Genomic DNA, 45,389 nt, shown 5'->3' on the forward strand with positions numbered 1-45,389 from the left:
AATCATTATCAAATTGGTTCTGTTATTTAGGATATAGCAGTAATAATTATTTTTATTTTATTATAACGGTCGTTCTTATACCTATGATCGACTTTTGTTATAAGCCCTTCAGCTACCATTCAATATCATAAATGTAATGAAAAACTTAACCATTATCGGATTAACACCTTTTGAGAAGCCTGACGTAAATCTTATTCCTAAATTACACCAGGCGGGAGCATTTCCCATTCTAAGTTTAGGCGATGAGGTAACGACCGCTCAGAAAGCACTGAGCCAGCTTGATCAGATAGATGTACCTTCTTATGGTATATGCTATTCTCACAACAGATTCCCATCGCTTGAAATCCCGGAAAAAGTAAGTCTTGCTATCATTCCATTAAGCCTTTCAACAGATATTACACCGGATCTGCCTGTTATCTATCAGGTAAACAGTGTGGAGGAGGCCCGACAGGCAGAATATCTGGGAGCAAAGGGTATCATTATAAAAGGAAATGAGGCGGGTGGTCTGGTGGGCTACGAGTCAACATTTGTATTATTTCAGTGTATAATTAAAGAAATCAATACCATACCGGTATGGGTGCAGGGAGGAATAGGGATTCATACCGCCGCTGCTGTAAAAGCACTTGGGGCGGCAGGTGTTGTACTGGACAGCCAGCTAGCCCTGTTCCCGGAAAGTAACGTCCCTCAGGATATAAAAGAGATGTGCTCTAAATTAAACGGCACAGAAACAAAGATTATAGCAGAACACCGTGTGCTGCTGAGACCAAATTCTCCGGTACTGCCGGAAAATATTACTGCTGAAGATCTCAGGCAATATTTTACCGACCTTGATCCCGGCAAAAGTCTTATCCCTATGGGACAAGACATTTCGCTGGCAGTAGATTTATATGAAAATTTCAGGAATCTGAAAAAACTCGTTTTTGGATTCAGGGAAGCCATGTATGGACATCTGAAGCAGGCCAAGGCCCTCAAGGTTATTGACCGGGATACTATGCTGGCCAGAGAACTGGGATTGCGCTATCCAATTGCACAGGGGCCAATGACCCGGGTTAGCGATGTTCCTTCATTTGCCAATGCTGTTGCGCAGGAAGGTGCTTTACCTTTTGTTGCCCTGTCTTTACTGCGGGGTGATCAGGCAAAATCCCTGATAACGGAAACCAAAAAACTTGCCGACGGGAAAACGTGGGGAATAGGTATACTGGGTTTTGCTCCGCAGGAACTAAGAGAAGAACAGACTTCCTATATTCTGGAAACCCGGCCTCCTGTGGTTCTGATTGCAGGAGGAAGGCCGGCACAGGCTAAAATATTTGAAAAAGCAGGGATAACTACCTTCCTCCATGTTCCTTCTCCGGCATTGCTGGATATCTTTTTGAAAGAAGGAGCCAGGAATTTTATCTTTGAAGGCCGTGAATGTGGTGGCCATGTAGGACCGCTTTCAAGTATGGTACTGTGGGAGAAACAGGTAGAACGCCTTTTAAAAGAAGAGCATCCTGAAGCAATCAGTGTTTTTTTTGCGGGTGGAATCCACAATGCCCTCTCAGCGGCATTCGTTTCGGTCATGGCAGCTCCGTTGGCAGCCAGAGGTGTAAAGGTGGGAGTATTGATGGGAACGGCATATCTCTATACCCGGGAAGCGGTGCTTACCGGAGCCATCCAGGAAGAATTTCAAAGGCAGGCTATGCAGGCAAAAGATACGGTCTTGCTGGAAACAGCTCCAGGACACGAAACACGTTGCCTGAATACGGCATTTGCCAGATATTTTAATACGGAAAAAACGAAGCTCTTGGCAGCCGGCATGGATAAAAAACAGGTTTGGGAACAGCTTGAAAAGCTGAATGTAGGCCGTCTGCGTATTGCAGCTAAAGGTATAGACCGCCAGGGCGACAAACTGGTCAGCATTCCCAAAAATGAACAACTGGATTTAGGAATGTATATGATAGGTCAGGTGGCCACCATGCATGACGGTGTGACCTCCCTTGCAGCCCTTCATCAGGATGTAGGGGTGGATAATTATCAATATATTCGGCGGGCAGTATTGCCGGAAGAGCCATTATCTAAAGAAAAGCCGCTGGATGTGGCGATCATAGGCATGGAATGTATTTTTCCCGGAGCGAAAAATCTGGAAGAATACTGGCGTAATATCATTCTAGGAAAAGATAGTGTTACAGAAGTGCCTGATGAGCGATGGAATAAGGAGCTTTACTATCATCCGGATTCGGATGGGCCGGACGTCTCACATTCCAAATGGGGTGGCTTTATTCCGAAAATTGATTTTGATCCTCTTGCATTCGGGATACCGCCGCAATCCCTTGCCGCTATTGAGCCGACACAATTGTTGACCTTGCTGGTTGCCAAACGTGCAATGGAAGATGCCGGCTATGGTGAAAAACAGATTAACAGAGAAAATATTTCCGTCATCATCGGTGCTGAAGGAGGCAACGATCTTGCTAATAGCTATAGCTTCAGGGGATATTACAAGCAGGTTTTCGGTGAACTTCATGAAGAGGTGAAAGATGCCTTTCCACATACAACAGAAGATTCTTTTCCCGGCATTCTGGCCAATGTGATAGCAGGCCGGATCACTAACCGTCTTGATCTTGGAGGAAGAAACTTTACGGTAGATGCTGCCTGTGCTTCCTCTTTAGCGGCTATTGATCTGGCATGCCAGGAGCTGGTGTTGGGCAAATCAGATATGGTTCTTGCAGGAGGCGCTGATTTGCACAACGGGATCAATGATTACCTCATGTTTTCCAGCACCCATGCGCTTTCCAGAAAAGGTCGGTGTGCAACGTTCGACAGCGAAGCGGACGGCATAGCCCTTGGTGAAGGTATTGCTATCCTGGTACTGAAGCGATATGATGATGCCGTACGGGACGGAGACCGCATTTATTCAGTTATTAAAGGAGTAGGAGGTTCCAGTGACGGTAAGGCTCTGGGGCTTACAGCTCCAAGGGAAATAGGGCAGGTACGGGCATTAGACCGGGCCTATACACAGGTCGGCATCAGTCCGGCAGCTGTGGGACTGATTGAAGCTCATGGTACCGGGACCGTAGTAGGAGATAAAACAGAGCTCAGTGCCCTGACCAATCTATTCAGTCGTTCAGGTGCGTTGCCCGGCCAGACCCATTTAGGCTCGGTAAAAACACAGATCGGGCATACCAAGTGTGCTGCAGGATTGGCCGGACTTATCAAAGCTTCCCTGGCAGTATATCATGGAGTAAAGCCGCCGACCCTTCATCTTCAGCAGCCTAATGCTTACTATAATGCGCAGACCAGCCCTTTTGCATTCCATGCAGAAAGCGGATTATGGACGGATAAGAACCGTTATGCAGGTATCAGTGCTTTTGGATTTGGCGGGACCAATTTCCATACTGTTATTGCCAATCACCCTGAGCAGGAAGATTCTGCCGTGCTGCAGTCCTGGCCTTCAGAGCTGTTTGTATTCCGTGGAGATACCTATGAAGATGCCAAAAACCAGCTGAACCAGGTAAAATCCTTATTGGAGATTAATGATGGCATTTCCTTGAAAGATATTGCCTACAGCCTGGTTATTGGTTCAGAAAAGCCGATCCGGTTAAGCATTGTTGCGGACACGGCTGAGGATTTAATGATGAAGATCGAGCTGGTCTTGCTGGGGATTGAAACCAAAGATACTTTTACAGTCAATAAACGGGAAGGTAAAGTGGCCTTTTTGTTCCCGGGACAGGGAAGCCAGCGGATCAATATGGCCCGTGACCTTTTTGTGATCTTTCCTGCCATGCGTAAGCTTTTAGAAGCTTACCCCGAGCTTGAAAAAATAGTTTTCCCTTCGGCGGCTTTCGATGCCGATACCTTAAAAAGACAGAAAGAAGCCATTAAAGATACACGCCTGGCACAGCCCCTTCTGGGAATTGTTGATCTGGCCCTGGCTCAATTCCTCCGGTCGTTAGGCATTGTTCCGGACATGCTCGCCGGGCATAGTTACGGAGAGTTACCTGCTTTATGCTTTGCAGGAGTGTTTGAGGAAGAACGGCTGGTTGACCTGAGTATCAGGCGGGCTCATGCCATTCTCGATTCTGTGGAAGATGGAGATCCGGGTGCAATGCTGGCAGTAAGCATATCACCGGAACGTTTACAGCCTGTTCTGGCAAAAACAGAAGGCTGCTACCCTGTCAACTACAATGCCCCGTCCCAATGCGTGATTGCAGGAAGTACAACGGCTATTCATAAATTGACGGAAGTGCTAAAGCATGAAGGTATTTCAGCAAAAAAGCTGGAAGTTGCCTGTGCATTTCACAGTCCGGTAGTGGCGGGAGCCAAAAAAATATATGATGAGGTATTAAAAGATGTTCCCTTCCGGGAAATGCAGATTCCTGTCTGGTCAAATACCACTGCAACGATATACCCGGCAGAAACATCGGAAATAAAAGAAAGATTAACGGATCATCTGGTACAGCCCGTAAGGTTTGTGGAAGAGATCCGGGCGATGTATGCTGATGGGGCAAGAATATTTATTGAGGTAGGTCCGGGAAAAGTACTTACCGGGCTGACCAGATCTTGCTTGGATAAAGATCACGTGACACTATATGCGGAGGATAACAATCGCAATAAACTTACCCATCTGCTTTGTATGCTGGCACAATATTTAAGTACGGGCCGAAACTTTGATATAAATAAGCTTTTTGAAGGCCGGAACGCTAAATTTATCCAGATTGACCAGCCTGATGTTTATAAAAAAAGTCCTACCATCTGGCGTGTGAACGGGCAGGCTGCACATCCAAACACAGGAAAACTGCCCGCCAATGGGGCATTACCCATAATAACTCCTCTTCAAATGAACAACTTTACCAATCATCAAACACCTGGTGTTGAGAATCAGCCTGCTGCCGAACGTATGTTACAGGAATATTTGAACAGTATGAAGCTTATGATACAGGCACAACGGGATGTGATGCTCTCTTTCCTCGGACAGAGCCCTCAGGTAAGTCCATCTCCTGCTTATATTCCGGCAGCACCGGTCCCTGTATATGAGCCCGGAACAGCGACCCCTGTTTCTCAAAAGACTGATCAACTGGCAGCTATTCATACAAAACAGGCTCCCGCAAAAGATATCAAATCCTTGCTCCTGCAGATTGTCAGTGAAAAAACCGGGTATCCTCAGGAAATGTTAGGTATGGAAATGGATCTCGAGGCAGACCTCAGTATTGATTCTATCAAAAGAGTTGAAATTATAGGAACGCTCCGTAATGAGCTTGATATTCTCACGGGGTCCGCAAATGAAGATACAATTATGGAACAGCTGGCCGGAATCAAGACCCTGAACGGTCTCGTATCCTGGCTGACAGAATATACAGGAACGGCGGTTGCCGCCGAAAAAAACGGTAAGACGGAAGCTGCAGCCCCAAAACTACAGAACCAGCCTGTTTTCTCCCTTGAAGAACTTCAAAAGGAAATCCTGGATATTGTCAGTGAAAAAACCGGATATCCGAAAGAAATGCTGGGATTGGATCTCGACCTGGAAGCGGACCTGAGCATCGACTCTATTAAACGGATGGAAATTATCGGAGATCTTAAGGCCAGAATCGGATTTGGCAAGGACCTGGAACAGGCTGATGATCTTATGGAAAAACTGGCTGGCATTAAAACATTGAACGGATTGGCACGCTGGATCAGTGAAATAAATGAAATCAACAAGCCGGAACCGGTCCGGGCCATGCTGTCACGGCTCCGCTTTGATCTGACCCCAACTGATGTTTCTTTGATACAAAATACTGAAATATTGCATGGGAAACGTTTCGCAATTGCCCAGGATAAGAACAGCCAGACCCTGACGATCAAAAAGGAGCTTGAAAAATATGGCGCTATCGCGGAATTGGTTGATGCCGGGACGGATCTTACGGATTTTGACGGGCTCATTATGCTGGATATGTTTTCATCCTCCGTTACCCATAGCATCATTGATCATGTCGAGCTGATCCAAAAGCTGGATCTCGATAAAGCCCGGTGGGTTTATCTGATCTCAGACATTCCGGCCCATATCCAGGAGGTGACTGATACTCGTCTTTTACGTCACTATAAAGGCTATCCGGGCTTCTTCAAAAGTCTGGCCCGGGAATTTGAACAGATCAGCTGCAGGCTGATCAGTCTGGATACCCCTCAGGATATGGATCAGATTGCTGAAATCGCATTGAAAGAAATACTGGCTGCCGATAAGCCTGCCGAGGTCATCTATAAAGACCGGCAACGGCACAAGCTGAACATTATACCCTCACCATTGTCAACCAGTCTGGTAGAGGCCCATATCCAACTGGACGGGAAATCTGTCGTCCTGGTGCTGGGAGGTGGCCAGGGAATCACTTCTGAGCTTGTTAAGCATATGGCTCAAACCTACCCATGTACCTATATCCTGGTAGGCCGGTCGGCAGATCCAAGAGATGAAACATCTGATCTTGAGGAGTTTAAAGACATGAAGACCAAAGAAGAAATAAGAGATTACCTCATTAGAACTGCAAAATTCCCTTCTCCCGCACAGGTTGAAAAAGAGACGGTCCGGGTTTTCAAAAACAATCAGATCCTGAATACGATCCGTGATTTGGAACAACTGGGAAGTACAGTGGTTTACCAGTCGCTGGATCTTTGCGATGAGGATGGTCTCTCTGCATTGATCAACAATATTTATGAAGAATATGGCCGCCTGGATGGTGTCATTCATGGTGCAGGCCTTTTGGAAGACAAGCTGTTCAAACAGAAGACGAGCAGCTCTTTTGGGCGTGTCTTTGATACCAAAGTAAAACCTTTGCGTGTATTGGCGGAACAGCTGCGTACCGATTGTCAGTTTGTGGTTCTCTTTTCAAGCATCGCCTCGGTATACGGCAATAAAGGACAGACAGATTATGCTGCTGCGAACAGTGTGCTGGATGATTATGCCAAAGCCTTGAATAAAAGGTTAAAAGGAAAAGTAATTTCCATCAACTGGGGTCCTTGGAAGGGAGCAGGAATGGTTTCACCGACACTGGAAACGGAGTATGAGCGCCGGGGCATTTCTTTAATTCCGCTGGATCAGGGAAAAGAAATTTTTCTTAACGAAATAAAATACGGAACTGAAAGCCAGGTGTTGATCATGTCAGGAAACAATTGGTAACCTCTGTACAGATAGTAAAATATGAGAAAGACAGATGTTGCCGTAATCGGTTTATCCTGTGTTTTTCCCGGAGCACGGGATGCCGGGACTTTCTGGCAAAATATTGTTAATAAGGTTGATTCTACACAATCAGTTCCTGCTGACCGGATCGATCCGGTACACTTCAGCGGGAGTGAAGATGCTGTCGACCGTTTCTATTGCAAACGTGGCGGATTTATTCCTGATTATGAATTTGATCCCACGGTCTTCGGTATTTTACCATTGGCTGTAGAGGGTACAGAGCCGGATCATCTGCTGACCCTGGATCTTGTAAGAAAAGCGCTGGACGATGCCGGGATATTCCGGAAGCAGGTTTCTCTTGAGAAGACAGGAATCATTATAGGTAAAGGAAATTATACAGGGCCGGGGGCTACCCGTGCCATAGAGATCGTGCGTACCGGTGAGCAGATCGCTTCATTACTGCAGGAACTGTTACCTCAGGTATCTTCGGCAGAAATCGAAAAGGTAAAACGTGCTTTTCAGGAACACAAAGGGCGTTTTGCCGCCGATACGGCTATGGGATTGATTCCCAATCTTGTTGCCTCTTTAGTAGCCAACCGGTTCAATCTGGGAGGAGCTGCCTTTACTGTGGATGCAGCCTGTGCTAGTGCATTGTTAGCTGTAGATCATGCTGTACAGGAGCTTCACCGGGGACGCTGTGATATAATGATTGCAGGAGGTGTACATACCGGGCAAAATGCTGCTTTCTGGAGTATCTTTACACAGTTGGGAGCACTGTCGCGTCAACAGCAGATTAAGCCTTTCAGTATGGATGCCGACGGACTGCTGATCGGGGAAGGCTGTGGCTTTGTTGTTTTAAAGCGGTTGGAAGATGCGGTCCGGGATAAGGATAGGATCTATGCAGTGATCAAAGGCGTGGGGATAAGCAGCGATGGTAACGGTACCAGTGTCATGAGCCCATCTGTAAAAGGACAGCTGAAAGCTTTACAGCAAGCCTGGATGAATGCGGACCTCGATGAAAAACATATCGGTTACCTTGAGGCCCATGGTACGGGAACACCGCTTGGAGATAAAACAGAGCTTCAGACCTTAGCCCGCTTTTTTGGTAAAGAAGCAGCAGCTCCGCCAGCCGGTATCGGTTCTGTAAAATCTAATATAGGGCACGCTATGCCGGCAGCCGGTATAGCAGGTTTGATAAAAACCTGTCTGGCATTGCATCATGATATCTTGCCACCTACATTATATTGTGAAAATCCGGTTGCGGAAATGCAGCACACCAGATTTGCGCCTGTACAGGAGCCGAAAAGCTGGTCCGAAACCGGCCTGTCGAAAATAGCAGCCGTGAATGCCTTCGGATTCGGAGGTATCAATGCACATGTTGTCCTTGAAGGATATAATATGCCGAAGAAAGATCGCGTTCTGCTGCTGGCAAGAACTACACATGAAGAATTACTTTCCGCTTTGCGGAATAATGAACATGCGTTGGGAGAAGGAAATTACAGGATTGCCCTGTTCAACCCGACGCCCGAAAGAATAGAAAAAGCGATTAAGATTGTATCTAAAAATATTTCCTGGAGGAATAAACAGGATATCTGGTATACATCTTCTCCTTTACTGAAAGATGGCGGCAAAGTAGCCTTCGTATTTCCGGGCCTGGACGGCCTGGCAAAAGGTGAGGTAGACAGTGTGAGCCGGTACTTTGGATTGACGGAGCCAATAAAAACAGAAGGAGAAGGGCTGCTAACCGATGCATTGGGTACTTTTAACCGGTGCAGTATTTTGGACAATGCATTAAAAAAACTGGGAATAGTTCCGGATATGAACGCAGGGCACAGCCTTGGAGAATGGCTGGCAGGGTATTCCTCCGAATTGGCCGAAGCAAGCTCTGTAAAAGCGCTGATCGATGTGCTTCACCCCAGGACTTTTGAATTAAAGGATTCCAGATTCATAGCCGTGGGGGCCGGAATCGATGTGGTGAAACCTCTTATTGCCTCAATTCCGGATATATACCTTTCCAATGACAATTGTCCTAACCAGGTTATTCTTTGTGGTAGCAATGCTGCATTGGATAAATTGATCCCTCTATTGAAATCCAGACAATTATTCCACCAGATTTTACCATTCCAGTCGGGTTTCCATACACCTTTTGTGGCAGACAGGCTCGATATGATCTTACAAGGAATGGAGCAGATACAATTTCAGCAACCCAAAATCCCGCTGTGGTCCGCGACGATTCTTAATCCTTATCCGGACAGTCAGGAAGCGATCAGAAAGCTGAGTGCCGAGCACCTTGTCCAGCCGGTCCGCTTCCGGGAACTGACTGAAAAACTTTATGAAGAAGGGGCGAGATTCTTTATCCAGGTTGGTACCGGGGGATTGACAGGATTTATTGATGATACCCTGAAAGGAAAAACATTCAGCACCATAGCTTCCAGCATACCGACACGTTCTGCACTCGTTCAGTTGCAGCGTGTAGTAGCGGCATTATTTGTGGAAGGCAGGGAAGTGGCTCTTGACTTCCTGGATATACAGAGCGATTCTCCAAAAGCATCTGGTAAAGGTATCAGGCTGCAGTTAGGGTCACCCATAGTTCGCAATTTTCAGGAAGTTAAGGCTCTATCCCGGTCTTTTGAAGCGTCTAAGCATATGCCCGCAGCTGTAGCCGGATCCGGACATCCCCTTGTACAGGCGTTCCAGGAAAATATAGCCGATATGATCCGTATGCAGGAAGAAGTGCTTACCCTTTTTCAGCATCACCGGCAAAAAAACATAGCTCCGGATCCTGTAATTACTCAGATGCCGGTAAATATGAATTTCTCAAAATCACTGCAGGTCAGTCTAGCTACCCATCCATATCTTATTGACCACAGCCTTTTAAGACAGCCTCCGGGATGGCCTCATGTCGCCGACATGGAGCCCGTTATCCCTATGACCATGATCTTTGAATTGTTGGCGGAAGCCGCACAAGCGGAAAAACAAGGGAGGGTTGTGCATAAAATATTGAATGTGAACGTATTTCAATGGATGAACGTAGCAGAGCCTTTTGAAAAAAGAATAAAAGGAGAGTGGCGCTCCTCAGCCCATGCCTATCTGGATATTGAGAACTTCGCCAATGCTGAAGTAGTATTGGTTCCGGCTGTGGTTCCTGCTCCCGCCCCGGACGTGCAGATTGGTGACCTGTTACCGATCCGTTGTACTCCCGAAGAAATCTATGAAAAGCATATGTTTCACGGCACTGCTTACCGGGGTATTACAGAGATATCAGCAGTGGGCACTAAAGGAATTACTGGAAAAATCAAGGGAAACGGAGGTAAAGGTTCCCTTCTGGATAATGCAGGGCAATTATTCGGATTATGGCTACAGCTCACATTGACGAAAGACCGGATTGCATTCCCCGTGAAGATCAGGGAAATTGAATTTTTCGGTGATATGCATGATCAGGAAGGTCTTTTTGAATGTACCTGTATGCTTACGGACTTGAATGACGAATTTGCAATAGCAGACATTATATTGAAAAGAGCCGGTAAGGTATGGTGTATTATTACAGGCTGGCAAAACAGGCGGCTGGAAATCGACGAAGCCTTGTGGAATATTTCCATGTCGCCTCTGCATAACTACCTTTCAAAAGAAATAGCGCCTGAAGTGTTTTTCTTTCATCAGGCTTACTCCAGAGTTGTTTCCTGGGATTTTATATTGAAGCGTTATTTCAGCCAGACGGAAAAGCAATACCACCAGCAGTTGTTACCCAATAGGAAGAAAAGCTGGATGGTAGGCAGGGTGGCGGTGAAAGATGCTGTAAGGCATCTGCTCCGTCAAAAGAAAGATTATACCTGCTATCCCATTACGTTTGAAATACATTCTGATGAAGCCGGCAAACCTTATCTGACCGGCGGACCTACGGAACATATCCATATTTCATTGGCACATAAAGGGAAAGATGCCGTAGCTATAGCGCGGTATGGCCGTCCTGTGGGAATTGATATGGAAATTATCGAAGAACGCAGCTCCGGATTCTATCCATTGGTATTTACCGATGCAGAACTGGAATTGCTAAAAGGCAGGGATCAGGCCGAATGGACCACGCGTTTCTGGGTTGCCAAAGAAGCATACGGCAAGTTTCTCGGGACAGGGCTGAAGGGAAACCCGAAAGCATACGAAGTTGAACTGATCCGGGGTGACCATTTATGGATCAACCAGATTGAAATCAAAACCATAAAACATCAAAATTATATTATCGGATGGACACTGTAAACCCAACATTAAAAATGAATCATGAAGAACTGTTCACTCTTTTAAAAGGTTTTATTACTGAAGTGATAGGAGAAGAATTTGTAGAAGAAATGAATATCACTCCGGAAAGCTCTTTCACCAGAGACCTTGAAATGGACAGTATAGAAATTGTCTCCTTTTCTGAAAAGATCAAAGCCCATTTTGGTGATCAGATCGATTTTACCGGCTGGCTGTCTTCTATGGACCTGGACCAGCTGATCAATCTTGACCTCAGTATGATCATCAATTACATCTACGAATGCCAATAATCAGTATTGATAATAAGAAGGTTCATATTCAGGAGCTCAATAAAGGTGCTGAGCAAACCGTGGTGCTTATCCATGGAATGTTCAGCAACCTGTCCATTTACTATTTCAATATTGCCCCAATGCTGGCAAGGCGCTACCATGTCGTCATGTATGATCTGAAAAGCCATGGCATGAGTGAACGTATATTGAACGGGTATGATCTGGAAAGCATGTCCTCGGACCTGATCGGACTGATGGATTTTTTACAGCTTAAAAAGGTTCATCTTACCGGCTACAGTTTCGGAGGACTTATTGCCCTGAAAACAGCATTGAAACATCCGGACCGGGTGGATCAACTGATAATTATGGAAGCCCCTGATCCGAAGGACGACAAGACGCGGAACATTATTGATGAGTACAGCAGGGAGTTTCTTGAATATTACGTGGCTAATTTTACAGATACCACTAAGGTGAAAATGGGTAAACGGCAAATGGAAAAGAACCATCGCCTGTATGAGTTCTTATTCGGACAGACCAGCATCAAAACAGATATGGCCGGGGAAAGTGATTTTCTGAGTGAGGTCCGTGGGCTTGATATTCCAACATTGTTGTTGTATGGTTCCCGGTCCAACTGCCGGCCTACAGGAGAATGGCTGAATACTCAGATCGGCTCGTCCCGATTGGAGCTCATCCCCGGTGATCACAATATCCCTATACAGGAGCCCGGCCTGATAGGGGAAAGCATCGTTCATTTTTTATCCAAATCTTTAACACAGAATCATGGCTAAATTTGTATTTGTTGTTCCGCCACTGACAGGCCACGTTAACCCCACTTTAAGCATCGGCGCTGAGCTGTTGAACAGAGGGCATGAGGTAGCCTGGATCAGTCTTGATAAAAATTTAATATCCAAACTCCCTGATGGAGGAAAATTATTACTTATCCGATATGACCAGACCGACGGGGAAAAAAGAGAAAGCGAGCGCTATCTTGATATTATTTCAAAAAAAGTGGTATACGGTATTGATAGCATCAAGTTTCTTTACGAAGATGTGCTGATCCCTTTAAACAGGCATAGCTATAAAGGAATTGTCACATTACTGGAGACATACCAACCCGACCTGGTTATTGGAGATCATCAGCTGTTTGCCGTACCTGTTGCTGCAAAGAAGCTTGGCCTGCCATATTGCACGTCCGTTACCGCTCCGGCTGCCATTAAAATTATCAGTGAGCTGCCTAAGGTACACGAATGGGAAGTGAATCAGATCATGGCATTGCAGGAGGAATTGGGGGTGACCGAAAACCGTTCCCTGGCCTGTTCCGATTTGCTGACCCTTGTTTTGACTTCAAATTATTTTTTTGGTGAGATGGATTTACCTTCCAATTACCGGTTCACAGGCCCCGTTCTCACAGAACGCCGCATTCCAAATGAATTTGATTGGGATAAATTTAACGGGAGCAGCCGGAAAAAGATCCTTGTAAGCATAGGCACAACTTTCGATCATGATCATAAAAAAGCTTTTTTTGAAAAGGTGATCGAAGCATTTAAGGATGAAGACCTGACCGTGGTGGTGGTTTCAGATCCGTTGCTTTTTGACAGCTGGCCGGAACATTTTATGGTGTATCAGCAGGTTCCTCAACTGGAATTGTTACCACATCTGGATGGTGTGGTCTGTCATGGGGGCCATAATACGGTGTCTGAAGCGCTTTCACATGGCCTGCCTCTGGTAGTGATCCCTATTGCCTATGACCAGTCCCATGTTGCAGGGCGTGTTGTACGTACAGGAGCTGGTGAGCGGCTCAATTTCAACAGGTTTAAATCAAATCATTTAAAGGAGGCTGTGCAGCATATCCTGAACGATCCGGCTTATCGTGAAGCGGCCCGGGTTGTCCGTCAGTCTTTTATTGATGCCGGCGGTACCGCCACTGCAGCTGATTTGCTCGAACGGGCACTTATTCCGGGTTCAGATTCAGGGAAGCCTTCCAAATTTTTATTTGTTGTTCCTCCTTTTTTTGGGCATATCAGCCCTACTTTAAGTGTAGGGGCCAGCCTGATCGCCCGTGGCCATGAAGTCAGGTGGTTTGGAATTACACCCCTGGCAAATGAGCATATTCCGGAAGGGGGAATCTATATTTACCCTGAAGAAGATCTTATTCCGTTTCAGGATGAAATCAAACGTATTTTAAAGAGACAGGACGATGGACCTGCCTGTTCAGGCCCTGAAGTTATGAAACTGGCATTGGAGGAAACCTATGTCCCGTTTGCCAGGATGATGATGCCCGGATTACACCGTCTTCTCGGCCACTGGCAACCCGATGTTGTGATCAATGATTGCATTACCTTCGGAGGAGCACTATTTGCCCGCAAACATAATATTCCCTGTGTAACGACTACGCCTGTGCCTCCTGACGTGATGGGGGACACTGCGAAACATGCACCTAAAATATTTGAGTGGCAGCAAAAGCTGATCAAAGACCTTCAGGAAGAGGTCGGGATCCAGGATGAAGGTATTTTCATACATTCCCATGAGCTGAATTTGGTATTTACATCCCAGGCTTTTGCCGGTTTTGAAACGGTTCAGTCCCACATGAAGTTTGTAGGCCCTGTAAAGGGACGTCCTAACAATGCCCCTTTTGACTGGGACCGGCTGGCAGCAGCCACCACACCGAAAATCTTCGTTTCCCTGGGTACATTGCTGGTGGATATCCGCAAAGCTTTTTTTGGACGTCTTATTGAGGCTTTTGCCGGTCAGCCTGTAACCATTGTGGCAGCCACTCCGCCGGAAATATTCGAAGAATGGCCGTCTAATTTTATTGTGAGCAGCTTTGTACCGCAGGCTGCATTGATGCCGCATATGGATATGGTGATCTGCCATGGTGGCTTTAATACTGTGAACGATACTTTTATCAATGGATTACCAATGCTGATTACCCCTATTGCCTATGACCATTTTCATACCGCGAAATTAATTGAGCGGGCAGGCTGTGGGATCAGCATCCGGTACAAGCGACTGCGTGTTGAGTCACTCCGGGAAACCGTCTTTGAACTGCTTGAGAACCCTAAATACAGAGATGCAGCAAAAAAAGTCCGGGACACTTTTCTTGCAGCCGGAGGCAATGACCGGGCTGTAGGATTACTGGAAGATTTTGTAAAGCAGAAACAATCCATATTAGCTTCAGTATAGGCCTATGAAAAGAAAATTGTTGTTTGGCGAGCGTATGCTTTTGGGCGACGGGACAGAACCATTTAATGCCGTCATTCCGTTCAGGCTGAGAGGAACCTTTACAGAGGAAAATATTCAGGATGCCCTGAGGCGGCTTCAGAACAAGCATCCCTGGCTAAGGGCACTCATCAGCCGGGATGAAAAAAATGTACCCTGGTTTGAGGTCCCGGAAGTAGCACCGCCGATACCGGTAAGAATAGTGACCCGGCAAGGGGAGAACCATTGGCAGGATGAATCCAGAAAGGAATGGCATATGACATTTGACTGCAAAGAGCTGCCATTGATCAGATTTGTGTGGATTAAAGGAGATGAGGTGTCAGATATGCTTTTTGTTTTCCATCATTGTCTGTGTGATGGCGGATCAGGTATGGCTTTTTTATCTGAATTCTTAAAAGTTCTTGATAACCCCTCTGCCGATATTGGAATAGAAGAGCCTATTCTCGGCATTCAGGATGTTGTTCCATCGGCAATTCTGGCTAATCGAAAGCAACGTCTGAAAGCAAAGGTTATAGGCTGGCTGGCAACAATAGCCATTAAATATATTCCCGTTGGCAAAAAAAACGTTGAAAGGCAAAATGATTATCTCATCCACTGGAAACTGGATCAGGCAGCCAGCCAGGAAATAATTTCTTACTGCAGGTCAATGGAAGTTACTGTTAATACATTTTTAAGTGTTATTATGCTTCAGGCATTCAGAAAAGTAAGAGGAAAGGAAGCTTTCAATAAAATTTCCTGTCCGGTGGATATCAGGCGTTTTGCAACACAGATCAAAAATGACCATATCTTTGCTTTTGGATTGATGATTGTGGTTTCATCCAACGAAAAAGCGAGCTTCCAGGAAAATTTATGGTTGATGCAGGAGGATGTGGAGCGTAAAACCGCTAAGCTTAATCCTTATATCACCATGATGGTGATGGAATCTTCACATGCTGCTCTGAAGAATTTTACAAAGCTGCTGAAATACGGTAAATCCTCTAATGACTGCATGTTCTCCAATCTGGGCCGCATTCAGATACCCTATCAATATGGCGCGTTTACTCTGGAAACTGTTTTTAGCCCTTCCGTTATTGGTCCTTTAGGCAATACCACGACACTGGTTACTTCAACATTCAGGGGAGAAATGGATTTTTGCTTTGTAGGAAGCGAGGGATACTTACCTTATTCAGAAGCTCTGGGCATCCGTGATGAGATGATCCGGACCATTAAACAACAACTGGAATATTCAGCTGTATTATGATTAAGCGAAGATTGATGATGGTGGAAAGGATCATGTATGTAGATCCTGCAACACCCTTAAATTGTGTTTTTGCCGCAAAAGTGAACGGTGAGATTCCGGAAAAGAATTTTGAGATCGCTTTAGCGAAGATCCAACAAAAGCATCCTCTATTAAGAGTAACAATTGATAACAGTGGTAAATATCCTTTTTTTGTAGAGGAGCAGGAAATAGCGCCTATTCCCCTTCGTATTGTAGAACGGCAGAAGGATGAGGACTGGCTCCTGGAATCCGAACATGAATGGCAGCGCCTGTTTGAAGGAGAGAAGATGCCATTGGCCCAGCTGGTATGGATCAGGGGAAAGAATATTTCCGAAATTCTTTGGGTCATGCCCCATTGCATCTGTGACGGGACAACCTGCATAACCTTGATGCGGGAGCTTCTTTGCCTGTTGGATGATCCTTCCGTGGAGCTGCATCCTTATCAGACTTTCGGATCTGTCAGTGATTTTCTGTCCTCCGACTTCAATGCAGAAAAAAAAAGATTTAAGGCCAATCTTTACCTCCTGTTGGCAAAAGTCTTTTTTTACACCCGGCGGAAAAGCAAAAAAAGAAATCTGGGAAAAAGTTATGTCATCCACAGGAAGCTGGATATAGAAACTACCCTACAAATAGCGGAGAAATGTAAAATCTATGGTGTTTCTGTACATGCTATGCTTTGTGCTGCATTCATGCAGGCTTTCCGGGAGGTACAGGGGACCCGTGCCAGGAACAGGGTGATCAGTCCGGTAGATGTACGCCATTTTATTCCGGAGATCAGACAGGACCATTTATTTGCTTTTGCGCCGACTGTCGAGCTTTCATTGAAAAAAAGAAGGCAGAGCTTGCCGGATAATGCCAGGAAGATCAAAAAAGAACTTGCAGAGAAAATTGAAAAGATGAAGGTGAGAGAGCTTCTGTGGATAGGTGAGCATATGCATCCGGTGGTTGAACGTATGATTGAAATGCTAAAGTCGAGCAATGGTGGCCATGATGTTACGTTTTCCAATATGGGTAAAATCAATATTCCGGATAGCTATAAACATTTTGAAGTGGAAACTATTTATAGCCCTACGGTTGCATTCCCATGGCTGAACTCAAATACTCTGGTTACCACCACATACAAACAACAGATGGATTTTACACTGATGTCCAATGAGCATTTTCTTCCAAAAGAGGAAGCTGTGAAAATCAAAGATAAAGCTATAGCGCTATTGATCTCATCCTTATGAAATTTAAACAATCTAAAGAAATAAAGAAAACCACACTGAAACGCTTTTTAATGAAACGGATGGTCTGCTATATCCTTCCGAATGTATTTTTCAATTTTATTATTGCTTATGCAAGCTTTCAGGAGCTGGGATATACCCATTTCTTCGCAGGAACGCAAAATCTGGCCCGGCTTACGATACCAATGGCGATATTCCTTCCGGCTGTTCTTACAGCCGATATTATCAAAAGAGTAACCGTAGCCGCAGAACAGGGGGCCATTGAATTTGTGGTAGACGATCAGCTTAATGTCAAAAAACTGATGATCAGGTTAAGTGTCTTATATGGGGTTATTACCGGGCTATTGGTATTGTCCGCCCTGGTTTTTGCCCAGTTTAGCCTTTCAAAATATTATAAGCTGGATGCTATGGCTATGGCGGTTCTTGATGGGACCTTGGCGGGGGTGCTTTCGGTGGTTTTCGTGTATTTGCCGGTGAGGAGGTTGAAGCGGTATCTGTACAAATGTGAGATTTTTTGATTCAAACATGCATTAGGTTCGGGAAAATTATATTTAAAGGGAGCATCATGCATAATATAAGTTCGGCACACAGCTTTTAATCTTAGTCTGTTTTAAATTATTTTCCTAAAAACTATTATCTTAGTATCAATAAATGATTTCACAAAATGAAAAAAATAATATTTCTGATTTCGGCTGTTCTCCTGCTCAACTCTTGTGTGGTATCCACAGCGGCGAAAGCAGTAAAAGGAGCTGCTACATTGGGTTACAAGGCCGTAAAGGGAACGGTCAATGGGATAAGCTGGGCAGTGCGTAAGGCAGATGGAAAAATAGATGAAGACCGCCTGGACGGTACCTGGAAAGTAGTGGGAGTATACCGTGGATCTTTTGAAGACTTTTCAAAAGATGAGCATCCGGAAAGCTCATTTACCACGGAATGTACAGATAGCTTTGATCAGATCGTCTTTAATTCAAGAAAATCTAAATTCAAGCCGGTACATTGCAGTTCTGATCAGGAAGACTGGGTGAAATATTCCCTGGAATTCGGAAAAAATCCTTTAACGAAAGAAAAGGAAAATTATATAGAGTACAATTCCAATAATTACATTTCCGTGATCGATGTCAATAACAAAACCATGGTCCTGGAAGGGAACCTTATGCCTAAGCTAGCTTTTTCCGGTGGCAGGCTGTATCTTTTGCAGAAGGTGAAATAAAGATTAAAAGCTCTCAAAAGTGAGGGTGCTTTTTATTACAACAATAATTTGAAACGGTTTGTTTCGGACTCTCCTGGAAGTTGTATGCGTATGGCTGTTTAGAATGGAAATAACCTTTCATTCCGGCTATTATCTGTGATTTTAAGTTACATTGCTGTGGTATATAGGATATAGTGATCACCGGATGATCTGTATATTTTATTATCATGATATGAGCATAATGCTGCTGACCTGTTTTCATATTGATCTTTTCATTTCCTAAGATGAAGTGTTATTATTGTTGTTTGTCTTGGATAATATTAAAAAAGCTTAATTCTGAGATAAATTAGAATAATAATGTAAATAATTCATAATTTTAATAGGGTTTTTGTTCATATATCAATCAAACAAAAGATTATATGCTAATATATGGTGTAATAGGTAGTAAAGCATTGGTAGATGATATGACAAAGAATAAAGAAAATAATGAAATATATATACCTTTTAATATTATCTCTTCTTCTGGTTTCCTGTAATTCAAAATCCGGAGAAAAGCATGAAAATGATTTTGATTTACCTTTACTGAATAAAAGCGAAGCATTGCTGTATTCAGGAAAATATGAATCACTTGTGATGCTTAATTCCGAGTATTTTAAAAAGGCTAAGCAGCTTGATTATGAAGAAGGCCAGGCACTTTGCTATATAAACATTGCGAACGTTAATGTTACCGTAAGAAACTTTAAGAAATCGCTGACTTTTTTTGAAAAGGCCAGAAAGCTACTTGATCATTCTCCCAACAATATTCATAAGGCGATATATTATAATTCTTATGGGAAATTGTATTATATGCTTAAACTGTACGATAATGCATTAGAAAGCAATACCAAAGCTTTGAACTATCTGAAGCATTCCAGGAACTCTGAGCTTAAAGTAAATAATCTGGCGTTAGTATACAGCAACCGGGGAGATTATCTGTTTGAAAAAAAGCAAACCGATTCGGCTCTCATCTATTATCACAAAGCGAGTAGGATAAAAAAAACAGCAATTACAGAAGGGTTGATTGCAGAATACCATTTACAGGCGCACAGGCCGGATTCAGCAGCAATATACATTCAGCATACTGAGGATATTATAAATAAACAGCACATTAAAGATGTTAGAGTATTATATCTATATTACCTTAAAGGGATGTATTATAATGAGATCAATGAATATGACAAAGCAGATGCCGAACTTCAGAAAGCATTGAAATTAAATATAGAATATCAACAAACGTTCTCAGCCATTTTTCCATACATTTATTGGGGCCTTGTACAAATCTATAAGAAAAAAGGAGATACGGCCAATGAATATTTCTATTTAAAAAAGTATATTGAAGAGAAACAAAAAACAGATACGGCTTTATCTGATGCAGTAAATTTTGCTACAGAAAGCTTTATCTCAGATGCGAAAAAGGAAACTGATCGTCAAAGAAACAATATTTTGATTTTAGTGGTATTATCTGTAATTTGGGGATTGCTGGGAATTATGTATGCCTGGAGGATCATAAAATCATTGAGATTGAAAAGGAAACTCCTGAAGATGGAAGCAGAGGCATTGAAAAACCAGTTCCATGATAAAAAATTCGAAGAGGTTGTTAAGCTTGCCCGGAAAAATGATTCTACATTTCTGACAAGATTTAAGGAAGTGTATCCTGACTTTATTGATAAACTTCTGGAAATCAATCCGGATCTTGAAAATTCTGAGCTGGCTTTTTGTGCAATGTTGAAGCTTCATTTTTCTTCAAAAGATATTGCCAGTTATACATATGTACAGCATAAGTCTATTCAGCAGAAAAAATACAGAATCAGGAAAAAGCTTAACATACCGGGAAATACGGATATTTATAAATTTTTTGATGAATTATAGGTCAGACCTGAAAAATCTTTTTCCATCTTCTTACGGTATTTCGGCTGATTTTAAATTGTTTTGCCACTTGCTGATTATTATATCTGTGTTTTTTCTGATAATCTAAAATATGTAAGATGGTTTTTTTGTCATAGGACCGGTGTTTACGGTTATAGATGGTCGTTTGTTCATCATCGGATTCTCCGAAAATTTTTTTATTCAGTTCTATGATATCCAGCGTCGACAATGTTTTTTTATTAAGCAATACCTTACATTCTTCTTTTTTATGAGGAAATTTCGCATTGATGATATCTGTATAAATGCGAATATAATCAGGTCTTCCTTTTTCTGTTTCTTTATTCATGCTATAAGATTAAAGTTAGGTTGTTGTTTTAAGCCGGCATTATAACAGGCAATTACATTATCCTTGAGAGTTCCGTTTCGCAGCTATAATCTGAAGTGAATATGTTGGTAAGGAGTATATATTCCGTTGTTAAATTAAAAAATGCTGATTTAGTAATCTCGATTTTGATAATGATTTCCTGGTATTATTGCCAGGAAATCATTTAAATCATACGTGTTAAAATTTATGTTGATGTGTTTTGTACAAAGATGAAAATATTTACCTCTTATCCCTAATTATAGCATACTACACATATCCTTCGTTTTGTTTTTTTTCTGTTTAAGGGATTTATTTCAGATAGGTATGTGATCTAGATTTCAAGGTATTTTATTTTAATGTATAGTATATGTAGGGTGTTTTTATTTGCTATTATTCCTGATACGATGATATATTTGAAAAGTTTTTTTTTACATTAATTTAAAAAACACAATTGCATGAAAAAGTTTCAAGAGCTGCCTGATACAGGCAGTTCTTATTTTATCCGGAAATGAAGGAAGTAGGATTCAGTGTAAAAGAATTTTTAATACATAAAAAGCAATATAAAATATTATGGTTGATTTAAAGAATATTCACATCGGAAAATATATTAAAATCAAGTGGCAGGAAATGGATGTTACCATGGAGAGAACCTGTAATTTCTTTAAGCTTGACTCTGAAAACATAGAAAAGATGTTTCGCCAGAGCAGTTTGGATAGTGATATCCTTTTAAAGTGGAGCAAGCTGCTGGAATATGATTTTTTCAGACTCTATTCCCAGCATCTGATATTCTATTCTCCCCCTGCAGGAACAGACTATAATATGGTAAGCAAAAGAAAGCAGGAATCATTGCTTCCTGTCTTCAAGAAAAATCTTTACACCCGGGAGGTTATCGCTTTTATTATGGAACAGCTGAAAACCGGGAAAAAAACAAGACAGCAGGTTATCAATGAGTATAAAATTCCAAAAACAACTTTATATAAATGGATAAATAAATTTTCTGATCAGTAAATCATTATTCCTGTTATTGGGAATAATTGTCTGTAAAATCTTTCTACAATATATAAAAATTAATATATTTAATATATTTTAAATATTTGAAATTGTATACCGCTTAACCAAACGTAAAGGACTTTTAATACCACATAATGAATGTTGTGAATGCTTCTTTAAGTAAGTGCTTTTTAATATTTATCCTGTTACTTTTCAAAGGGGAGCTTATTTTCTGTCAGGAATTTAATCCTCAGTTCTTTGATGATACCCTGCTTAAGGAAAATGAATCTTTACGCCTTCTGGGAGAATATAAAAAATTAGTGCGTTTAAATCAGGAATATTTAAAAGAAGCAAGGAAAAACAGGTATACGGAAGGTGAGGTGCTGTGCTATATAAATTTGGCAAACATATGTGGTACGATTGGTGAATACGGGAAAGGGCTGGAATACCTCAAAAAATGTGAGTCCAAATTAAAAAGATCTGATAAGCCTTTATATGCAAGAGTTTATCAGGAGTACGGACAACTAAACAGTGTGCTGGGGCTTCACGCCAATGCCTTGTATTACAACTCAAAAGCCTTGTTTTATATAAGAGATGTGAATTTATCGGACAGAAAAAAATATTTCCTGGATAAAGTTTTTTCAAACCGGGCAGATTTCTTATATCAGGCAAACCGTCCGGATTCTTCCCTGATTTATTTTCACAAGGCATTACGAACCATTAATGATCCTGTTACCAAGGCTCTTATAGCCAAACATCACCTTTATTATACTTCGCATACCGATTCCACTTTTATCTACCTTCAGGAGGCCATGCTGCAGTTGCCGCCGGAAAATAGCGCCACGGTCAAAAATGCTCTTGTCAATTTGGTATATGGTGACTATTACTCTAAAAAAGGTGATTATGAAAAAGCCCTTGAACATTATAAAATAGCGGCAAAAGATTATATCAAGACGAAACGCGTATATAATGTCCCCGGAGTGTATCAATCTATTGCAGATACTTATAAAATATTGAATAACTCCGCAGAGCAGCAATTATATTTAAAAAAATTTGCGGAAGCCAGACAGAATCTGGATAATATCCAAAATGAAGCAATAAACAAGTCAATAGATAATCTGTTGTCTGAAAAAGAGGAATCTACAGAGAGATATCTCATCAATATCCTGATTTATGTGTTGTTTTTCTCACTGTTATTGCTGATTCTTGTCTATATTTTTTTCAAAAATTACAAGAGAACGAAAGCCAGGAATGAACAACTGGCTAAGGAACAAGAAGCTCTGAAAGATAAACTTAAAAATGATTCTTTTGAAGAGCTCATTAATCTCGTAAAAAATAATGATCCCGCTTTTTTAGAAAGATTCAGAGAAACATATCCGGGATTCGTAGAAAAATTACTTCAGATTAATCCTAAACTGTCATCTTCCGATCTGATTTTTTGTGCTATGCTCAGACTGAACTTTTCTTCAAAAGAGATTGCCAGCTATACTTCGGTCCAGCATAAATCTATTCAGCAGAAAAAATACAGGATAAGGAAAAAATTAGGTATCTCCGGCGGCCAGGATCTGTTTTTATTCTTTAAAAATTTAGACTGATATGTGCTGAAATACAAGTGTTTATGGATTTGAAGTAGCTATGTAGGATGTATTTATTTGCTGTTTTTCCCTTTATGATGATATATTTGTAAAGTTTTAAACATGTAATTCTCTACAGATAAAACAAAAAAACACAACACAAGCACAAATGCGGAAGAAACAAATGATTTCGAAAGCTGCCCGATAACCGGGCAGTTTTTTTCTTTTAGGCACTTTCGTCTGCACACTATAATATCAGTAAGATTTTCAATTTGAAGCCATCAGACCATGGCGATTCAGTCAAACCTGAAACCTATTAATCCTATTCGTTGCGAGCAAAAGGATGAAAACTGTAATACATCGTTATAAGGCATGCTTTTTCAAGACACTATAAGTGGGATTGTACAGGTTAATCATCCGATTTAAAAATTGCATCCTGTTATTTTTTTGATTTATAGTTATTTATTGTTACGAAGGGTTTGTGTAGGGTCTGTTTTTTGTGTTTATTTCTTTGATGATGATAAATTTGCCCAGGTTTTATTTGAAGGCCCCTGATTAAAAACCAAGACAAAATGTTTTCAGAAGCTGCTTGATTATATCAGGCAGTTTTTTTATGTAAAAATGATCCGGAATTTTGCTAAGGCTGTCTTTAGTTTAAGCAGCCTTCCAGTATTAATGAAAGTTACTCAGAATCCGGGAATGGATGGGGTTGGTTGGATCACAAAATAATTTTTATTAGATAAATTATGATTTCACGTAAAATCAGATTGAAAAAATTCATTATCATTGTATTTGAAATTAAAATATCCATTAATTAACTGGCTTTTAGAGAAATTATGGCTGTTATCTTGAACATTTTCTGTTTAGATACTGATGCCTAATGACCGGTCATATTTCCGGGCTTACTGATGTTCCGGTAAAACAATGGAGTTAAAAATATAGATGAATAAGGTAATGAATAATTTATATCAGTTATTGGATTCTTTTAAAGCAAACTGGCCGAAAGAAAAGGTTCGGAATATGACACTGGAAGAATATACCAACCTGAATAAATCAGATTCTTTTTGTTACTGGCTTGAATCCAAGACCCAGGACCTGGGAAGCATTTGGGGAGGATCAGCATTTAAGTTCGGTATTTATGAGAAAAACCAGAAAGAAAAACAATATTCCGGGCTCGGAAGATTATCGGACCAGGACTATGCCTGGATGCAGAAATACGGCACAGGCAGAGAAACGGCATTTAAAAATGTAAAAAATCTTATTCTGGAAATTATTTCCGCATCTGAAGCATCAGATTTGAAGGCTATAGACCATATTGATCTTGGGGATGCCGTAAAGTGGAAAATAGCATTTTTATACAGCAATAACAGGATTTTAAATGTTTTCAATAAAAATAAACTGATCAGCATTGCTGACCATCTTAATCTTGAGATACCCAGGTCAGCAGGATATAGTGTTTTCCAGTCTGCTATTTTGAATATGAAACCTGAAAACGAAGATTTTTTTGATTTCGGAAAACGTATTTATAGAGTGGGGAATAACTCCTTAGGAAAGCAATACTGGTTGTACTCTCCGGGAGAACAGGCTTATAAATGGGATGAATTTTATGATGAAGGAATTATGGCCCTGGGATGGGATAAACTGGATGATCTTAAAAGTTATGAAAGCAGGGATGCTATTTCAGAAGCGCTTTATAATGCCTACGGCGGCAGCGAGTATAAACCTAATGATACCTCGGCCAATGATGAATTTGCAAATAAAATGAAGCCGGGGGATATCATCATAGTAAAAAAAGGCCTTAAGGCCATTGTAGGATATGGAGAAGTAGAATCAGATTATTATTATGATGAGAACCGTAATGATTATAAGCATTGCAGGAAGGTAAGCTGGAAAAAAAACGGAGAATGGCCTGTTACAGACCAGCCAATGGCTATCAAGACCCTTACTGATATTACTTCTTACCTTGATGATCAGGGTGGGAAATATTATGAATCCTTACTGGGAAAAATGTCAGAATTAGTTTTGGATCAGGGGCTACGGTCAAGCTCTGCGATCCTCCGGTTTAAAAAACAAATTATTCTTCAGGGACCTCCGGGGACAGGTAAAACAAGAGCTGCCAAACTGATTGCCAGAGACATGCTGGGACTGGATTCAGTGCACGAGCTTGAAAGCCATGAACAATTTAAGCTGGTTCAGTTCCATCCCGGGTATGCCTATGAGGATTTTGTAAGAGGAATTGTTGCGAAGCCTGATGAGGAAGGGGAAGGAGTGATCTACAGTGCTGAAAATAAAACGCTGGCGAAATTTGCAGAGGAAGCAAGAACCAATTATCTGGCCTACCATGGAAAAACGAGACGGAATCCTACTTTCCGCAATAAGCTTAATGTTTTGCTGGATAAGATCAGTACGGCCATTGATAACGGATCAGTATATTATTTCGGAGAAAGGAGCACAGCCCAGATCATCGCTATTAAAGAAGACGGACTGATCTATAATTTTCCGGACAGGGAGGAGATCAGGTATAAAGTTCTTTTCAGTGATATGGAAAAGATCTATGATAACTGGAATGAGATCCTGAAGCCTATCGATTTAAGAGAGCTGGAGCCGAGGCTCGGTCTTTCAATGAAAGGGAAATATCCCTATTATTACATGATTTTACAGCAGTTGATCGCAATTAATATCAACAAAAATAATCCTGTGATAAGGGAGGAGCTTAAAAACTATGTGATGGTGATTGATGAGATCAACCGTGCTAATCTTTCTTCCGTTCTTGGCGAGCTGATTTACGCCCTGGAATATAGGGGAGAAACTGTGGATAGTGTTTATGAGGTCAATGGTGATCGGGAACTGATGCTTCCCCCGAACCTTTATATTATCGGAACCATGAATACGGCGGACCGGAGTGTAGGGCATATTGATTATGCCATCAGAAGGCGCTTTGCTTTTATAGAGATGCTGCCCGAAAGCCTGTCCGATAATGATGAGATCTATTTCAATACCACAGGTTTTGATGCAGTTGCGAGACTGTTCAATAACGGGAATGTAAGCGGGGAATTTAAAGTAAAAGATGTTCAGCTGGGGCATAGTTACTTTATTGCCAGAAAAAAGGACGCCGATACCTTGCAGAAAAGAGATGAGATCTTTAAGGTGAAAATGGAGTATGAAGTGAAGCCGATTCTTTTGGAGTATGTAAAGGATGGTATTTTAACAGGCCATATGGACGGGCAGCCGGTAGAAGATTATATAGCAGCCTTATTATAATGGGGATAATATTAAAGGAACACCGTTCTCTGTCACTGGACATCCGTTATAGTGATCTTACGGAAGATCTAAAGTCTGCCGGCACCTTATTCTTTGCCCATAAAGAAGACTGGCATACAATCAGTGCAAGACCATTCAAAACAGAAAGGGGAAAGGTTTATCCATGCTATGAGCTGACAAAAACTGATGACAAAATAACAGTTGAAGCAGGCTATTTTGTTGGAATCGACTGGCTCTGGCAGGCAGGAAACCGCACGGTTCGGGTAGAGCCTAAGATCAATTCAACGGTATATAAATATTTTGAAAAGCTGACTGACCTGCAGGATGAAAGCCTGATAGAAAAGGAAAGTATGGCTGCTGAGGAAAATATAGCCCGGGATCCTTATGAAAAGGAGGTAGACTGTGTTGCCATGCTGATGGAGATTATGTCTTATCCCGATGTCGCTAAAGAAACCGGTCATTTGCTTTTAATAGACTGGAAGGCAAAGCCCATCAGGATCACACAAAAACAGGATCTGCTGACTCCCTTCCTGGTGGTCCGTTTTCTGATGCTTTTGCGTGATATTGTAAAAAAAGGTCTGAAGAAATCATATTATAAAACAGAAGAAAATCTCAGGAACAGGATAAAAGGGAAAATTCTGGTAGGAAAGCAGATCAGGCAGAATATACTTAAAAACAGGTTTACAGATGCAGTGTGTGAGTATCAGATTTTTGGCGAGGATTCCCCGGAAAACAGGTTCCTGAAAAAAGTATTCTCATTTTGCCGGCAATATGTGGAAAATGATCCCTCTTATTTTAAAGACAGGCAGGAGATCCGTTGGATCCTTGGTTATATCCGGCCTGCCTTTGAGCATATCGGTGAAGAGATCAGCACTAATGATATCAGCTCTGCAAAATATAATCCGTTTTTTAAAGAATATCAGGGAGCGATAAAAGTAGGGCAGCTTTTGCTGAAAAAAACTTCATACAATATTACCAAGGCTGCTCAGGAGGAAATATATACACCTCCTTTCTGGATCGACATGCCTAAGCTGTTTGAACTCTTTGTCTATGCCAGGCTGTTGAAAGATAACCCTGAAATTCCGGCTTCGCAGCTCAATTACCAGTTCCCGACCTACGGCAATTCCCTTGATTTTCTTATCTGTTCGGAACAGAATAAAATTGTTGTGGATACCAAGTATAAACTTCGCTACAATTACGGTCACATTCATGAAGATATCAGACAGGTTTCAGGATACGCGAGGTTAAAAAAAGTAAAAGATCAGCCTCCCGGAATAGGAGATGAGGAAATCTCCTGTATCATTATATATCCCAATCCGGATTTAGAAAATGTTTCTCTTCGTATCGGGGATCTCATGGATGAAAAGCATGAAATAAAAGCCTATCATAAAATCTATAAAATAGGAATTCCTTTGCCTTATATAAAATAGCATCCATCAATCATCAGGTATCAGACAATCTGTACACTCTCTTTGATGCTGTTCATCACAAAGATGCTCTTAGTTTGTCCGATGCCCTCTATTTCTGATAATTTGTTCACAAAAAATTCATGAAATTCATCCATATTGGAAGCCAGTATTTTAAGCATGAAATCAAAATCCCCGCTGATGTTATAAAATTCTATAACCTCTTTAAGCCTGCCGGCTTCCTCGATGAATTTCCCTGCTGTTTTCTTATTGTGGACATTCAGGGCGATCATGCAGATGACCATCATTCCTTTATTTACTTTTTTCCGGTCTACAACGGTGGTATATTCCTTAATGATTCCCAGCTTTTCCATCCGTTTGATGCGCTCATGGGTTGGGGTGGGGCTCAGGCTGATCCGGGCTGCAATATCCCTTACGCTCATTTTGGCATCTTTCTGCAATAAACGTAATATGGAAATATCTTTTTCATCAGGGCTGTAATTATCTGGGGACATTTGTTCTGTTTTTTTTGTCTTATTGTTTGTTTATAAGATAATTGTTCTTTTTATATTCTTTAAGAAGAATATTTGTTCCAAATTTAATGAATAATTTTAACAAGTGTCCTGTTATGCTTAAATTTGCAGGAAATCAGGATCATATGGAAGCAAGGAAAAATTTGATATTAATATTGGCATCGGCGGGGACATTTGTGGAAGCATTGGATATTGCGATTATTAATCTCACGGTTCCTTCCATTCAACAGCAGTTCGGTATCGGGACCGAAACCGTTCAGTGGCTGCAGACCCTGTATGTTTTATTTTTCGGTGGCTTTCTGATTATCGGCGGGAAGCTTTCAGACCGGGTAGGACGAAAGAAAATATTTCTACTCGGATCATTTATTTTCATGTGGACCTCATTAGGAGCAGGTCTTTCAACAGGGTTTACCCCTCTTGCTGTATTCCGGGCTTTACAGGGCTTGGGAGCGGCGTTTATCATGCCATCGGCGCTATCTATCGTTACCAATACCTTCAGGGAAGATCATGAAAGGAGCCGGGCTGTAGGAATTTTCAGTTCATTCGCGGCTATAGGCTCAGGAAGCGGATTATCTTTAGGAGGAATCATCAGTACCTATCTAAGCTGGCATTGGGTTTTCCTGATTAATGTTCCTATCCTTCTGGTTACCCTTGTTTTTGCATTTCAGTACCTTCCGGCAGATGAAAAGAATAACAGTTCCCGGAATACAGATATCCTTTCAGGAATATGGCTGGTAGCCGGCTTATTGTGCCTCACCTACGGGACCCATGAATTGGTGCACCTGAAAGAGCAGCCTTTCCTGATAGGCGGTTCGCTTATACTTTCAATATTGCTGTTGGGTATGGTTTACTACCGTTTAAAATCAGTGGCGGAACCTTTGATAGATTTGCGGTTATTGAAGCACAGGTCATTGATGGTTTCAAATATGGCTTTCATAGCTTTAGGCGCTTTTTTTATCGGCTTTTTATTCCTTATTTCATTAATGTTGCAGGAAGATATGGGACATAGTGCGGCATCAGCGGGATTATTGCTGGTCCCTTTCAGTATCATGTCGGCTTTGGTAGCTAAATTTGTTTTGCCACACGTTTCCAGAAGGCTGAATTCCGCACAAATGGGGATCTTTGGCTGGGGTTTCATGCTGACGGGTGCCTTAGTTTTATTGTTGTCAGTCTATACAGGACATCCGCTGGCTGTTGTTCTGCTTGGGGCCGCCTGTATTTCCGGCATCGGGATGACATTTTGCTTTACGGGCTTGTCGGTCTTAGGCATTCAGGATGTAGAGCCGTCAGATTACGGTGTGGCTTCGAGCTTAGGATCTACCAGCTATTTTTTAGGTGCGGGCATCGGATTATCTTTTATGACGCTGATGGGACAGATATTTCCGTCCGGCTATGCTGTGGGCACCTTAAGTATGATTATTCTGACAGGATATGCCTTATTCGCGATCGCCTTATTGATGTATTTCGTTCTTAAAAGCCTGAAAATGAGAAAAGGTAAGGTAACGGTTTTCTAAAAAGAAAATATTTATAAAAGCTTTTTTAATAAGATTCCTGCGGCCTCAAGAATTGAGGCCGCAGGAATCTTCCGGAAGCGGATCATATAATAATCATCACAAAACCTTTTCCGGAAAGTTTGAAATGAGACTCTTAGACTACATCATCATGATCCGTGGAAGTGATCACATCATACCATTCTTCGATCTCTGCATTGAATTTCTTCATTTTTTCGTTAAAATGACTTAAAGTATCCTTACCTAAAGGCAAATGTACCGGAGGGTTTTCTGATTCTACCAGCTTTACAACGGCCAGAGCCAGTTTTTTCGGATCTCCGGGTTGATTATAGCTGATCTGAGCTGCCGCTTCACGCATTTTCCCTGAAGTTCCGGCATAATCATCTATAATTCTTTCGGTACGGTTAAGAGATGAACCATCTAAAAAATTAGTCCTGAAATATCCCGGTGCAATTACTGTTGCCTTAATCCCCAGGGGAGCCAGCTCAATGGCGAGACTTTCCGTGATACCTTCCACAGCGAATTTTGTTGAGCAGTATAGTCCCCAGCCGGCAGATGCGGTAAGACCCCCTACGGAAGAAATATTGATCACATGTCCCGAACGCTGTTTCCTGAAATAAGGTAACATTTCCCGTGTTACATTCAACAATCCGAAAACATTTGTATCGTACATTCTTCGGATTTCCTCGTCACTGCCTTCTTCAATGGCTCCCAGCAGCCCGAATCCCGCATTATTGATGAGAACATCAATTTTTCCAAAATGGCTTACAGCTTCAGCTATGGCTGTTTTTACCTGTTCAGGGCTCGTAACGTCCATGGTCACGGCGAAAAAGTTTTTGTCATTCAATTCATTCATCAAGGTATGAGGATCCCTGCGAACGGTTCCGATCACCTGATTTCCTGCTGCCAGTGCTGCCTTTGCGATTTCAAGGCCGATTCCTCTTGATGCGCCGGTGATCAGCCATACTTTTTTGTTTTTTGTATCCATTGCTTAGATTTATTGTTTTTATTGATACAAAGTTCGTCTGATGAAAGCGTTGGGCTTATAGCAAAAACAAATGGGATTTTATGAATTTCAAACCTTTTGAATGATTAAGGTTAACCTTCAGCTTTGTAAATAATATCTTATCTTGAACATAAACCGGAATATTGGATCCACGGACATATCCACACGCCATGCAGGTATAAGATAGGAGAAACAGAGGTTATTTGTAACCCGCATGGATATATTGATGAAAAATATAATGGCTTTGAAAAAGAATTGATTATTGAAATTTAACAAATAGCCTTACAAATAAAAAGAGCTCAAAAAAAATTGAGCTCTTCCCGTTTTAGAAATATAATATAAGTAAATTATTTCAACGTAAATCTGACTTTCGCTTTAATGGCATCTGAAGAATTTCCTATCAGCGCTTCAAAATCCCCAGGCTCTGCTACCCAGTCATGCTTACCGGCATCAAAATAGCTTAATGCGGTTTTGTCAATGGTAAAGCTTACCTCTTTTTCTTCCCCGGGATTTAAAAATACTTTTTCAAAACCTTTAAGTTCCTTTGCAGGACGTGGAACAGAGGATTTCAGATCACTGATATAAAGCTGGGCAACTTCAGCGCCGGCTCTCTTCCCTGTATTTTTAACGGTAACGGTAAAGGTGATCTTATCATCCCGGCCTATAGAAGATTTATCGGCTCTTGCCTTTCCGAATTGAAAGGTTGTATAGCTCAGCCCATGTCCGAAGCTGAACAACGGCTTGATCTTTTTGGTGTCGTGCCAGCGGTATCCAACGAAAATACCTTCATTATAAGTAATATTGATCGGGTTTTGCTGGTCTTTTCCTTTTCCTGCTGCCAGCTCTGCCTTATTACCAGGATATTCACCCAGCTGATGTGCCGGATTGTCTTCAAGCTTTACAGGAAAGGTAAACGGAAGCTTTCCTGAAGGATTGGCATCACCGGCCAGAATTGAAGCAATGGAATTACCTGCCTCGGAACCCAGATACCATGCTTGTACAATAGAAGGAACGTCCTTTACCCATGGCATTGCCACTGCATTGCCTGAAATAAGTACCACCGCAAGGTTTTTATTGACTTTTGCCAGGGCCGAAATTACACGATCCTGATTGTAGGGAAGACCATAACTCTTTCTGTCATTTCCTTCACTGTCCTGGAAGTCGCTTTTGTTCAGCCCGCCGATAAAGATAACGAAATCTGATCTTTTGGCCAGCTCTACCGCTTCGTTTAAAAGTTCTGATTCAGAACGGTTGTCTTTCAGGTCCTGCCCGGACTTTACCCCGTTGTATTCTCCACCTACATCGCCTACATATCCTCTTGCATACTGTACGTCGGCCTGCTTTCCGAACCTTGCCCTGATCCCGTCTAAAGGTAATGTTTCATATTTCACTTTTAAAGAAGAAGAGCCGCCGCCTACGGTCATTACTTTGATGGCATTCTCCCCGATAACCGCGATTTTTTTGGCTGTATTCAGGTTTATAGGGAGAATGTTCCCCTGGTTTTTTAATAAAACAATTCCTTCTTCACCAATTTCCCGGGCAACAGCCTTATGCTCTTCAGAGGCTATATTCCCGAAAGGCTTGTTTTTGTTCATAGTGGTTTTATAGGCCAGGCGGAGAAGCCTTGTCACTTTATCATCCAGCTCTTTGGTACCTACCTTTCCGGATTTGATCAGCTTCAGATAAGGTTTGGCCAGGTAATAATTATCGTATGCATTGGAATTTCCTTCAGAAAGGCCGTTGGTCCAGCTGCCGAACTCAAGGTCCAGGCCATTGTGTATTGCCTGTTCCGTATTGTTTACCGCTCCCCAGTCAGAAATCACGACGCCTTTATAATTCCATTCCCCTTTTAAAATATCGTTCAGAAGATACTGGTTCTGGCTCGCATACTGATTTTTATACATGTCGTAAGCACCCATGATCGTCCATGAATCCCCTTCGGTAACTGCTGCTTTAAATGCCGGAAGGTAAATCTCATAAAGCGTCCTGTCATCTACATTTACATTACTGGTATGGCGGAACATTTCCTGGTTATTCAATGCGAAATGTTTTACGCAGGCAGCAACTCCGTTGGACTGTACCCCCTGGATATAGGGAACCACCATTTTTGATGTAAGATAGGGGTCTTCCCCCATATATTCAAAGTTTCTTCCGTTCAGTGGGGTCCTGTAGATATTGACTCCGGGCCCCAGAATAATATCTTTTCGTCTGTATCTTGCCTCTTCCCCTAAAGCTTTCCCGTAGTTCCACGACATTTTTTTATTCCAGGTCGCAGATAGAGCGGTTAATGCAGGATAAGCGATGATAGAGTCATTGGTCCAGCCAGCCTGGTTCCATTCATCCCACATTACCTCGGGACGTACCCCGTGAGGCCCGTCGGTGGTCCAGAATTCCGGGATCCCTAATCTCGGTACCCCCGGGGAGCTGAATTTAGATTGGGCATGGATCATGGCGATCTTCTCTTCCAGGGTCATTCTTGAAAGCGCATCCTGAATACGCTGCTCTACAGGTTTGGAATCGTCTAAATAGACAGGCAGGGTAGTATTTTGAGCCATAGAAGAAATAGAGAAAAATGTGAATAAACTTACAATGGCAGTTTTCTTTAGCATAAAACCTTATTTATTGATTGGTAACAAAAATAAACAAAATTTTTTTATTATCTCAATTTGAGATAATGTATTTTTCATTAAAACGGCTGTTTATGACTCCCTGAAAAAAAATGCGCCAATCCGTTAAGTTTTTTTACAGCTAAAAAACTCCCGGAATGACGCCAGCTAAAACTATATGGTGATTGTCTGTTCATAAGGCGTTGTCATAGATTCTTCATTTCTATGATAACAACCCGGCACCTGTTTTTATTACCATCCCTGGATTGCCCCGCCTTTAAAAACCTCTTCAGCTTTCCTTGCAACCTCCCGGGACTGGTAGGCTTTTACAAAATTCTTCACCTTATCTTCATTTTTGTTGTCTTCCCTGGTTACAATCACATTTACATAAGGAGACTTTTTATCTTCCTTAAGAACCCCGTACCGGGCAGTATCCAACCCAGCCTGCGCTGCGAAATTGTTGTTGATGATCGCCAGGACCACTTCTTTATCATCTAAAACCCTTGGCAGCTGGGGGGCCTCAATTTCAATGATTTTCAGTTGTTTGGGATTTTCTGTAATATCAGTGACTTTAGGTAATAGGCCAACATCTTTTTTTAATTGTAGTAAGCCGTTTTTTTGGAGCAGCAGTAAAGAACGGCCTCCGTTAGTAGGATCATTGGGAATGGCAACCGTGCTTCCGTTCTGAAGCTGACTGATATGGCTGATTTTTTTAGAATAAGCGACAATCGGATAAACAAAGGTGTTTCCCACAACAGCTAATCTGTATCCTCTCTGCCTGGACTGTTCTTTAAGATAAGGAACATGCTGAAAGGCATTGGCATCTATATCACCGTTATTCAGGGCTTCGTTCGGAACTACGTAATCATTGAACGATACCAGCTCTACATCAAGGTTATATTTTTCCTTGGCTACTTTTTTTGCAGTTTCGGCAATCTGCTGCTCAGGTCCGGAGGTAATCCCCACTTTGATATGGTTGGGATCATTTTTGGCAGAGTTGCATGCACTGAATAGCAGTAAGGCGGCTGTTAATAAGCCTGAAATTCCTAATTTCTTCATTGTAAATATTTGAGTTAAAAAATGAATATTCTAAATTCAACAATTAAGTTCATTATTTTGCGGGATGATTATTACCGGTGATCGAATTTTTTGGCCAGACGGTCTCCCGAGATCTGAATGGCAAATACCAGGGCTACCAGCAGGATCAGCACAAGATTCATAATCACGGTGTCATAGCCGATATATCCGTACTGGTATCCGATCTGGCCCAGCCCGCCTGCTCCTACAGCTCCTCCCATGGCAGAATATCCTACCAGCGTAATCAGAGTGATGGAGGCATTATTGATCAGGGAAGGGAGAGCTTCCGGAAGCAGGATTTTCCTGATGATCTGAAACGGGCTGGCGCCCAAAGCCCTTGCTGTCTCAATCAAACCGTGAGGAACCTCAAGAAGACTGTTCTCAACCAGCCTTGCTATGAACGGAGCAACCCCGATACTCAGAGGGACAAGAGCCGCATTTACCCCAATGGATGTTCCTGCCAGTGATCTTGTGAAAGGAATCATCCATACAATCAGAATAATGAAAGGGATAGACCGCAGAATATTGATAAAAACAGACAGTATCCTGTTATATACAACATTTTCCAGAAGTTGTCCCTTTCTTGTTAAGAACAGGGAAATTCCCGCCGGAAGACCCAGGACAAACCCAAAAAACCCTGATACAAAAGTCATGTAAACTGTTTCCCAAACCCCCTTGGATAAAAGAGAGAGTGTCGTGTCATTAAGCATATCCCCTTACTGTATTTTGGATTTTATTCTGGTTGAAATAGTAGATCGCCTTCTGGTTTTCCTCTTCTTTTCCCTGCAGCTGAAGCAATAGCTTTCCGAAATTGGAGTTTCCGAGGTATTCCACATCAGCTTTCAGAAGCTTGTAAGGGATCTTATAATCATCATAAATTTTTGAAAGCAGTCGCTCAACCGTGATATTTTCGTTAAGCTCTATTTCAACAAGCGGGAATAAGCCGTCCTGTGGCTCTTTTTGTAATTTTCTGCTGAATTCCTGAGGTATGGTCATAATGTCTGAATTTATAAATTGTTTGATAATAGGGTTTTCTTTATCTGAAATGATATCGCTTAAAGTGCCTTTGGAAATAAGTTTTCCTTTGTCAATAACGGCCACGTGGTTGCAGATAGCCTTGATGACATCCATCTCGTGGGTGATCAGCAAAATGGTAATTCCCAGGCGCTGGTTGATATTCTTTAAAAGCTGAAGAATAGATTGGGTGGTAGCCGGATCCAGCGCGCTGGTGGCCTCGTCGCACAGCAGCAGGTAAGGATCGTTGGCCAGGGCCCTGGCAATGGCCACTCTTTGTTTCTGTCCTCCTGAAAGATTTTTAGGATAGTCATTGGCCTTGTCTTCCAGTCCCACCATTTGCAGGAGCCCGGTCACCTTTTTGCGGATCTCGGATCTGTTGGCGGAATCTAATTCTAACGGAAGCGCAACATTTTCAAAGACCGTTCTTGATGAAAGAAGATTGAAATGCTGAAAGATCATTCCGATTTTCTTACGCTCCCGGGCCAGTTGCTTGGTATCCAGCCGGGTGAAATCCTTCCCGTTGATGATGATCTGTCCCTCATCAGGCCTTTCAAGAAGGTTCAGCGTACGGATCAGGGTGCTTTTCCCCGCTCCTGAGAATCCGATGATTCCCACAATATCTCCCTGGGCAACTTTCAGGCTTATATCATCAAGCGCCTTAAAAGAATGCTTTTTCTGGTGGAATGTTTTTGAAATATTTTTTATTTCTATCATTTTGAAGATATTTTCTTTAATAAAAAAGGCCTTACCACACGTGGTAAGGCCTTGAAATATGTCATATAAAAGTAAGGTCAACCACAGTGATACCGGAATACAGGCATGCAGCAATTCATCATCATGGTATTGATGATATGCTTTTTCACTGGATTCTTTTTTAGGTATGCTTTCATTTTCTTTATGATTACGGTTGCAAATATAATGCATAAATTTTTAATAGTCCACTAAAAATATAGACTTTTGTGAACTTAATTTTATTGCTGTGCTTAGTGTGTTGATTTTTAGTATTTTATATTATGTTATGCGATTGGATCGGGATCATTATATCATTTTTTTCCATATATTCACCGGGGAAAAGTCAAAAAAAATCCCGAATTTTGCAGCCCTTCAATAATTCCGAATATTCATGAAACTTTGTATTGCTGAAAAGCCGAGTGTTGCCAGAGATATCGCTAAAGTATTGGGTGCCACCACACCGAAGCAGGGCTATATGGAAGGTAACGGGTACTGCGTGACCTGGACATTCGGACATCTTTGCACACTAAAAGAACCTCATGACTATGGTCCGGAACTGAAATCCTGGAGCCTGATCTTCCTTCCGATCATCCCTAAAAATTTTGGCATCAAGCTTATCCCGAACAAAGGTGTGGAAAATCAGTTTAAAGTAATTGAAAAGCTGGTAGAGGAATGTGATGAAGTGATCAATTGCGGGGATGCGGGCCAGGAAGGAGAGCTTATACAACGTTGGGTATTGCAGAAGGCAAAATGTACCAAGCCTGTCTACCGTTTATGGATTTCATCCCTTACAGAAGATGCCATCAAAGAGGGGTTTGCCAATCTGAAGCCGGCGGAAGATTATAAAAACCTGTACCTGGCCGGAAATGCAAGGGCGATAGGTGACTGGCTCCTGGGAATCAATGCTACTCGTTTGTTTACCAAGAAATTCGGTGGGAACAAAGCTGTGCTTTCCATCGGAAGGGTACAGACTCCCACTTTGGCCATGTTGGTACAAAGGCAAAAGGAAATTGACAGTTTTACGGCGGAAGAATACTGGGAACTGAAGACCCGCTACCGGGAAGTGGTTTTCAATGCAGCCATTGACAGGCTTAAAACGCAGGAGCGGGCGGAAAAAGGCCTGGAGTATCTTCAGCAGAATCCTTTTGAGATCGTTTCCTTTGAGATCAAGGAAGGAAAAGAGAAAAACCCACGGCTTTTTGACCTGACCGGTCTGCAGGTGGAAGCCAATAAAAAATACGGATATTCTGCGGAAAATACATTGAACTATATCCAAAGCCTTTATGAAAAAAAGCATGTGACCTATCCGCGTGTAGATACGACTTATTTATCGGAAAGCCTGTATCCGAAAATTGAAGGCATTTTAAGGAGTATGGCTTTTTACCAGGAGCTGGTATCACCGTTGCTGGAACAGCCGGTTCCGAAATCAAAAGCTGTATTTGATGATTCCAAAGTGACCGACCACCATGCGATCATTCCTACTGAAATTCCTCCTTCAAGAAATCTGGGCAAAGAGGAAAAGCTTATATATGATCTGGTAGCCAAACGCTTCATTTCCGTATTTTATCCCGAGTGTAAAATTTCCAATACATTAGTGGAGGGAAAAGTAGGGACCATTCCTTTTAAAACGAGCGGAAGGCAGGTTCTGGAGCCAGGCTGGAGAGCGGTTTATGCAAAAGATGCCAAAGAACCTGCCGAAAAAGATAAAGACAAGGAAGAAGAACAGACTATCCCTGAGTTTACCGTTGGAGAAACCGGGCCTCATGATCCCATGATCCACCAGGGAAAGACCTCGCCGCCCAAGCCTTATACCGAAGCTACATTGCTGAGAGCCATGGAAACTGCCGGAAAACAGGTGGAAGATGAAGAATTGCGTGAATTGCTGAAAAATAACGGTATCGGAAGACCGTCAACCCGTGCCAATATTATTGAAACCCTTTTTAAAAGGAAATATATCGAGAAGAAAAGAAAGAACCTGATTGCCACCCGGACAGGGATCCAGCTTATTGACACAATCGAGGATGAGCTTCTGAAAAGCCCCGAATTGACAGGGGAATGGGAACTCAAGCTCCGTAAAATCGAAAGAGGGGAATATGAAGCCAACCAATTCAAGGAAGAACTGATCCGGATGGTTACCGAACTTACCCGCAAGGTAGTCGACGGAAAAGGAAAGGTGATCACCTTACAGGAGGAAAACGAAAAAGAAAAGAAAAGAAGGGAACCTGCATCCAAAAAAGAGCTTCAGGCATGGGATCAGACAAAATGCCCTAAATGCAAGGAGCATAGCTTAATAAAAGGAAAAACTGCCATCGGATGTTCAGGTTTTAAAACCTGTAACTTTAAGATCCCATTTGAGGTCTTTGGGAAAAAGCTTTCCGAAAAGCAGCTGCTGGATTTAATTTTAAAAGGTAAAACCTCAAAACTGAAAGGCTTCAGTGCCCATCCGGAAAATTTAGCAGAAGGGGTTCTATCTTTGACGGACAATTTTGATATCCGGCTGGGCTGATATGATCTGGCCTGAATAGTCTCCCATATCAATGTCAGGATGCATTTTGTAAATTTACTTTCATTAATTATCTAAATATTAGTTCATGACCCCGGAAAAAAGGAAACTTATCACAGACAGTTTTAACCGATCGGAAACCCTTGGATTCTACAAAGCTGAGCTTCTGGAAGTGGAGACGGATTTCGTGTCCATTAAGATCCCAAAAATGGATATGATGACCAGAAAGGCAGGAATGTTCAACGGGGCCATCATTGCTTCCCTGGTGGATGTTTCTTCCGGATATGCTGCAGTAAGCCATTATGAGCAGGACTGCTATGTGGTTACTTTGGAACTGAAGGTGAATTATCTGCGATCGGCTATAGGCAACGCCTTGGTTTCCAGATCGTATGTAGTGAAGGGAGGAGCCAAAATAAGTGTTATAAGGACGGAGATCTATACCATTGCTGAAGACAGCCGTGAAAGCCATGTAGCGACTTCTTTGGTCACCATGATGAAAATAAAATAATCACATTTGGTCATCAAAAAAAATATAAAATATCCGTGGATTCTTACGATGTCATTTTCTTAATCATAGGTATGAGTTTAGTGATAGAAGTGAAAATATGTACACGGAATTTAAAGTTTTTTGCCGTGCTGCCTGTCCTGATATCTGCTGCGGCTCACTTTCCGGGGATAAATGGAATGGCTTTTGCACGGGAATAATCATAAACATTAAAAAAATCAATACTATGAACTTGATCATTAGACTGCTCATAACGGCCATCGTTGCATTTCTTTTAACCAAAATATTACCGGGAGTGCATTTTGAAGGATTTTCAACTGCCATTATCTTTGCCATTGTTTTAGGCATTTTAAACCTGATCGTTAAACCCATATTAAGCATTCTGGGGCTTCCGCTCACGATTATCACATTGGGATTGTTTGCCCTGGTTATCAATGCGGTGATTATTCTTCTTGCCGATTATTTCATCGGAAGTATGGTGGTGGATGGTTTCTGGTGGGCGCTTATTTTCAGCATCCTGCTTTCTATCATCACATCTCTGGTTAATTCCATGTTTTCGGATGGAGATTAAATTGAGTAAGAGATAAACTTATCAAACCGTCAACTTAATTGACGGTTTTTTTGTTCATATTGACGTCTGTTTTTTGTAGTATTGGATTAAGAAGCAGAAGACCTACGGAGTATTGTAGTCAATGATATCTACATCAGGTTCCTTCCGCAGAATATCGGCAATCCATTTTTGATGAGCAGAGCCTGCCGCGACCACAATGCGCTTTCCTTTCTTTTCACGGGCCAGCCTGATAATATTGGCAGCCATGCCTTCGTTCCGTAGTTTCCAGTATTTGATCATTTCACGGACTTCTTTTTCGGGATAGTTCTTGGAAAAGCCGAATAACTTTTCACCTCCATAGAAATTGATAAGATCACTTTCTTCGGCATTGAATGAGGAATTGAGATAGGCATATCCCTGCAGGCCGAGACTGTCTGATTTTGAGTAGATCAGCTTTTTTTCCTGTTCAATTTTCTGTACGATTCTGGCCTCTTCAGAATTTTCGTCCATTTTGGCAATTCGGTTAATGAAATGCATGCAGTAGGCTACAATTCGCCAGGCCTGTGTCCATTTTGTGTCATAAAGCTGGCAGTCAACCGGATAAATAGTTGGAAGGCTCAGCTTATGCATCAATGGGAAAATAATTGTATTGTATTCACTTGTATTTTGATAGAGATTACGCTGCATTAAAGTTTCGGTTCCTCCTAATCTTGTTTTGTAAAAAGCGGCCTCTTCAGGATTGAAATGGGACTTCTTCCATGTTTCCAGAATATATATCTGGTATCTTGCATTGGCCAGATCATAACCATTGAGCAGACCTGCTGCCAATTCTATACGTAAGCGGTGCAGGTTGGGAAACCTGGCCAGGCGATTGGCATCCTTTTCTAACTTTTTTTCACTGAACCGGATATCAGCGTTCAGCTTTTGATAATAAAGAAAAGTACGATCATTCATTTTTCTACGGTAGCTATCCGGTTCGAGGGAAACATATTCTTCAGGGGAAACAAATTCGCCCATTACCATATCGGGGTTGAAGCCCGTCAGCTTTTCAATGACCCTTTTTTGTTCTGCTGAATCTTTTTCTTCATTATAATGAGAAGTACCTAATACTAAAATCTGAATTTTTTCCTGAGCGGATACAGATACTGATAAAGCGATTGAAAAACAAAGAGAAACTACAATTTTTGCTATGTTCATACCAAATTCTATTAAATTTGAGAACAAAATTAGAGTTGCAGCAACATTTATAAATTTTATTATTCCAATCTCTTTATTTTTTATACCAAACAAAGCATATGGCGTTCATATAAAAAAAACAGGGTTACGCATAATAATTTTAAACCGGCTGTTTTCCCTTTTTAAATTTGTTGCATGAGCAGATCGAAAATCATTTTTATCCATATATTGAGCTGGACCTTATTTCTGGCTTATACTTATTTTTTTTGGTTAAATGAAACTCCCGACCGGCAGATATTATGGCTCAACCTCTCCATTAATATTGCGAAAATTTCCACATTTTATTACTGCTATAGCTTTATATATCCAAGATTTGCAATCAACAGGAATAAAATATTCCTGGCGGTAGGTATCTTGTCCGCCTGTATTTTTTTTGCCTTGTGCCGCTACGGGTGGGAAGAGGTCTTATATCCGGCATGGCTGGGATTCAGGAACTATGATGAAGACGTGTCTATAGGATATTATATCTTTGACAATTTGTATTATGCCATTCCTTATATTGTACTATCAGCAGCAATATTTTTCCTCCACAGGCATTTTGTTCTTGAAAGGATGAATCTCCGGCTTAAAGAAGAAGCCGGCCAGGCTAAACTGGCATTCCTGCGTTCCCAGATAAATCCCCACTTTCTTTATAATTCATTAAACTATATGTATTCACTGGCTCTGCCTAAATCACAGCAACTGGCCGATGCATTGGTAAGCCTTGCAGACCTTATGCGTTACACCTTAAAGGAACATAAGGACGGATTGGTATTCGTAGAGGACGAAATAACCTATATTCAAAACTATATCTCACTATTCAGCATACGTTTTTCACCCCAATTTTATATCAGCTATAAAGTGGATACAAAAGGAAATAATCCTAAAATAGCCCCTCTGATCCTGATCGCGTTTGTAGAGAATGCATTAAAGCATGGAGTTGTTAATCAGCCGGAACATCCGATAAGTATTGATCTTTCCATCCGGGATAACGAACTTGAATTTACCGTATCAAACAGGAAAAGCAATAAAAGGAAAGAAGTATCCGGTGGTATTGGATTGGTTAATGTACAAAAGAGGCTGAGTTTACTATATCCGGGACGTCACCGGCTGGATATCCGGCAGAATCAGAAAGAATTTTGTATTTTGCTGCAGATAACCTTATAACAATCCGTTCATGTACAGATGTTTTGTTCTCGATGATGAAAAGTATGCAGCAGACATTATTGTATCCTTTATTCAGAAAGTTCCCTCACTTACTGTCGTTGAAAGCTCAGACAATGTATTTTCAGCTATTGATAAAATCATTCAGGGTGAGGTGGATTTACTTTTTCTGGATATTCAAATGTCGGACCTAAGCGGTATTGATGTCCTTAAAATCATCGGCAGCCGCTGCAAGATCATTCTTACAACTGCATATCCGGATTACGCACTCGAAGGCTTTGAGTATGACGTGGTGGATTACCTGATGAAGCCTGTAGCGTTCGACCGTTTTTTAAGGGCTGTTGAAAAAGTCCAGCGTCAGGATTTACCGGTGCAGGCAGACAAACAGGAAGAAGCATTTCTCATGCTGAAAGGCGACAGGAAGCATAAATATCACAAAGTCTTCCTGGAAGATATCTTTTATATTGAAAGCCTGCGTAATTATGTAAAGTTTGTGACAGCGAAAGGAAATGTGATAACTTACCAGACCCTGGCAACGTTGTCTGAATCATTACCCAGCCCGTTTTTCTTCAGAATACACCGTTCGTTTATTATTTCCATAAAACACCTGAACACTGTAGAAGGAAACAGGGTAAATATAGCAGGTTCCTTTATCCCTATCGGAGAAAGCTATAAAAAGATGTTTTTTGATTATCTGGAACGTGGCATTATCGGCTGAACTAAAATCCATTAAGCTAAAAAATTTATTAGCATAAAAAGTTTCGTTAATTTTATTTTAATAGCTAACTTTGGCAACTTTGAATTAATAAAAGGGTCTGTAAATCTGTATGGCTTTATAGATCTGCTAAAAAATGAATATCAACCTATGAAACTTAAGTACAGCCTGCTGGCTCTGGCAGCTCCGCTTTTAATGAACGCACAACAACTAATGACGCCTGAAATCCTTTGGACTTTGAAAAAGGTAGGAGTACAGGCAGTTTCACCGGATCAGTCTTCACTTATATATAAAGTAGGACAGGTTGATCTGAAAACGGAAAAAACAAAAAACGAGAACTATTTTCTTAATGTTCTTAATCATCAGTCTTCTAAAATAGATTTTGGTAAAAAGTCCCTGATCCAATGGGATAAGAACGGGATCTACGCACAGGAAGGCGATAAGATCTATCTTTCAAAAGATACCGGAAAAACCTGGTCAGAATTTTATACCATTGGTGAGGCCGACAATATTGTGATTTCCCCGGATGGTAAAAAAATTGCTTTCAGCAAGCAGGTTTTAGTAGAAAAGCTGATGGGGAAAGACAAATACAATGATACCCCTAAAACTACCGCTCAGATATATACGGATCTGAATCACAGGCATTGGGATTATTTCAATGAAGGAAAATACAATCATGTATTTGTTGTCAATACGTCTGATAAAGTGGAATCTGCCAAAGACCTGCTGGAAGGAAAAACATGGGATTCCCCGCAGAGACCTTTCGGAGGAGCAGAAGATTTTATCTGGAGCCCGGACTCTTCACAGCTTTTGTATGTTACAAAGCCTAAAAGCGGTAAAGAATATGCAGTAAGCACCAATACGGACATCTTTGCTTATGACCTGGCCACCGGAGCTACGAAAAATTTAACGGAATCCAATAAAGGCTATGATATTAATCCTAAATTCAGTCCTGACGGAAAATCACTGATGTGGCAAAGCATGGCCAGAGACGGTTATGAAGCTGATAAAAATGATGTGAAGATCATGGACTGGAAAACAGGCAAGGTAACCAATCTTACCGCGGGATGGGATGACAGTGTTTCCGGAGATGTACTGTGGGGAGCCGATTCAAAAACAATTTATTTTACAGCTGCTTACCGTGGGACCAAACAGCTTTTCTCCCTGGATTCCAAATCAGCAAAAGTACAGCAGATCACAAAAGGGGATTTTGATGTCAACGAAATCTTTACAGATAATAAAACCTCCCTTCTGGTTGGAAGGACGGATGTTAACCATGCAACGGAAATTTTCTCTGTAAACCTTAAAAACGGAGAGATGAAGCAGGTGACTGAAGCCAACAAAGATACTTATGCCAAGCTGGCCCAGGGGAAATCTGAACTTAAAATGGTAAAAACTTCGGATGGCAAAGAAATGGGCGTATGGTTCCATTATCCTCCGAATTTTGACCCGAATAAAAAATATCCGACATTGGTGTATTGCCAGGGAGGTCCACAATCTGCACTGACACAGTATTTCAGCATCAGATGGAACTTCTCACTGATGACGGCCAACGGCTATATTGTAGTAGCCCCGAACAGAAGAGGAATGCCGGGATGGGGAACAAAATGGAATGAAGAAATCTCCAGAGATTGGGGAGGGCAGCCTATGAAGGATTATCTGGCAGCTACAGATTATGCAAAAACATTACCTTATGTGGATGGTGACAGGGTAGCGGCTGTAGGAGCAAGCTACGGAGGATACAGTGTGTTTATGCTGGCAGGAATCCATGAAAACCGATTCAAGACCTTTATTGCGCACGATGGCTTATTTGATATGAAATCCTGGTACCTGACTACTGAAGAGCTGTGGTTTGCCAACTGGGATCTTGGTTCCCCATGGGAGAAACCGCTTCCAAAAGCTTATACAGAATTTAACCCAAGCAATTTTGTAGAAAAATGGAATAAGCCAATCATGATCGTTCAGGGTGGAATTGATTTCCGCGTTCCTTATGAGCAGGGCCAGGAAGCTTTCCAGGCTGCAAAATTAAGGGGCCTGAAAACCAAGCTGGTGTATTTCCCGAACGAAAACCACTGGGTGCTTCACCCTCAGAACGGTTTGGTATGGCAAAGAGAATTTTTTGAATGGCTGAAAGAAACCTTATAAGTAAGTAGAATAAATATCAATAGAAAGAGGCTGTCTCAAAAGGACAGTCTTTTTTCTGCTCATGTTTTTTTTAATCCATAT

Annotated in this window: 29 protein-coding genes; 21 read left to right on the forward strand and 8 right to left on the reverse strand. The window is 41.8% G+C overall.

Annotation, left to right across the window (positions count from 1 at the left end; genetic code table 11):
* The first annotated feature begins 136 nt into the window (after nt 1-136).
* From ABMQ40_RS02200 to ABMQ40_RS02245, 10 genes are all read left to right on the forward strand, one after another.
* Nucleotides 137-7,120, forward strand: coding sequence for an SDR family NAD(P)-dependent oxidoreductase (locus tag ABMQ40_RS02200; protein WP_370896067.1), 6,984 nt, complete (start codon nt 137-139; stop codon nt 7,118-7,120).
* A gap of 21 nt (nt 7,121-7,141) precedes the next feature.
* Nucleotides 7,142-11,371: a beta-ketoacyl synthase N-terminal-like domain-containing protein gene (locus ABMQ40_RS02205; RefSeq protein WP_370896069.1), complete on the forward strand. Its 4,230-nt coding sequence runs from the start codon at nt 7,142-7,144 to the stop codon at nt 11,369-11,371.
* Entirely contained in the window at nt 11,359-11,658 is a 300-nt protein-coding gene (locus ABMQ40_RS02210; protein WP_370896071.1) for an acyl carrier protein, read from the forward strand. The genes ABMQ40_RS02205 and ABMQ40_RS02210 overlap by 13 nt, the downstream gene beginning before the upstream one ends.
* The gene (locus ABMQ40_RS02215) at nt 11,649-12,425 is read left to right on the forward strand and encodes an alpha/beta fold hydrolase (protein WP_370896073.1); all 777 of its coding nucleotides are present in this window, start codon (nt 11,649-11,651) and stop codon (nt 12,423-12,425) included. Before ABMQ40_RS02210 ends, ABMQ40_RS02215 begins: the two co-directional genes overlap by 10 nt.
* Nucleotides 12,418-14,820, forward strand: coding sequence for a glycosyltransferase (locus ABMQ40_RS02220; protein WP_370896075.1), 2,403 nt, complete (start codon nt 12,418-12,420; stop codon nt 14,818-14,820). The genes ABMQ40_RS02215 and ABMQ40_RS02220 overlap by 8 nt, the downstream gene beginning before the upstream one ends.
* Nucleotides 14,821-14,824: 4 nt before the next feature.
* Nucleotides 14,825-16,096, forward strand: a complete 1,272-nt coding sequence (locus ABMQ40_RS02225; protein WP_370896077.1) for a condensation domain-containing protein — start codon at nt 14,825-14,827, stop codon at nt 16,094-16,096.
* A complete protein-coding gene (locus tag ABMQ40_RS02230) occupies nt 16,093-17,343 on the forward strand; it encodes a condensation domain-containing protein (protein ID WP_370896079.1) in 1,251 nt (416 codons plus the stop codon). Before ABMQ40_RS02225 ends, ABMQ40_RS02230 begins: the two co-directional genes overlap by 4 nt.
* A complete protein-coding gene (locus ABMQ40_RS02235) occupies nt 17,340-17,858 on the forward strand; it encodes a hypothetical protein (protein ID WP_370896081.1) in 519 nt (172 codons plus the stop codon). Before ABMQ40_RS02230 ends, ABMQ40_RS02235 begins: the two co-directional genes overlap by 4 nt.
* Nucleotides 17,859-18,004: 146 nt before the next feature.
* A complete protein-coding gene (locus tag ABMQ40_RS02240; protein ID WP_370896083.1) occupies nt 18,005-18,550 on the forward strand; it encodes a hypothetical protein in 546 nt (181 codons plus the stop codon).
* A 465-nt stretch (nt 18,551-19,015) separates the two neighbouring features.
* Nucleotides 19,016-20,437 (forward strand): tetratricopeptide repeat protein, encoded by a 1,422-nt coding sequence (locus tag ABMQ40_RS02245; RefSeq protein WP_370896085.1) that lies wholly within the window; start codon nt 19,016-19,018, stop codon nt 20,435-20,437.
* Between the two features lies 1 nt (nt 20,438).
* Here the strand turns inward: ABMQ40_RS02245 and ABMQ40_RS02250 are convergent, their stop codons facing one another.
* The gene (locus ABMQ40_RS02250; RefSeq protein ID WP_370896087.1) at nt 20,439-20,780 is read right to left on the reverse strand and encodes a helix-turn-helix domain-containing protein; all 342 of its coding nucleotides are present in this window, start codon (nt 20,778-20,780) and stop codon (nt 20,439-20,441) included.
* 588 nt (nt 20,781-21,368) lie between these two features.
* Here ABMQ40_RS02250 and ABMQ40_RS02255 point away from each other — a divergent pair.
* The 4 genes from ABMQ40_RS02255 (at nt 21,369) to ABMQ40_RS02270 (ending at nt 28,053) form a co-directional block, all read left to right on the forward strand.
* Nucleotides 21,369-21,806, forward strand: coding sequence for a transposase (locus ABMQ40_RS02255; RefSeq protein ID WP_370896089.1), 438 nt, complete (start codon nt 21,369-21,371; stop codon nt 21,804-21,806).
* A gap of 137 nt (nt 21,807-21,943) precedes the next feature.
* A complete protein-coding gene (locus tag ABMQ40_RS02260; protein WP_370896091.1) occupies nt 21,944-23,383 on the forward strand; it encodes a hypothetical protein in 1,440 nt (479 codons plus the stop codon).
* A 933-nt stretch (nt 23,384-24,316) separates the two neighbouring features.
* Nucleotides 24,317-26,623, forward strand: a complete 2,307-nt coding sequence (locus tag ABMQ40_RS02265) for an McrB family protein (RefSeq protein ID WP_370896093.1) — start codon at nt 24,317-24,319, stop codon at nt 26,621-26,623.
* Entirely contained in the window at nt 26,623-28,053 is a 1,431-nt protein-coding gene (locus ABMQ40_RS02270) for a 5-methylcytosine restriction system specificity protein McrC (protein ID WP_370896095.1), read from the forward strand. Before ABMQ40_RS02265 ends, ABMQ40_RS02270 begins: the two co-directional genes overlap by 1 nt.
* Nucleotides 28,054-28,073: 20 nt before the next feature.
* Here ABMQ40_RS02270 and ABMQ40_RS02275 read toward each other — a convergent pair whose 3' ends face one another.
* Nucleotides 28,074-28,544, reverse strand: coding sequence for an Lrp/AsnC family transcriptional regulator (locus tag ABMQ40_RS02275; RefSeq protein ID WP_370896097.1), 471 nt, complete (start codon nt 28,542-28,544; stop codon nt 28,074-28,076).
* Nucleotides 28,545-28,630: 86 nt separating this feature from the next.
* On the opposite strand from ABMQ40_RS02275, the gene ABMQ40_RS02280 reads away from it, so the two are divergent.
* A complete protein-coding gene (locus tag ABMQ40_RS02280) occupies nt 28,631-30,076 on the forward strand; it encodes an MFS transporter (RefSeq protein WP_370896099.1) in 1,446 nt (481 codons plus the stop codon).
* A gap of 133 nt (nt 30,077-30,209) precedes the next feature.
* Here the strand turns inward: ABMQ40_RS02280 and ABMQ40_RS02285 are convergent, their stop codons facing one another.
* From ABMQ40_RS02285 to ABMQ40_RS02305, 5 genes are all read right to left on the reverse strand, one after another.
* Nucleotides 30,210-31,061 carry an oxidoreductase gene (locus ABMQ40_RS02285; RefSeq protein WP_370896100.1) on the reverse strand — a complete coding sequence of 284 codons (852 nt, stop codon included), beginning with the start codon at nt 31,059-31,061 and terminating at the stop codon, nt 30,210-30,212.
* A 365-nt stretch (nt 31,062-31,426) separates the two neighbouring features.
* Nucleotides 31,427-33,688, reverse strand: coding sequence for a glycoside hydrolase family 3 C-terminal domain-containing protein (locus ABMQ40_RS02290; RefSeq protein WP_370896102.1), 2,262 nt, complete (start codon nt 33,686-33,688; stop codon nt 31,427-31,429).
* 249 nt (nt 33,689-33,937) lie between these two features.
* A complete protein-coding gene (gene metQ, locus ABMQ40_RS02295) occupies nt 33,938-34,744 on the reverse strand; it encodes a methionine ABC transporter substrate-binding lipoprotein MetQ (protein WP_370896104.1) in 807 nt (268 codons plus the stop codon).
* A 71-nt stretch (nt 34,745-34,815) separates the two neighbouring features.
* Complete coding sequence (gene metI / locus ABMQ40_RS02300) at nt 34,816-35,472, reverse strand: methionine ABC transporter permease MetI (RefSeq protein WP_370896106.1); 657 nt, start codon at nt 35,470-35,472, stop codon at nt 34,816-34,818.
* A complete protein-coding gene (locus tag ABMQ40_RS02305; protein WP_370896143.1) occupies nt 35,465-36,493 on the reverse strand; it encodes a methionine ABC transporter ATP-binding protein in 1,029 nt (342 codons plus the stop codon). Before ABMQ40_RS02305 ends, metI begins: the two co-directional genes overlap by 8 nt.
* Before the next feature lie 409 nt (nt 36,494-36,902).
* On the opposite strand from ABMQ40_RS02305, the gene ABMQ40_RS02310 reads away from it, so the two are divergent.
* From ABMQ40_RS02310 to ABMQ40_RS02320, 3 genes are all read left to right on the forward strand, one after another.
* A complete protein-coding gene (locus ABMQ40_RS02310; protein ID WP_370896108.1) occupies nt 36,903-39,017 on the forward strand; it encodes a type IA DNA topoisomerase in 2,115 nt (704 codons plus the stop codon).
* Between the two features lie 85 nt (nt 39,018-39,102).
* Nucleotides 39,103-39,522, forward strand: coding sequence for a PaaI family thioesterase (locus ABMQ40_RS02315; protein ID WP_370896110.1), 420 nt, complete (start codon nt 39,103-39,105; stop codon nt 39,520-39,522).
* A gap of 223 nt (nt 39,523-39,745) precedes the next feature.
* Nucleotides 39,746-40,090, forward strand: coding sequence for a phage holin family protein (locus ABMQ40_RS02320; protein ID WP_370896112.1), 345 nt, complete (start codon nt 39,746-39,748; stop codon nt 40,088-40,090).
* A 102-nt stretch (nt 40,091-40,192) separates the two neighbouring features.
* On the opposite strand, the gene ABMQ40_RS02325 is transcribed toward ABMQ40_RS02320, so the two are convergent.
* Entirely contained in the window at nt 40,193-41,266 is a 1,074-nt protein-coding gene (locus ABMQ40_RS02325) for a DUF5694 domain-containing protein (protein WP_370896114.1), read from the reverse strand.
* 174 nt (nt 41,267-41,440) lie between these two features.
* On the opposite strand from ABMQ40_RS02325, the gene ABMQ40_RS02330 reads away from it, so the two are divergent.
* The 3 genes from ABMQ40_RS02330 (at nt 41,441) to ABMQ40_RS02340 (ending at nt 45,308) form a co-directional block, all read left to right on the forward strand.
* On the forward strand, nt 41,441-42,451 hold the full coding sequence (locus ABMQ40_RS02330; protein WP_370896116.1) for a sensor histidine kinase: 1,011 nt from the start codon (nt 41,441-41,443) through the stop codon (nt 42,449-42,451).
* Nucleotides 42,452-42,461: 10 nt separating this feature from the next.
* Nucleotides 42,462-43,166 carry a LytR/AlgR family response regulator transcription factor gene (locus ABMQ40_RS02335; RefSeq protein ID WP_370896118.1) on the forward strand — a complete coding sequence of 235 codons (705 nt, stop codon included), beginning with the start codon at nt 42,462-42,464 and terminating at the stop codon, nt 43,164-43,166.
* 147 nt (nt 43,167-43,313) lie between these two features.
* The gene (locus ABMQ40_RS02340) at nt 43,314-45,308 is read left to right on the forward strand and encodes a S9 family peptidase (protein WP_370896120.1); all 1,995 of its coding nucleotides are present in this window, start codon (nt 43,314-43,316) and stop codon (nt 45,306-45,308) included.
* Nucleotides 45,309-45,389 lie beyond the last annotated feature (81 nt).

The sequence above is a fragment of the Chryseobacterium gossypii genome (genome assembly GCF_041361455.1).
GTDB classification, from domain to species: domain Bacteria; phylum Bacteroidota; class Bacteroidia; order Flavobacteriales; family Weeksellaceae; genus Chryseobacterium; species Chryseobacterium gossypii.

What these genes read in the sequence shown, in the direction of transcription:
- ABMQ40_RS02245 (WP_370896085.1), top strand. Translation starts at nt 19,016, where the DNA reads ATGAAATATATATACCTTTTAATATTATCTCTTCTTCTGGTTTCCTGT.
- ABMQ40_RS02340 (WP_370896120.1), top strand. Translation starts at nt 43,314, where the DNA reads ATGAAACTTAAGTACAGCCTGCTGGCTCTGGCAGCTCCGCTTTTAATG.
- ABMQ40_RS02220 (WP_370896075.1), top strand. Translation starts at nt 12,418, where the DNA reads ATGGCTAAATTTGTATTTGTTGTTCCGCCACTGACAGGCCACGTTAAC.
- ABMQ40_RS02260 (WP_370896091.1), top strand. Translation starts at nt 21,944, where the DNA reads ATGAATGTTGTGAATGCTTCTTTAAGTAAGTGCTTTTTAATATTTATC.
- ABMQ40_RS02250 (WP_370896087.1), bottom strand. Translation starts at nt 20,780, where the DNA reads ATGAATAAAGAAACAGAAAAAGGAAGACCTGATTATATTCGCATTTAT.
- ABMQ40_RS02285 (WP_370896100.1), bottom strand. Translation starts at nt 31,061, where the DNA reads ATGGATACAAAAAACAAAAAAGTATGGCTGATCACCGGCGCATCAAGA.
- ABMQ40_RS02325 (WP_370896114.1), bottom strand. Translation starts at nt 41,266, where the DNA reads ATGAACATAGCAAAAATTGTAGTTTCTCTTTGTTTTTCAATCGCTTTA.
- metQ (WP_370896104.1), bottom strand. Translation starts at nt 34,744, where the DNA reads ATGAAGAAATTAGGAATTTCAGGCTTATTAACAGCCGCCTTACTGCTA.
- ABMQ40_RS02305 (WP_370896143.1), bottom strand. Translation starts at nt 36,493, where the DNA reads ATGATAGAAATAAAAAATATTTCAAAAACATTCCACCAGAAAAAGCAT.
- ABMQ40_RS02235 (WP_370896081.1), top strand. Translation starts at nt 17,340, where the DNA reads ATGAAATTTAAACAATCTAAAGAAATAAAGAAAACCACACTGAAACGC.
- ABMQ40_RS02255 (WP_370896089.1), top strand. Translation starts at nt 21,369, where the DNA reads ATGGTTGATTTAAAGAATATTCACATCGGAAAATATATTAAAATCAAG.
- ABMQ40_RS02275 (WP_370896097.1), bottom strand. Translation starts at nt 28,544, where the DNA reads ATGTCCCCAGATAATTACAGCCCTGATGAAAAAGATATTTCCATATTA.
- ABMQ40_RS02210 (WP_370896071.1), top strand. Translation starts at nt 11,359, where the DNA reads ATGGACACTGTAAACCCAACATTAAAAATGAATCATGAAGAACTGTTC.
- ABMQ40_RS02230 (WP_370896079.1), top strand. Translation starts at nt 16,093, where the DNA reads ATGATTAAGCGAAGATTGATGATGGTGGAAAGGATCATGTATGTAGAT.
- ABMQ40_RS02240 (WP_370896083.1), top strand. Translation starts at nt 18,005, where the DNA reads ATGAAAAAAATAATATTTCTGATTTCGGCTGTTCTCCTGCTCAACTCT.
- metI (WP_370896106.1), bottom strand. Translation starts at nt 35,472, where the DNA reads ATGCTTAATGACACGACACTCTCTCTTTTATCCAAGGGGGTTTGGGAA.
- ABMQ40_RS02320 (WP_370896112.1), top strand. Translation starts at nt 39,746, where the DNA reads ATGAACTTGATCATTAGACTGCTCATAACGGCCATCGTTGCATTTCTT.
- ABMQ40_RS02330 (WP_370896116.1), top strand. Translation starts at nt 41,441, where the DNA reads ATGAGCAGATCGAAAATCATTTTTATCCATATATTGAGCTGGACCTTA.
- ABMQ40_RS02225 (WP_370896077.1), top strand. Translation starts at nt 14,825, where the DNA reads ATGAAAAGAAAATTGTTGTTTGGCGAGCGTATGCTTTTGGGCGACGGG.
- ABMQ40_RS02200 (WP_370896067.1), top strand. Translation starts at nt 137, where the DNA reads ATGAAAAACTTAACCATTATCGGATTAACACCTTTTGAGAAGCCTGAC.
- ABMQ40_RS02310 (WP_370896108.1), top strand. Translation starts at nt 36,903, where the DNA reads ATGAAACTTTGTATTGCTGAAAAGCCGAGTGTTGCCAGAGATATCGCT.
- ABMQ40_RS02290 (WP_370896102.1), bottom strand. Translation starts at nt 33,688, where the DNA reads ATGCTAAAGAAAACTGCCATTGTAAGTTTATTCACATTTTTCTCTATT.
- ABMQ40_RS02265 (WP_370896093.1), top strand. Translation starts at nt 24,317, where the DNA reads ATGAATAATTTATATCAGTTATTGGATTCTTTTAAAGCAAACTGGCCG.
- ABMQ40_RS02315 (WP_370896110.1), top strand. Translation starts at nt 39,103, where the DNA reads ATGACCCCGGAAAAAAGGAAACTTATCACAGACAGTTTTAACCGATCG.
- ABMQ40_RS02335 (WP_370896118.1), top strand. Translation starts at nt 42,462, where the DNA reads ATGTACAGATGTTTTGTTCTCGATGATGAAAAGTATGCAGCAGACATT.
- ABMQ40_RS02205 (WP_370896069.1), top strand. Translation starts at nt 7,142, where the DNA reads ATGAGAAAGACAGATGTTGCCGTAATCGGTTTATCCTGTGTTTTTCCC.
- ABMQ40_RS02270 (WP_370896095.1), top strand. Translation starts at nt 26,623, where the DNA reads ATGGGGATAATATTAAAGGAACACCGTTCTCTGTCACTGGACATCCGT.
- ABMQ40_RS02280 (WP_370896099.1), top strand. Translation starts at nt 28,631, where the DNA reads ATGAATAATTTTAACAAGTGTCCTGTTATGCTTAAATTTGCAGGAAAT.
- ABMQ40_RS02215 (WP_370896073.1), top strand. Translation starts at nt 11,649, where the DNA reads ATGCCAATAATCAGTATTGATAATAAGAAGGTTCATATTCAGGAGCTC.